We start from the raw sequence: 57,671 nt of genomic DNA on the forward strand, positions 1-57,671 counted from the left end.
TGCCTGGTCACACCAATTTGTTTCGCTAACTCTTCCTGCGATAAGTCGTGCTCTACCCGAGCTACCTTCAACTTCAAATTCTTCATTCATCTTCTTCCTTTAACTGTTTAGCAACTGCTTTATCACTTTTCGTTTTCGCAACCTGATAACTGACAATAAGTCCAATCAGCAGAAAAGGCAGATAAATCATAAGTGATCCGGCAAAGGAGATAAAGAAAAAGCTGATCTCTTCCATTCTGCTGTCTGCATATTGTACAGCACTGTTCACACCGAAGACAAGCGCGATCACTAATCCGAAAACAATTCCGCTAATAACTGTTTTTGCCTGGAAGCTCCACTTATGTTTATGATCATGCAACTCTACCTCTGATGTGAATAACCCTTTTTGCACTACCCTAACTGCATAATACGCCCCAGCCACAATAAAGATAATCAGTTCGGTTGCTACGTACTCCATTGATATACCGTACTTGAACGTCTTATATATAGCGGAAACTAAACAAACAAGATAAATCACTACATATAACTCACGGTAAATTTTATTCTGCTCATTTGTAACTCGTTCATCTTGAAAGCTGCCTTTTTTAAAAAACATCTACCCCCTCCAGATTGTTTATACTTTCATTATACTTAATATTTTACTTTTCGCAATATATATTTTACATATAGACTGATAAAATATACATAAAGGCATCTTTCTCCCACAATAAAACTGCTCATTCTTAACTAACTTCACAGCTAATTATATACAAATTATGTAAAGTAGAACTGTATTGCAATATGATAATTTTGATATGTTTTAGCTGCGTAGCAAAGGTCCTAAAAATTACTCCGCGTCCTGTGGGGCGGCCTCAACTTCCTCGTGATGAGCAAAGGTCGCTTTCGGCGGGATTTTCGGACACGACTGATCTCACTGAAGTCTCCGCATATTTCCTACGCTTTACTGAAGTGCTACAACGTTTGTACCAGTTAGAAGCAGTGGTGGTAAGGATTATGCTGATCAAAATCAAACATGCCATTGATGGGTAGCGCTCAAAATGCTAATTGTTACATCAGTTGTAAAATTTATACCTTAGCGCAGGCCAACCACGTAGACTCCCGCGGGACGTGTAGGTGCTGAAGATCTACCACGTCTGCACTTGCGTCTACTAGTAACGCTTCGAAGTAGGCTTCCTCGGTGCAAGGCAGCAGAGAAGTAAGTCGAGTAGCAGCCTAGCTTCAGCCGTGCCCGCAGGACGCGAAGTGGTTGGCCGGAGCAGTATACTAGTACATACTCCATTTCAAAATAGCCCCACAGCTAGTTAAGATAATCCGTATTATAAGAACCAAATCTTTTAGTTCAGCAATTACACATTTTAAAAGAGACTCTATGGACATTAAATTAAAAGTTATACATAATACGACGCCGAGTTATCACATAACTATGTTATCCTTTAAATAACCAGGAAAGGATGATGAAACAGATGTCGACATGTCTATGGCCAGGTAGTAAGCAACTTATGCAGACCTATCACGATAAAGAATGGTGTGTTCCAAGCTATGATGATCAATATATATTTGAGATGCTCACATTAGAAGGGGCGCAATCAGGATTATCGTGGAGTATCGTGCTGAGGAAACGAGACAGCTATCAAGAAGCTTTTCGTAACTTTGATATAAAGTATTGTTCGCAGCTGAACGATAAAGATCTAACAGCTATTAAAGAACAATTCAATGTCATCAAGCATTTGGCAAAATTACAATCGGTAAGGGCCAATGCTTTAGCTATTTTAGATATACAGAAGGAATTTGGCAGTTTTTCGAATTTTTTATGGGAGTATATCAACTTTGAACCGATCGTGAACAATTGGGAAAAAGAAGAAAGTATACCTTCTCACACAGATTTATCAACACGGATTAGTAAGGATCTAAAAAAACGAAACTTTAAATTCGTTGGTCCTGTTACCATCTATTCATTCATGCAAGCAATCGGCATGGTGAATGACCATATCACAACATGTAGGTACCGTTAACAAATAATGAACGTAATGGATGGAATTCTAGGAGATATACTGAACACTAAAAAGCTAGCTCCATTAACAATGCGGAGTGCCATATAGCTAATTCTTCCGTTAATATAACGCTTATAATATCATCTGAGGGTGTGTACAGTTTTTTTACGAGCTTGAATTACAAAAAATCAAGATGCTTCATATACCTTCACTCCGATTGCCGATTCGGTCCTGCGGGTACGGCTTCAGCTAGGCTACTGCTTAAAATACTTCTTTAAATACTTCTTTGCCGCCCAGCTGAGACCGACCTCAAAGGATGCGGAGCTTCTCTCAGGAGCTTTTCTTAGGCAAATAAAAGATAGCAAATTTACCAGATTGTAATACCACTCACTTTTCATAATCCGCATTGTAAGAACTTATACTTTCACCTTTATAAATATACGTTACTCAGCCCGTTATGATATTTTCGTACCATTCTCCACTTCCTGATCCGGACCTAACAGGACGACATCTCCTGCACCCGGCACACCTCCTAAGATAAGCACTTCTGATTTAAATCCTGCGATTCGTAATGGAGGAAAGTTCACCACCGCAGCGATTTGTCTCCCTATTAATTGTTCAGGCTCATATCGTTTCGTAATCTGAGCAGTAGATTGTTTGATACCTAATTCTCCAAAATCAATTTTCAGTTTTATCGCAGGTTTTCTTGCTTCTGGGAATGCTTCTGCTTCCAATACAGTTCCAACACGCAAATCCAATTGGTTAAAATCATCAAACGTAGCCATTTTTCACACCTCTATTATTGTATTTTGTATCCATTGACCGATTATGGACAATGCATGCCTATCACTTAATATTCCATCATGGTCAATGTCTTCTAAGATCATAACATCGACATGAGGGTTATCCTGAAATAATGGTTCATATGCAGATGCCACAAACTGCTCATCCTCTTTCCCCGCGATTAGCAAAGTAGGCTTGGTCAGATTTTCGATGGCATTCAGATAATGAACCGGATACCTTGATGCAAAAAGACGAAAGCTTAAGGAAATTGTTTCTGAACCATGTCTCAAATTTTCAGGCTTCTGATTCTCAAAGACAATTCTATCGTTCAGCTTCGTAATATTTTGATCATTCAAAGCAAGTATGGAGCTTAGATTATTTCTGATTGCCCTGCGAAAACCCGTGTTCTCCTTTGGAATAGTTGGTGCTCCATAATGAATTAAGGGTGCCAGCAAGATAAATAGATCAAAGGTTTCCGCTAGATCTGTTTCTGACAACCGAAGGAGACTGCCTCCTCCTGCAGAATGGCCAGCCAGGATAAATCGAGATTCTTGATAATCTTTTTTTAATTGTGTTATAAATTGTTTTAAATCATCTTCATGCTGACCGATATAGTCAACATCACCTTTTTTTGGACAAAATTCACCATATCCACGCAAATCAGGTGTCAAGACGGTTGCAATATTTCGCTTAGCAATGTATGATGCTAGAGGAGCTAAATAACGATGGTTCTCAGAAATTCCATGTAACAAAATCATAATATTGTTACTAGATTTGGCAGGGTACTTTTGATAAAAATGCCGATAACCATCATTGGTAGTATAAAAATGCATGCTAGATTCTCCCTTTGTACTATCATTAAACCTATTATAACACTTTCCTTACATCATGTTTTACTAGATATTTGTGATCATATTCACCTGAACAAAAATAGCCGAAATTACCTATTCGAGATTGAAGTGCTTGCCACATCAACTTTCCTACCTCTTTTTCTACCAAAATAGAAAATATAACTGAGATTTTTTTATTGTCAAAAACGAGCTTATCATTTAAAATCTATATATAGTATCAAATGACAAAATTACTACAATATATTGTATTCATTATAACCATTCTGATTCATTAACTGTTCGGTGAATACATAAAACAATTTATTATTTCCGCTCCTTTTCGAGCGCTTTTATTATGTATATGGGGGTTTTTATCATGGCAACAGAAGTAAAATCTATTAAACAATCTGTCATTCAAGCTTTGCAAGCAGCAGGAGAAAAGTATGGATTAAATACGGCAGAAATTCAAAAACGAATCGAAGAAACTACAAAATCCGACAAAGACACAACACAAGAAGCCCTTTTTTATTCGTTAAACCGTATCGCGATGGATGAACCAAATTGGACATTTGTGGCTGCACATTTTCATTTAAAACAGCTTTATGAAGAAGCAGCAGCAAATCGCGGATATGATGCTGAGCAACAGTATGGAGATTTCTATTCACTGATTCAAACTCTTACAGATAAAGGGATTTACAGCACAGACTTACTCCAATCATATAATAAAGAAGAAATTCAGGCTTTACAATCGGTTATTGATCCAACACAGGATACTCGCTTTAACTACATCGGTCTTTTCCTGCTTGCTGACCGTTATATAGCAAGAGATCACGACCGTAATCTGTTTGAACTGCCACAGGAACGCTTTATGATTATTGCCATGACATTAATGCAAAACGAAGCTTCTGAGCAACGATTGGAATTGATTAAAGAAGCTTATTGGGCTTTAAGTAATTTATATATGACAGTTGCTACACCAACTTTATCAAATGCTGGTAAGAGCTATGGACAATTATCATCCTGCTTCATTGACACTGTCGATGATTCATTAGACGGTATTTATTTAAACAACTGGGATATTGCGAGACTTAGTAAAGATGGTGGCGGAATCGGCATCTATTACGGAAAAGTCCGTGCCTTAGGCTCTGATATTAAGAAATTCAAAGGTAATTCATCAGGTGTTGTTCCATGGATTAGACTAATTAACGATACTGCTGTCAGTGTCGATCAGTTAGGTCAGCGCCAAGGGGCTGTTGCCATTTATTTAGATGTATTCCATAAAGATGTGATGAATGGTTTCTTAGACTTGAAAACCAACAATGGTGACGAGCGTCGTAAAGCACATGATATCTTTACAGGCGTCAGTATCCCTGATTTATTTATGGAACAATTACAGGAAACAGACGCGACCGGAAAAAGTATCGGAGAGTGGCATACTTTCTGTCCGCATCAGGTGAAACAAATCATGGGCTGGAAAGATGAAAACGGCAATTCTCTAGGACTGGAAGATTTTTATGACGAGAAAGATCATAAATACTTCACCGAGAAATACTGGGAAGCAGTTAATCATCCATTGTTACCGAGAAAGACATATCGCGCCATGGACATTATGGCTCGTATTATGATCGCTCAATTAGAAACTGGAACACCATATATGTTCTATCGCGACGAAGTAAATCGTCAAAATCCAAACAAGCATAAACGCGGTGTTGGTAAAACATCCGTTTACTGCAGTAACTTATGCACAGAGATTGCACAGAACATGTCACCAACGACTATCTCTGATGAATATCAAGACGAAGAAGGCAATATCATTATTGTTCGCAAACCAGGAGACTTTGTAGTATGTAACCTGTCTTCTATCAACCTGCCAAACGCAGTTCGTGCAGAAGTAATAGAACGTCTGGTCAAAATTCAAGTTCGTATGTTGGATAATGTCATCGACTTAAATACGATTTCCGTCGGTCAAGCACAAGTAACGAACCAAAAATACCGCGCTGTCGGACTCGGAACATTCGGCTGGCATCACCTGCTTGCTTTAGAAAGCATTCATTGGGAATCAGACGAAGCAGTTGCTTACGCAGACAAGGTTTACGAAGATATCGCTTATTATACGATCAAAGCTTCAATGGAACTAGCGAAAGAAAAAGGAGCTTATTCTGAATTTGAAGGATCAGAATGGCAATCTGGCGTCTACTTTGACCGTCGTGATTATCATTCCGACCGCTGGAACGAATTACGCGCAGACGTAGCAGCTAATGGTATCCGTAATGGCTGGCTAATGGCAGTTGCGCCTAACTCGTCTACAGCAAAAATCGGTGGCTCAACAGATGGTATTGACCCGCTGTATGCAGTAGAATTCGCTGAAGAAAAGAAAAACTTTAAATTCAAAGTTACCGCGCCTGACTTAGACCATGTAACCTATAACTATTACCGAAGAGCGCGTCATGAATTAGATCAAGTATGGAGCATTAAACAAAATGCGAAGAGACAACGCCATGTTGATCAGGCAATCAGCTTTAACTTCTATGTACGTCACGATATTAAAGCAAAAGAATTATTAAACTTACACCTTGCAGCTTGGGAAAACGGACTGAAAACAACCTATTATGTCCGCAGTACCTCTCAAACAGAAATCGAAGAGTGCGAAGCTTGTCACAGCTAATCTCATGATTAGCTGCTGACCTTTCTCGCTACATCTTTACAAAGGAGGACGTGTCACATGACACAAGTCGATCAACCTTTATCAAAAATTAAACTATTAAATCCAACATATCCAAATAAATCTACAGGTATTATAAACGGTGAATCTTCCGGTCTATTAAACTGGAATGATATTGCTTATCCACAAATGTACGACTTGTATCAAACGCTGTTGGCGAATTTCTGGAAAGCACAAGAAATTAATATGCAAGATGATATTAAACAATGGGATAACTTAACCGATACGGAGAAAGATATTTTCTTACGTATTAATACACAGCTGGCATCATTAGACAGTTTACAGACACCAACCATGACACATGTAATGGACTATGTTACCGATTCGAGCTTTAAAGCAATCTTCGCTGTTATTTCACAGCAAGAAGCGGTTCATAATGAATCTTATTCTTATATTTTGAGTTCCTTAGTACCATTGCGTGAACAGAATGAACGCTTTACACAGGCGAAAGAAGATCCAATTGTACGAAAACGAAATCAGCTGATCCTTGACAGTTACGAAGCATTCCGTGAGAGTCCAACACCACAGCGCTTGTTTGAATTGGCGATCAACTCCATCAACTTAGAAGGTATTTACTTCTATGCTGGTTTTGCTTTCTTCTATCATTTAGCTCGTCAGCAAAAAATGTTAAAGACAAGTACAATGATCAGCTATATTCAGCGTGACGAAATGCAGCATGCTTATTTCGTATCCCAGTTCGTACGGATCTTGTTAACAGAGAATCCGGAATTGAACACTGAGGAGAACATTCAATATGTGTACAATACAGTTGATCAGGCTGTACAGCTAGAAAAAGAATGGGCCGACTACATTTTGAAAGATATTGAAGGTATAGATCTCGAGGAATTCCATGGCTATGTTGAGTATTTAGCAAATAAACGTTTCCGTCAGATCGGACTGGATAATTATTACCCAGAACGTGACAATCCAATGGAATGGATTCATGTTTTCAGTGATGAAATGATGAACGAAACGAAATCTGATTTCTTCGAACAAAAATCAAGAACATATACGAAAGTATCTTCTTCCAACGGATTCGACGAGTTGTAAGTTACACCATATCAGATACAAAAGGAGGGGACATTCAATGAAAGCAGCGATTATCTATACATCTGTTACAGGTAACACTTCAACACTTGCTGAGATTATTAGTGAAAAAATGGCGGCGCGTGATATCGAGACAGATTTAATCCCTGTAGATGAATTCCGCCCTGCCCTTTTACACAATTACGACATTGTCACAGTTGGCACGTATTCCTGGGATAACGGTGATCTTCCACTCGAAATGGAGGAGGTCTTCGAAGCCTTTGAAACCGAAGACCTTGATCGAGTGATAACTGGTGTGTTTGGTACTGGAGACAGTTTCTACCCATATTATTGTGGAGCGGTTGACTTATTTCGAGATATGCTCTACGTCCACACCAAACTTGCCGTCACATTAAAAGTCGAATTAACCCCACAAGACGATGATCTTCATCGCTGTGAAAAATTTTGCGATCGATTAACAAGAGAATTTGCTGTCTTTACTTAAATGATTTAAAAGTTGATGTGAAAGCATCAACTTTTTTTACCAGTAAAATGATTAAAAACTATCAACACGAACAAATAACAGACAGGAGTGTGACGTCATGTGGGAATATCTATTAATCTTTTTAGGAGCTGCCATTCCATGGTTTGAAATCGCCTTGGTCATTCCATTCGGAATCCTTTCCGGACTCAACCCGATTATCGTGATCGTGACAGCCTTTATTGGGAATATGGTTACCATCATCCCCCTCATCATCGGCTTCGAAAAATTCAAGCAATGGCGAGCGAAACGGAATAATCAGAATCAGGCAAAGCGTGAAAATAAAGCCAAGAAATTATGGAATAAATATGGTTTACCAGGAATGATCATGCTCGGTCCAATTCTGATCGGATCACATATCGCTGCCTTTATCGGTATGACACTCGGCGCTAAAAAACGAGCTACATTGGTATGGTCCACAGTTAGTATTGGAGCATGGTCATTAATATTTGGCGTAGTAACCGCATTAGGCTTTGATTTATTTACTAACTAATGGAGTGGTTTAGAATGATTTTTCTCATGTCATTCTAAACCATTTTTTACCTTCGAAATATATGAAATTTTTGGTATAAGATGAAGAAAATAAAAATATAGGTTCTTATAATACAGATTATGTTAACTAGCTTAGCAGGCATTTTGAAATATTGTTAGTGCAAGGATACCGCTCCGGCCAACCACTTTGCGTCCTGCGGGGCATATTTCAGGAGCTTTGCTAAGCAGATAAAATCTATCAAAATAACCACTTTGTCTTACAGTTCCACTTTACATAATCCGTATTATAGGTAGTTGTGTATATACTTACGTTAGTTTATGCCCAGTTTTTTTATGCTGTTTTTTGCTCTTCAAAAGGTTTATAATGATTAGTAAGAAGGTGATTTGATGAATTCGATCTATTCCTGGATTGTCGTCATACATATTTTTTCAGCGATCGTCGGCATTGGACCGGGATTTATTCTGACTACTATCGTAAAATCAGCTAATACATTACCGGAAATCCGTCATGCCTTTTCCATTAAAAAGAAACTCCATATCTTCGTCATGTCTGGCGGTATATTGCTTTTAGCCTCCGGATTATTGATGGGAATGTTACGTCCAATGTTATTTCAGCAAGGCTGGTATATCACAAGTCTGATTCTCTACTTTTTCGCTCTCATGCTTGGGCCAACCGCGTTAAAGAGGAGTTCGGCACCAATTAAAAAAATGCTGGCTGATCCACATCTAACCGATATTCCTGAATCGTATCACAAACTCGTAAAGCGATTATTACGGATAGAATATGTGGAAAATACCCTGCTGTTAACGATTATATTGCTAATGATTACGAAGCCATTCTAGTAAAACCATCTACTTGATTTAATTAGTAGATGGTTTTTTATTATTCCATTCTTCTCAATCTGTACGAACAATGTTTCCATGCCTATGAGTCCTGTCCACACTTCTTCGATAACAGGTTCATACGATGTAGTGTAAGAAGAAAGGGGATGATTTAATGTGTTATCACCATTATGATCCTTGCAAAAAACACCACCATGATCACTTTCATCATTGCTGCATTAAAATCATTTGTTGCTGTAAAAAAGAACCACACCATCATGATAGCTTACGCGACTTTGATCCATGTAAATTAAAACCAAAGAAGAAATTTTGCCACTCTTGTGGTAAACACTATTAATTGGTGAGCTCATTCTTCTTAACATCGAAAAGCACTGGGACAAGACCCAGTGCTTCTTTTTATGCCTGTTTTTTTTCTACATAATATTCTACCCATGGCCGGATAGCGGTATAGAGACCAGCGATAATCAGCCAGGTAAAAGCTAGATAGGTCCACCCCTTAAAAAAAGCCAGACTGTACTCATAACCAGTAATAAACATGATACCAGGAAACAAAATGATAAAGACAAAAGTTAAACTAAATGCCCATCTTGTACACAGCTTGGCATCTTTTAGCAATTGATTGTTGTTATCCATTCACTAACACATCCTTCGATTCTGACTCTTTTGTTACTTTGGCTTCTGTATCTTCCTGTTCTGCATCAAAGCTGTGGAATTGATTTTTCAATGAATCAAAGTCAAATTCCTGATTACTAATTAACCCATGCCCAATTGCAATGAATCCACTCACCACAAATACAGTTACATTTCCAAATAACATTGAGTGCAATTCACCCAATGAAGCAACTGAAATCCCACCATAACGCACTTGGGCCGTAATCAACCATACGATGATTCCGGAAATCATCCCAGTTAGCGCGCCATAGAAATTCCCTGTACTTGTTGCTTTCTTCCACATTAAACCTAACGTTAATGGAATCACAGCACCACTCACAAAGATTCCCATTGCCATGTATACAAAACTTAGACCAATCCCTACTTTAAACAGCAAAACGGACAATAAACCCATTGCCAGTCCAAAGCTTAATGTTACGATTCTAGAGATCTTTAGTGTCTGTTGACCGCTTGCTTTAGGATTAATTGATTTACGGTAAATATCCGTTACAATAATATTTGTAATGGCCGTTAATTCTGCCGCACCTGTTGACATAACAGCCATAAATAACATAACCAAGAACAGGATAGAACCGGCCGACCCTAATAAATGCTGTGCCATTAATGGAGCGGAAGCATCTGGATCACCAATATTTAAACCTAAACCTGCCGCACTTACCCCCATAAACGTTGCAATCGCAAATGGAATGGAGAACCAGGCAATCCCGCCATATATGTATGCCTTTGATGCCGCACTGTCCTTACTGGCGATCGCTCGTTGCCAATAGGACTGATCTACGAAGACTGTTCCAAAATTACCAATAATATTAATCATTCCAAAAAATAGACCAGGAATCGAAGCCATTGTTAGCATCTGATTTTGTTCTGGAATCGCCTTTAACCCCTCATAAACCGTATCCACACCAAATTTCACATATACTACCGTTGCAAAAATAGTTAAAATAACGAAAATCATAACTGTGTTTAAATAGTCTGCGATAAACGATGCTTTTAAACCGCCGATCATCGTGTAAATCGTAAAGGTTAATGGGATAAGGAATGCTGCAGCATAAATGTTCATTCCGGTTAATGAATTTAATGCAATTGCTCCTCCTAAAATAACCATTGCTGTAACGATAATATTTGTCATTAAGGCAAAGCCCATCATTAATTTATGATTTTTTTTATCAAATCTTTTCCCTACAAACTCCAGGAATGTGTGCGCCATTGGTGCTTTTCGTTTTAAGTGGATCGCTACAATGGCGAAAAGTAACACTTGAATACATGCACCTGCTGCATACCAATAAGGACCACTAATCCCATACTTAAATCCTGTTGAAGAAGACATCATAAGAGTTGCCGCCCATGTCCAAGCCGCGATAATCGAAGCACTGGCAAGTCCAATTCCTACACTTCTTCCTGCCGTACTGAATTGCTCAGCTGTCATTTTTTCTTTTCGACGTTTCTGCATGATGATCGTAAGTCCAGTAAAAAATACTCCAAAAATTAATAAAATTAAATACCCAGTTGTTGATGATAGCATCTTTGCCCCTCCAATGTTTGTTTCTCTGTTTTCCGGAAAACTGTTTAATAGTTAGATAAAGTAACAATTACTAGCATAATGTAGATGTTCTCACCAAACAATTGTCATGTAAGGAAACCTACCACTCTTTTTGCCAGATTTTTCTGACAATAGCAAATATAGCTTGATAATACTGTCATCCATCAAACTAACAATCTCTTTAGATGAGTGGCTTTTAGAAAAATGAACAATTTAATACTAATTACCTATAATATGGATTATGTAAACTAGACATTACTAGCCAAGCATTCATATTGAGAAGTTTAATGTGCAAGGATACCGCTTCGGCCAACCACTTCGCGTCCTGCGGGGCACGGCTGAAGCTAACTTTGTGAACAAGGGCACTTCACAAAGTGGATCTTCCGCACCTGCATGTCCCGCGGGAGTCTACGTGGTTGGCCTACGCTCATGTATAGCTCCACAAATAATGCGACAGATAGGATATGGAGTACTATCTGCTTCATTTAGATGATATACAATGCCTAGCACGACTGCTTTTAGCTGTTCCATACGTTGTAGCACTTCACTTAAGCGTAGGAAATATGCGGAGACTCCTCATGCGTCAGCGCGAGCTGAAGATCCACTTAGTCTGTGCCTGTGTCTGTATGTATTGCTTCGAAGCAGGCTTCCTCGGCACAAGGCAGCAAAGAAGTTGTTCAAGTAGTAGCCTAGCTGAAGCCGTGCCCCACAGGACGCGGAGCATATTTCCGGAGCTTTGCTACGCACATATAAACTATCAAAATTATCACGATTCAGACAGTTCTACTTTACATAATCCATATTATAGGAACCCATCTTCCTGTTCAGCATGATTACTTCTATGACTGTACATGTTTACCATAAAAAAAGCACAAAAACAGTGTTAATTTCTCACTGCTTTTGTGCTTTCTGCAATTCGCTCCATTTCTCTTTTGACTCGCGGCAGATCGTTGGACAAGAAGCGGATTAAATAGCCAGCATTGCGTAGGCGCGTTGTGCTGACTACATGATCTTCTGACGTTTCATTCCATGCTTCAGGATCTAATGTAACGTCCTGATCGACCAGCCAGACACTGGCAATATAATGATAGTTTCCAAGCACCCCAGCGTGCTTAAGATCTTGTTTGTCAGGTTGTAAGACTAATTGATCATAGACAATACAATCGTCTTCCATCCATACCTCGAGTTGTGTCCGGCAGGCATGAAAGGTGAAGGTTTCACCCCTTTTTTCCCTGCCCGGATATAATATTTCTTCCCAGTAGAATTTACTGTCACGCTTCATATCAATGATCGTATGACTAGAAAAATCACTCTCAGCAAATGGAATAACCTCTTCACGTTTCCATGTTAGCGATGCTTTATCAGCCAATTTCACCCGGACTTGCTGCTTACTTGGCTTGCCATTGTAGGCAGGATATACTTTCGTAGCTGCTTGTGGATGCAATGTCACCGTTGTACCATTGTCCAGTTTCACATCAAACGTATTCGTATCACCGGCTACCAGTCCACCAGATGATTCCATCAAATATACCGAGATATCACCAGGGTTATGAACGTAGAGCCCTCTGCTCGCTTTTAAAGGTGGCTGATAGTAAACATCCTTCATGATCGTTTTTTGTTGGCGCAATGTAAAATAAAGCGCTAATTGACCATCCATTTAAGAGATTTCGCTTCCTTCCAATAACATCGCATGCTGAATCCATTGGATCACGTCCGGAATGCCTTCACCTTTTTTGACATTAGTAAAAACGAAAGGACGTTCTTTCCTTGCTTCCTTGGCGTCCTCTTTCATCTTCTCAAGATCCACTTCGACATACGGTGCCAAATCGATTTTGTTCACTAGTAAAAGGTCAGATCTGGTAACTCCTGGTCCACCTTTTCTCGGGATGTCTCCACCTTCCGCAACATCAATTACATAAATATACCCGTCCACTAATTCCGGGCTGAAGGTCGCAGATAAATTATCGCCACCACTTTCCAACAAAATAATATCTAAGTTATCAAAACGACGTTTCAACTCATCAATTGCTTCAAAATTCATCGAAGCATCTTCACGAATAGCCGTATGGGGACAGCCTCCTGTCTCTACCCCGATAATACGCTCTTCAGGCAAAATACCTTGCTTAATCAAGAATTGCGCATCTTCCTTTGTATAAATATCATTGGTGATGACAGCAACACTGTATTGATTCACCATTTCCTTAGTCAGTTTTTCTACAAGTGACGTCTTACCTGACCCCACTGGTCCACCTATCCCAACTATTACTGGTTTCATAAACATTTCTCCCTTCGTTACGATATAAATAATCTCGATGTTAAATATTTGTGCTGCATCGAAGCTAGTTCCAGTCCGACAGCATGATTCGATAAGTCTGCCAATGATCGTTCCAGTACTTTTTTTGCGGCTTTTTCCATCTCAGGAATCAAGCGGTGTATGACTTCAATCCCTGCCTTTTGGCCAAGCGGAATCGCACGAACCGCATTATGGACAAGTCCTACCGCAGAGGAGTACAAAAAAGTCAATACAGTTGTATATAAATCAAAGGCCAAGTCTTTTGCATACAAGCCGTATACAATTGGAAAATGCGACAACACTTGCTTTTCTTGCAGTAATTGGTACCATTTTTCTAGTGCTGGCGTCTCACTGACGGGCAACACCGCTTTTACAAACTGCTTGCCTATCATGCTGCTTGCTTCTCTCGTCTCTTCCGCATTTTTGCTGGCATCACAAATTTTATCTAATCTAATTAATGCTGAGATATCCTCGGTGACATATGTTTCTTTCACAAATATCCCATCGGTATAGGCGACATTTTCATGAAGATACATTTGGCAGAAATGAAAGAGATCTTCCTTCGTGCGAATCGTATCTGATTGAATAAAGGTTTCCATTCCGAATGAATGCGTATAGCTGCCAATCGGGAAGGCAGAATCGTGAATATGCATTAAATACAGAAACTTAGTGCTGATGCCCTCTGTATTTGAAAGGTTTTGTAAATCGTCGTTCTGTTGCTTCATATTTTACACCTACTTCATCAAACAGTCGTTCTAATGTATCATCATAACGGACAACTATTTCTGATTCAGAGATCAGACATGGTGTATGACGGTTACCCAATTCGAATGCCGCTTTGCCCATCTGTACGATCGATTCCGGATAGACGACATATACTTTCTCTTTCTTAGTCCTAATAACGATTTGTTTCTGTTCATCCTCGTAGACAATGTCTCCAACTTTTAATGGTGTTTTTTCCTCTAAGGCAATCGCAACATCTGTACCTTTATCCGTTGTTTTTCTTAAAATTCTTTTATTCAATTCATCCCAGTCCAACTCCACCCATTCACGGTTAGGGTGTTTTTTTGGCTGATTTTCAATGTTGGCAATAATTTGTTTCGTTAGCATCTTAACTCTCCCTCTTAAAATAAGAAATATCGTTGCGCCATGGCAACTTCTGAAAAAGGCTCACAGGTAATAATTTTACCATCTAATTTCACTTCATATGTTTCCGGGTCGACTTCAATTGAAGGAGTTGCACCATTTAACGGCAGGTCTTTCTTTTGAATATTCCGACAATTTCTGACCGGCCGAATCATTTTGGATAGCCCCAGAGATTGATGAACTTTCCCTTCATATGCTGCTTGTGAAATAAAAGTAATCGCTATATTGTATTTGGCCTTCCCTAATGAACCGAACATCGGACGCATCATGACTGGCTGCGGAGTTGGAATGGATGCATTCGGGTCACCCATTTGTGCATACGCAATCATGCCTCCTTTCACAACCGTTTCGGGTTTTACTCCAAAAAACTTCGGATCCCAAATCACAATATCCGCTAGTTTACCAGATTCAAGCGAGCCAATCTCCTCACTCATCCCATGGGTAATCGCTGGATTAATGGTGTACTTTGCCACATAACGCTTCGCACGGAAGTTGTCATTTTCTGTTTGTTTATCTTCCTTTAAAAAACCACGTTGTTTTTTCATTTTATCTGCGGTTTGCCAGATTCGTGTAATACTTTCCCCGATCCGTCCCATGGCTTGTGAGTCAGAAGAAATCATACTGATAACCCCTTCATCATGCAGAATATCCTCTGCCGCAATCGTTTCAGGACGAATCCGTGAATCAGCAAATGCGACATCTTCTGGAACATTATGATCTAAATGATGACAAACCATCAACATGTCCAAATGTTCATCAATCGTATTGATTGTATATGGCCTCGTCGGATTCGTTGAGGAAGGTAATATATTCGGCAGTGATGCTATCTTCATAATATCCGGGGCGTGACCACCGCCAGCACCCTCTGTATGATACGTATGAATCACTCGCTGTCCGATGGCATTGACCGTATCCTCCAGAAAGCCTGCTTCATTCAATGTATCGGTATGTATAGCTACTTGCACATCCAGCTCATCTGCTACTGCCAAACATTGACTGATCGCCGCTGGCGTTGTTCCCCAGTCCTCGTGCAGTTTTAAGCCAACTGCTCCTGCTCTAATTTGTTCACGTTGAGGATCGGGAGAAGAAGCATTTCCTTTTCCTAAGAATCCGATATTGATCGGATACTCTTCGGCCGCCTCTAACATTCGATGGATATTCCATTCACCCGGTGTACAAGTTGTTGCATTGGTACCTGTTGCGGGTCCAGTACCACCACCAATCATCGTCGTATAGCCTGCTGCTAAAGCAACATTGATCTGTTGTGGGCTGATAAAATGAATATGAGCATCAATCGCGCCTGCTGTTACAATTTTCCCTTCACAAGCGATGACCTCCGTAGATGCACCAACTACCATATTATCAGTCACGCCCTCCATTACGTCCGGGTTACCCCCTTTACCGATCGCAACGATCCGACCGTTCTTCACGCCAATATCCGCTTTGACAATACCGGTATAATCCAGGATAAGTGCATTGGTCAGAATCAAATCCAATACATTTTGATCTCTCGTATGGGTACCACTTTGGCCCATGCCATCACGCAGTACTTTTCCTCCACCAAAAACACTCTCATCACCATATGTCGTATAATCCTTCTCTACCTCTATCCATAACTCCGTATCTGCCAAACGGATTTGGTCACCTGTAGTTGGACCATATAATGAGGCATATTGCTGTCTGGAAAGTCGCACGGATTACCGCTCCCTTCTAAAATCCTTTTTCATTGATTTGTTTTACAATGGCCACTTTTTCTGTAACACTACCATTTGTTAAATTATTTAAGCCGTATACTTTTTTGTGACCAGCAATTTCGACGAGCTCTACTTCTTTCTCTTCCCCCGGTTCAAAACGAACCGCTGTGCCCGCAGCAATATTAAGACGCATCCCGATTGCACACTCTCTGTCAAACGAAAGCTCACGGTTAACTTCAGGAAGATGAAAGTGAGAACCAACTTGTACGGGACGATCTCCCTTATTTGAAACCTTGATTGTTTTTGTCATTCTGCCTCTATTAATCTCAATATCTTTTTTCGCTAGTTTCCATTCACCAGGAATCATTTCCATCCCTCCTAGGATATCGGCTGATGTACTGTGACTAACTTGGTACCGTCGGGAAATGTTGCTTCAATCTGGACACTTTCTACCATTTCGCACACGCCCTCCATGACATCATCCGCTGTCAGTACGTGTTTACCTTCCTGCATTAATTGGGCGACGGTTTTTCCTTCACGAGCCCCCTCTAGTAAATAACAACTAATTAATGCAACTGCTTCTGGATAATTTAATTTTATTCCTTTGTTTTTACGTTTCTCGGCTAATTCGCCTGCAACAAAGAGTAGTAATTTCTCTTGTTCAACCGGTGAAAGCTTCACAATCCATCCTCCCTGTCCTGATTTTCTCTTTCATTGTCAACGCTAGCATAACAAAGAGGGTTTCTACTATTGATTTGTCATATTATCTTACAAAAATTATGATTTGGATGACGTCAATGAGTCTGTTACTAATTTTCAGTTATGAATAAGGGGGACAATATAAAGTATGAATTTTGCTGAGGTTTCCTATCGTTCTTAGGTTGATAAGTGATAAATAAAGTGGCCTTCTGTTTATTAGTCCCCGTTGCCGTTGTCACCACACATCCAAGGACTGAATGGAAGGAAGCCTCACAATAGAAAATACTTACTACCCCGGTTCTAGTCCATATTGCTTGAAATCCTGCTCGTATCGCTGCATCACCGACAATTAAACCACCACCTACAACCGCAATGGCTTGTCCTACTGCTTTCGGCAATCGAACGCCAGCCTCTCTATATAATTCAAAAAGTCCAATCATTAATAACAACTCTCGTTACGCTGAACGGTATACCAATCCTTGATGCAGCTATTGTCGCCAGTAACGGGAACGGAATTTGATCCATATTAAATGTCTATAAAGCGATTCAAAATGCCGGAAGAAAAATAGCAATAAACAATCCAATAAACCGTAAAATCAATTCTAAACTTGCATAGAAATAAGGGGCGCATATAGCTATCACTTTGACATTATCAAGTGAAATATAAAAGGAAGCACCAATTAACAAAGCAGCGATAAGGATAGTGGGCGTTTGAAATAGATTAGTTTCATCCGTCCACATCGTTGTTTCCTTTAATGTGACAAATCTTGAAACCAAGCACGAATCTCGCCCTGCCGCATTAAGTAACAGTGGTACCACAATAACATGATTACTCAAGCCTGTACCTAATAGTAATATGGCAAAAAATTGCGAAATCGTAATCTTACTCATCTATGTTTCCTCCCAATACATCAACTCCTGGTTTTTTGTGTGAAGAGATCTAGTTTTATTCATATAGACACACAGTTAAACTGCGGCTCATACGAAAATCGAACAATGACTCTAATAAAAAATTAGAATTATCGTTCCCGATTTATACGTTAGACCTGTTGTCTTATATTCGTTTTTCTTCTATTGCTGCTGATATTCAGAGCGCATTGCTCAGGTACTTGCGATCACGATAACGGTTTTCATTATTTTCCTGTGATTGAATGATTCTCATCATATCCGAACTATGATACAATATTTAATGTTTTCTATTTTTGAAGGAGGATATATCATGGAACAAGATAGTGCATTATCACGTGCTACTGGAAATACTAAAATAAATTCACTTCAATTCCGTTTAGGTGCCCTTGGTGCTGCAATTCCTTTATTGTTTTTCGTCATATGGGCTATCACGACTAGTGTATTGCAATTATCTTCCGAAATAGGACTTGTTCTCGGTGCTATTATTGGAATTACCTTAGGATTATTTTTTTGTAAAAGTAAATGGGCAGATTATGCGCAAGGATTATTTGATGGACTAGCGCAGCCAATCGGTGTAATAGCCATGGTAGCGTGGTTTTATGCCGGAATGTTTGCTCAGCTGCTACAGGTTGGCGGCTTAGTAGAAGGGCTGGTGTGGATTGGCATAGAGACTGGTTTTACAGGAGGCTGGTTTGTTGGCTTAACCTTCATTCTTGCGGCAATCTTCTCAACCGCTGTCGGAACTGGCTATGGAACTACTGTAGCTTTTTGTACGCTAATGTTCCCTGCCGGTGTGGCGACTGGTGCAGATCCAACCATTCTTTTTGCGGCGATATTAGCAGGAGCAGTATTTGGTGACAACCTTGCACCCGTTTCTGATACAACGATTGTATCTGCTACTACACAGGATGCAGATGTGCCTGGTGTAGTTCGTAGTCGTTTTAAATATGCTGTTGCAGCAGCAATCCCGACATTATTATTGTTTATCATATTCGGAAGTGGTGGATCCATAGAGGAGCAAGCAAATATTTCCTCGACAACAAATCCTTCTGGCTTATTTATGTTAGTTCCATTTGTTATCGTGCTTACACTTGCTATTTCCGGTCAACATATTATCACGTCTTTAACGTGGGGAATTATCGTTGCGATCACAATGATTATTTTATTTCCTATAGGCTCGATTTCGGATGTGATTCAGTTTAATCCGGATTCCGATCAAATCGTTGAAGGAGCATTAATTAATGGAATTTCTGGCTACGTGAACATGGCGATTTTAATCTTATTAATTGTAGCTGCTGCTCATATCATGCGTTTAGGCGGCACAATGAATACTATTACAACAACGTTAGTCACGTGGATCAAAAACTCCATTCGACGAGCAGAGTTGTCCATGTGGGCTATTGTAGCGTTATTAAATAGTGCCATCACTATCAATACCGCAGCCGAAATTGCAGCAGCACCATTCGTTCGTGAGATCGGTGAAAAGTATAAAATCCACAGCTATCGCAGAGCAAATATGCTTGATGCCATCACGTCTGCATTAGGTTATATTTTCCCATGGGGAGCGCCGGTATTATTAGGGTGGTCGACGATTAGTTCGATGACAGAGACATATGAATGGCTGCCAGTTGTCTCACCTACAGCCGTATTCCCATTCGTATTCCAGGGCTGGTTCCTGGTTGTGATTATGCTCATTGCAGCCATAACAGGATGGGGCTTGCGTTATCAAGGAAAAAACGGTGAGGAACTACGTCAGTCACCAGAATAAACATCATATCGCTCACAACATTTCAAAATGTTCCTCAACACTTGTTTAGCATACTTCTATTTTTTTGATCTTGGCAGAATCTCTTATGCAATTTGTCTGAAGCTTACGAAAAAGACCCGGATATCTCTATCCGGGCCTTTTTCAACATCGGAACCGTTCATCAATCGTTCACTACCAATAACCTATTTTCAAGGTACTACTTTCTCTAACAAAATTCTTTCTCTCATCCAAACATTTTCTAATTGCAAGTTCGTTTCAACGCATTACCATTTATAAACTAGAACAATCCCAGCTTATCAATTCGTTTACATGCTTCGCGTAACCGTTCAGGTTTTTCTAATAATCCAATACGGACATAGCCTTCCCCTTCATCTCCAAAACCATTTCCAGGGGCAACGACTACATGCGTTTTTTCTAGTAACAGCTTTGCAAATGATTCAGAGGAATGCCCATCTGCTACCGGCATCCAGACAAAGAAAGAACCACTAGCACTCCCTCCGTGCCAACCGATATTGGCCGCTTCTTCCAAAAAAGCATCGCGGCGTTCGCCATATACTCGATTTAATGACCGGATCGACTCTTGCCCGTTATCCAGTGCCGCTTTAGTAGCAGCTTGAATCGCCCCAAAGATACTGACATAGTAATGGTCGTGTATCAGTTCCAGCGCACTGATAACCGATGGATTCCCTACAGCAAAAGCGACACGCCATCCTGCCATATTATACGTCTTCGATAACGTATACATTTCCACACCGACATTTTTAGCCCCTGGAGACTGCAAAAAACTTTGCGGCTTTTCATCAAAACCGATTGCTCCATAGGCAAAATCATGAACGACACAAATTTCGTATTTTTCGGCCATTTCGATCGTCTCATCAAAGAAGTCCTTTGTTGCTGTAGCAGCAGTTGGATTATTTGGATAATTCAGAAACATTAACTTCGCTTCCTCTAAATCCTGCTCTGCAATCTCCTCATAGTCTGGTAAAAATTCATTCTCCTCTCGCAACGGCATGTGTACGGCCTCGGCATTTGACAACGCGACCCCGGACATGTAATCCGGATAGCCAGGATCGGGAACAAGCACTTTATCATGCGGATTAAGCAGACACTGATTAATTTCTACTAAGCCTGTTTTCGAACCGAACATGATTGCTATTTCTGTTTCTGGATCAACATCTACCTGATATTCTCGTTGATAGAAATCAGCAATCGCCTGCTTTAAAAAAGGATAGCCTTGAAATGGGGAGTATTTATGATACAAAGGATTCGTGCTTGCTTTTTGTAATGCCTCTACAATAAAGTCTGGTGTAGGCATATCGGGATTACCTTGCCCTAAATTGATGACATCATGCCCCTGCTTGACAAGAGCTTGTGTCGTCTTGACTAATTTCACAAAAAATTGTTCCGGTAATCTCTGCAAAGCATCTGAGTATTCAAAATTTATCATCTGATCACTCTCCATATAAATAAGGTACCCTGCTTGTGAAAACAGGTATTTCGTTACGGATCTTTCGAACATCCTCAAGCATTATCTCCGCTTGAATAGTCGCCTCTTGTCGGGCGGGACCTGTAGCAATAGCTTCACCGGATGGACTGATTACAAGGGACTCTCCGGCGAAATCAGTGCCATCACATCTTCCACTGGCATTAGCTGCTATCATATAGCACTGGTTTTCAATTGCCCGTGCAAACTGTAAGTAGTGCCAGTGGGTTCGTCTGGATGCTGGCCATTGCGCAACTACATGAATCACCTCCGCTCCTTGCAATACCAAAGATCTTATTAATTCTGGAAATCGTAAATCATAACAGATGACGATCCCCATCTTCACACCATCCAGCTCAAAGAATTCCCCTTTGTCACAACCGCCCTTTAAATATTTCGGTTCATCCAGCATCGGCACTAAATGAATTTTATCGTATTGGTGCACAAGTTCCCCTAGGCGATTAAAAACAAAACTCGTGTTATATATTCCGTCCTGTTTACGATTAGCGATTGATCCGCCTATTACATTGACCTGGTATTTCTTTGCCAGGTCTGAAAGAAAGGGAATGGTGACTGCTCCATCATCATCTGCTATAGACTCTAATCGATCCAATGCATATCCGGTATTCCACATTTCTGGTAAAACAACTGTGTCAATGTTTGTACTTGTCACGTCTGTTTCGAACCACTGTTTAATCTTCTCACGATTTGCTTGAGGGTTCGCAACAATTACGTCCATCTGGTAAATTGCATATTCCATTTTCGTCACCTTCTTCCAACTTTCCTTAATTATAAAGTATATGAAAGCAGAATAAAACATATGATTTTTGAAGCAAACAGACCGAATAAGCTTTAGTGCAAGGGTCATAATATATACGAATAAAAAGGAGGGTACATAATGGACAAAAAACCAAAAGAAAACCATGGTAAAGAAACGATGACTAACCAGCAGGGGCATCCGGTAACAGACAATCAAAATGTCCGTACTGTCGGAAATCGTGGACCAACCACACTTGAAAACTATGATTTCATTGAAAAAATCAGTCATTTCGATCGTGAAAAAATACCAGAACGGATTGTCCATGCTCGAGGGACGGGTGCTTACGGTTACTTTCAATCGTACGGTACAGTTAATGGCGAACCAATTTCCAATTATACTCGTGCCAAAGTGTTTACCAATACCGAAACCCAAACCCCTGTTTTCCTTCGCTTTTCTACGGTGGTGCACGGTAAGCATTCACCAGAGACATTACGCGATCCCAGAGGGTTTGCGATTAAATTTTACACTGAGGATGGTAACTGGGATCTTGTCGGGAACAACTTAAAGATCTTTTTTATCCGTGATCCGTTAAAGTTCCCGGACATGATTCATGCATTTCGACCAGATCCTGTAACCAATGTACAGAATCTTGAGCGTATGTTTGATTTTATCAGTGAGTCTCCTGAAGCAATGCACATGATCACCTTTGTCTTCTCTCCTTGGGGAATTCCGGCTACCTATCGACATATGCAGGGATCTGGTGTTCATACGTATAAATGGGTTAATCATGACGGGAAAGCAGTTCTGGTAAAATATCACTGGGAACCTGTCCAAGGTATTAAAAATCTTACCCAAGGGGAAGCCAACAAAATTCAGGGAGAGAATTTCAATCACGCAACACAAGATTTATATGAAGCGATTGAAAATGGCGATTATCCTGAATGGGAGCTTTATGTGCAGATAATGGAAGATGGTGAACATCCTGAATTGGATTTTGATCCATTAGACGCTACAAAGTTATGGTACAAAGATGATTATCCATGGCATAAGGTTGGGAAATTAGTATTAAACCGAAACCCGGAGAACTTTCATGCAGAAGTAGAACAATCTGCATTCGGTACAGGGGTTTTAGTCGATGGTCTTGATTTCTCCGACGATAAGATGTTACAAGGGAGAACATATTCCTATTCTGATACTCAACGTTACCGAGTAGGCGCAAACTATTTGCAATTACCGGTGAATAAACCTCACAAGAATGTGGTGACGAATCAGACTGGTGGAATGATGGACTTCAGACAGGACTATGGTGACTTTAAAAACCCTCATGTCGATTACGAACCATCTACCATTGCTGGCTTAAAAGAGGCCAAAAATGCAGGTGTAGAACATGAACCACATGTAGAAGGTCGTTTACAACGTCAGGCTATTTCCCGGGAAAATAATTTTGGACAAGCAGGCGAAACTTACCGCAGACTGAATGACTGGGAAAAAGATGACCTGATTAACAATTTAGTATCTGCCTTATTAGGCTGTCACAAGGATATCCAGGACAAAATGCTGGATATGTTCTATAAATGCGATAAGGAATACGGCGCTCGTGTCGAAAAAGGATTAAAATCAGAAGTGGAAAGCAAAGAAGAAATGATGGAAGATGCCATGCATGACGCGGAAGAAATGGGACATCCGTCCGATCCCTATTAAAAGAAATATCCTTGGGGTAATTGCCTCAAGGATTCTTTCATTTTTCTTCTACGTCGTATTACTTGTATCTAGAACAGTAAGTTGTGATATGTCTTGAATGTTCGATTTCACACTTTTGTTACGTCCCGGTCACTTACTATTCCTTACAATATTCAACGACTCGATCATAGGATAAGTCGCCACCGAATATATCTAGCGAACTACCGATCGTGACATGCAGTCTTCCTTTCGATAATTGTTCAAAAAGTTTTAAATCCTCAAGCGAACGGACACCACCTGCATATGTCGTTGGAATCGTCACATAGTCAGCAAGTATACTAACCAGGTTTTCTGCTATGCCTGCTCGCTTGCCTTCCACATCGGCTGCATGGATTAAAAATTCATCACAATACTGTTCTAACTCTTTTATTGTAGAAGCCGTGATTTCAATATTACTAAACTTCGTCCATTTATCTGTCACGACAAACCATTTGCCATCCTTCTTTTTACAGCTTAAATCAATCACTAAACGTTCCTTGCCAATCTTATCTACTAAGTGACGCAGTCTATCCATTTTTAATTCGCCATCCTGAAAGATATAAGATGTGACAATAACATGGGAAGCACCAGCATTCAGAAAGGTTAAAGCATTATCCGCCGTAATACCCCCACCGATCTGCAACCCATCTGGATATGCCTGAAGTGCCTCGATGGCTGCTTCCTTATTGCCACCACCAAGCATAATAACATGCCCACCTGTTAACTGATCGTCACGAAATTTAGCAGCATAATAACTACTATTATAGGTGGATACATAATTTTCAATGACTTGCTCCTTTTCCTGATTTAATGTCGCACCTACAATTTGTTTTACTTTGCCCTGATGCAAATCAATACAAGGTCTAAATTCCACACTATCACATATCCCCTCGTTATCTTTTTATGGCCACTTTTTATCTTTAATGGCCACTTTCACAATCTTTTAAGCAAAACCTCGCTCATATTGAACAGGTACTTTGATATCTTGACCCAGTTCATGTGCGGCATGGATCGTCCAATACGGATCACGAAGCATGCCTCGACCGACAGCAACGAAATCGGCATCTTGGTTTCCAATTACTGCATCAGCCAGACGTGGAGTTTCTAAATTACCAACAGCCATAACGGGTACATCCAACGCTTCACGCATTGCTCTTGCAAAAGGAAGCATATAACCTGCATGGGAGCCTGGGTTACGAGAAGGCGCAATCGCTCCTTCACCGCCCGCGCTAATATCAAAAATATCAACACCAGCTTCTTTGTATACTTTAGCTATTTCGATTCCACCTTCTAATGTATAACCTTCTTCCACAAATTCAGTGGCAGATATACGAAGAATCAGTGGCATATCTGCTGGCATTTCACTTTTTACTGCTTGAATCACTTCTGTACCAAAACGAGTCAACTCTCCATATTCGTCCTCCCGTTTATTTGTATAACGAGAATGAAATTGGTGGATCAAATAGCCATGTGCCCCATGTAATTCGATGGAATCAAAGCCTGCTTCCACTGCACGACGAGCTGCTTGCTTATACTTGTCGACCATGTCTTTTACTTCCGCAGCAGATAGTGCACGTGGTTCTTTATATTTTTCACTGAAACGAATGGCAGATGGTGCTACAGGCTTCTCTGCGTCTTCTGCTTTTCGCCCTGCATGCGCAATCTGAATCGCAATTTTTGCACCCTGTGCATGAACACCATCCACAATGCGTTTATATGCTGGAATTTGTGCGTCTGACCATAATCCTAAACAATTATTCGAAATTCGTCCATCTGGTTCAACATTCGTCATTTCCACAATAATTAAACTTGTGCCTCCAACCGCTCTGCTGACATAGTGTGCAAAATGCCAATCATTCGGTGTGCCATCTTCCGCAGTTACAGAGTACTGACACATCGGAGGCATCACAACGCGATTTTTTAGATCTAAATTCTTTATTTTAATTGGGCTAAATAGTTGTTTCATGATTATTCCCCCCTTTTTAACTTTACCAATTTAGTATAGCAAGAAATGATAGCTGGAGCATCTAATTAAACTTGCCGTTTCTTTGCACGCCATAGCATGTATTCCATGGTAAAAATACAAATAATTAACCAGGATAGCCCCAGAGCTATTCCTGCCATTATATCGGTAAAGAAATGCACACCTAATACAACACGACTATAAGGAATAGCGATGGTTAACATCCCTAGCAAAAGGATAATACACCATTTCACTGCTCGGTTCGTTACAAGTTTCCAGACCAGATAAATCAGAAATCCGTAAAATGCAACAGCCCCAGTCGAATGCCCACTGGGAAAACTATAGCCTGTACCATCAAACGCCGCAATCAGTTCTGGTCGATTCCGCTGGAATACCATTTTCAACACTTTTGTTAATAAACTGATCCCAATCATATTCAAGCTAAATAAAATACTGTACCATTTATTACTCGTGAATATTAATAACAATACCGCTACAATCACAGAGCTAATTGCTATTAAGGGTACCGATCCAGCCTCTGTTATCCACGTCATCCACTGGTACAAGGTATCATTTGCCGTATAAGTGAGCACCTCTTGAAAATAGTGATCGATTTTGAATTTTTCATTTTCTAATACATCATCTGCTAGTTCGATAAACAAAGACATTGTCAGAAATAAAAGAACGAATCCTGCTATCAAAAAAAGAAAGGTTGGTTTTAAAATATTCTTCATTTAGTCCCACTCCCTATCGGTAATATTCCCGAAACACCGCTTTAAAAATCATGGTATGGAAAAAATGTAAAAAAAGCTTCTTTTTGTTGATGAAATGTAATATACAGCCATAAGCCTTGTCCTGGCAAGATTTTTTACTGTTTCGACAAAAGATATGACTTGCATTCCTGCTTATATGTATGTTTGAATGGACAAACAATGATAGTAAATGGAGGTTAGAACAAAATGAAAAAAAGCCTATTGACGTTGATGCTGATCATCGTATCAATCATAGCCGTCGCTTGTGGAAGTGAAGAAGATCAATCCAATCAAGAATCATCTGAAGCTTCATCCGGTTCATCATCTAATCAAACAACGGAAGAGCAGCTTGTCAGTGAAGAAGAAAAAGTAAAAAATGATAAAACCGTAGCAACCATTAATGGAACAGAAATCAATGGTGTAGCTTACAATCAAATGTATTCAACAGTTAAAAGCACCTTGCAACAATCTGGACAAGATACAGAAGATACGGATTCACTAAAAGAACAAACTTTAACAGAATTAATTAACCAGGAATTAATCAGACAAGATGCAGTTGAACAAGGTATTAAAGTCGATGATGAACAAATCCAAAGCCAGGTTGACTCATTAAAAGATCAATACGGGGATCAATTCTCCACTGTATTGAAATCAAGCGGCTTAACAGAAGAAACATATAAAAAACAATTAAAACAAAATGCACTCTCAACGAAGTATATGAAATCAGAGTTTGATATCAAGGTTTCAGATGAAGAAATTCAACAATATTATGATTCCCTAAAAGAACAATCTGAGAAAGAAATTCCTGCTTTAGAACAAGTCAAAGGCCGAATCGAACAAATGCTATTTTCACAAAAACAGCAGGAGAAAAAGGATCAAATCCAAGCAAAAATCGATGAGTTAAAGAGTAACGCAAAGATTGAAAAACTAATTTAATTGAAACTTAAAAAAGGAAGGACATCGATAATTCTACTCGAGTCCTTCCTTTTTTATTTTTAAATCGGTTAGGTTATAATCCACTATCGATACTTGCGTTGTTGTTTCCTGAATTTGTTTTGTATTCTCAACGGTTTGTTCGACTTTACGGACAGATTCACTGTTGATCAGAATCCCCTCTTCATTAAGAGTGTAGCTTCTTTTTAATTTTAAATAGTTGATCGATTTATTGAGTGCTAATGAACGTTCCAATGTATCATTATTGTCATGTCCTTTTTCCTGCGCTTCTTTTATTAACGATTCTATCATATTAATATTTCGTTCCTTTATCTTAGAGAAGTAGTGTTCACTATAGGAAATCGTGTATACCGTGTTATTATCCCGACTCTCGACGGCTATTGATTCGATATCTTCTTTTTCAAGATCTATCTCTAATAACACCTCTAAGTCATTGGGATAATCGGACGTCTCTTCTTTAAGCTGTTGCCATTCAGAATGTGCTTGCTGCTCATTTCGCTGAATCATACGTTGATATTGATGATTATCGATTTGGACCGTTTCTGATACAAAGGCTTCTTCTCCAGCCTGCTGTTGAACTCGTTTTATTTGCCAGTCCACTTGATCTCCTTGTACCAGAAAGGCACCTTCTGTTGATATAGAAGTGAAATGTTTACCGTCCAATTTCAGCTCAACCTGTTCTGTATAAGTACCGTTATTAAGCAGTTGTGTCTCGTCACTCGCCTGTTGGAGTTTGTCTAATTTCCCTATTTTTGAACCACTGTTGTCACAAGATGCAAGCCCGAACAAACTAACTGCCAGTACTACAATAATAAAGCGTATTTGCATACATGGCCTCCTATACCTGTTGTACAATCTCTATTAATTGCTGTTTTTCTGGTGAATCGATTTCAGAATATTCTATTAGCACCTTATTTATGTATATATAAACCATATCAGTTTAATTTTATCATGGAAACGATTTATTTTCCATGAACGTTCCAATTAGCCCTTAAAGCTTTTCCGGCAAATAATTCTGATAGATTTCTAACATATCAGAATGATGCTTTAAAACATCCAAAGTTTGTTGATTTGGTCTTACATAAATTGTAGGATAATCGATTTCATCAAATTGCTTTTGAACCGGGAATGCTAATCGCTCTTCATCGAGCGAGAATTGTGCATCAACACTGTCATTATTCCCTCTTGCATCTAACCTGATCCATTTGTCCAACGTCTGTAAATAAACTGCATTTAATGCATGCAGCGAATAGCCTTTTTCAAATGTATCAAATAGCATTAATCGCTGATAACAAAAACCTGTCGGAATACCTTGACACCGTAATAATGCAGCAAAAAGATTTGCTTTTGCATAACAGATTCCTTCTTTAAATCGAAGAACCTCCGATGCTTTACATGTTACTCTTCTACTTTGGATATCCCATACGTGGTTGATTTGATCACGCATGAAAAGGAACGCTATCTTCGTTTTTTCAATCTCTGTTTGCGATGCATTGAACAAACTGCTAGCAACTTGTTTAACGAGAGGATTTGAGAAGTCTACCATTTTGGACTCCTCCAAATAATCCTGAATTTTATCAGATTCACTAATAAGTTCCACCAGCAATCACCTTTCTTTTTTTGAATAAAGATACATTTTATTTTATAATTATACATTTTGTCATTTCGGTTTTCCACCTATTTTTGCAATGTTTTTAAGATAATTTTTTCTAGTAATTGCCAAGGTAATAAGCGCTTAGCAAAGAACATGGCAGCTGCTCCTTTACCGATTGGATAACGCAACTTAGGCTTGGAACGATTACAAATTTTAATAATTAAATCTGCAATTTCTTTCGGGTTCTGGTCGGTGTTTGCTGATTGCTTCGCATAGTTAAATACTGAATATTTCAGTGGATCAGCTTGCATTCTTTCTTGATCAATGGTCTGCAAACTCTTTTGCCAGATAGCCGTCTGATAAGAAGAAGGTTCGATAATAGATACATAAATATTTCGCTGTAATAATTCCAATCTTAAACTTTCACTAAAACCTTCTAACGCAAATTTAGATGTACAATAGCTACTTAACCCTGGAAATCCGATCATTCCACTCACACTGCTAATATTAATGATGTTCGCTTTATCTGCCTGTTCCAGAAACGGCAACATTGCAATGGTTACACGAAATACCCCATGCAAGTTCACATTTAATTGCTGTTCAAAAGCTTCAGTCGATAGATCCGATACAAATCCGCCATGCGAATAACCAGCATTATTAACAAGTAAATCGAGCTTTAGACAGTTTTGTTTCATATACTGTGTGACCTGTTCAATATGCTTTTCATTTGTGACGTCCATTTCTAAAATTGTGATCCTATTAGTTAACTTTAATTCTGCTGCCTTATCGATTAAAGTTTGTTGGGAGTGAATGGTTCTCATCGTCGCAATTACATGATAGCCACTTTTGACCAGTTCAAGTGCTGTCACAAGTCCGAACCCACTTCCAGCCCCTGTAATTAAAGCCGTTTTCAATATAGCTCTCCCCTTTTCTTTTAGTTTAACACAGTACTTGAGGGTGAATAGTTTTACACAGTTTTGATGAATTTTCTTATCCTTCGATTTTTTCAAAAATAAGAGTTTTAAGACTATTTTATTCTTTTCTTTTCTATTGCACGTAAGAACATGCACTTATGAACGTTTCTTCTCCCTTTACACAACTACCTATAATATGGATTATGTCTAGCTTGGTGATAAATTTGAAATTGTTAATGTGCTGGGAGACCGCTCCGGCCAACCACTTCGCGTCCTGCGGGGCACGGCTGAAGCTAACTTTGAAAAGAAGACCGCTTTACAAAGTGGATCTTCAGCACCTGCTCAATCCCGAGGGAGTCTACGTGGTTGGCCTGCGCTAGGATAGGTACTCTACAACTTTTGTAAGAGCTAGCATATTGAGTGCATCCATAAATAATAGCATTTAAATCAATAACATAATGCCTAGAACCACTGCTTTTGACTGTTCCATACGTTGTAGCACTTCACTGAACGCAGGAAATATGCGAAGACTCCCGTGGGATCAGCGCGAGCTGAAGATCCACTTTGTCTGTGCATGTGTCTGCAAGTATGTCTTCGAAGTGGGCTTTTCGGCACAAGGCAGCAAAGAAGCAGTGAAAGTAGTAGCCTAGCTGAAGCCGTGCCCCACAGGATGCGAAGCATATTTCCGGAGCTTTGTTACGCATATACTACATATCAAAATTACCACATCGCTATAGTTTACCTGACATAATCCATATTATAAGAATCCAAATATCTATGTAACGTGCCTTCATGACAGTCATTAAACTAAATACAAAAACCCCCCTCTTATAATAAGAGGGGGATTCATACTAAATATTACTCAACGCCTTTAGTCCATTCGTCTACTTTGTCTTGGTTTTCTTCAACCCATGCTTCTGCAGCGTCATCTGGATCTTCACCATTTACGACTACATCAACCATAACAGAGTTGATATCTTCTTGTGTCCAGTTGAACTGGTCTAATACTTTATAAACATTTGGTAAGTCTTCTTTTAGTCCCTGACGTACCATTGTTTTGATATTTTCTGCTTCACCGTAAGCACCTTTAGGATCTTCTAAATATTTAAGATCATATTCAGAGAACATCCAGTGTGGAGACCAGCCAGTAATAACGATTTCTTCTTCATTTTCAATTGCGTCACCTAAAGCAGTTGTCATTGCACCACTTGAAGAAGTTTGCAGTTCCCAATCGCTTAAGTTACCGTATTCTTCAAGTACTGTTTCTGTTGCTCCTACTACACCAGAACCTGCTTCAATACCAGTGATAGTCATATCAGCTTGGTCAGATAGATCTTCAATTGACTCAACATCCATATAAGATGGGACAACTAAACCTGTTTTTGCACCTTCAAGGTTTGTTCCTAAATCTTCTACTTGATCACCGAATTCTGCGAACTGTGATTTATGAGTAAGTGGTAACCATGCAGCAACCATACCATCTGCTTCATCATTTGCTACTGCTTCCCACATCGCAGCATTTTCAACTGATGTTAATTCTACTTCATAACCTAAGTCTTCTAATACTTCACCTACAACATGTGTGGAAGCAATTTCTGTATCCCAGTTAACATAAACTAATTGTACTTCTTGATCATTACCCACAGAAGCTGACTCATCTGAACCATTATCACTTTCTTCTTCAGATCCGTTTCCGCCGCCACATGCAGCTAGAACTAACACTAAACCTAGTACAGCAATTAATCCAAAAGATTTCCATGTTTTCAACATTAATAGAACTCCCCTTTGTTAATTTTTTATATATTTAACTTCCCTGATAGACAGGGAAGTTATTCACTTATTTTTTGTTCACATTCTGAGATAGTCGGTCAATAATAATCGCTAGGATTACAATTCCTAAACCTGCAACGAAACCTGGACCACCTCGTGAACGTTGTAACGCTGTTAATACTTCATCACCAAGACCGGGTGCACCGATCATAGAAGCGATAACAACCATTGAGAGGGCAAGCATGATCGTTTGGTTTACACCAGCCATCATCGTTTTTCTTGCCATTGGTAATTCTACTTTAAAGAGTTTCTGCGCACCAGTTGTCCCAAACGCATCTGCCGCTTCCACTAATTCGGAAGAAACTTGTCGGATACCAAGATTCGTGAAACGTACTACTGGTGGTGTTGCGAATACTACCGATGCAAAGATACCAGGTACCATACCGATACCAAAGAAAACAACGGCAGGAATTAAGTATACAAAGGCAGGCATTGTCTGCATAAAGTCCAGAATTGGCGTAATAATTCGCTGCGCCCATACACTTTTGGACATCCAAATCCCCGCCGGAATACCAATAATAATCGATATCAGACTGGCGAAGACAACGAGTGTTAATGTTGCCATCAATTGTTCCCATAGTTCCTGGTTATAGACGAACCAAAGTCCAACAATTGAAAATGCAGCTAGACCGAACTTCTTACCTGAAACAAAAAATGCGACTACCGCAACTAATAAAATAATGACAATCGGTGGAATTTCAGCTAACCAATCAGCTGTTGATTCCACAAACTCACCAAAATCATCTTTAATAGGGTCAAAGATAAATTCAAACGTCTCTTGCATCCAATCTGTTGCTAGATCAATCCAATCGGCTAATGGGATTTTTCCGATAAAATCAAGCATCTTCTGTCACCCCATTTCCGTTTGCTAATGCTGCAATAACGGCACCTCTCACGATAATCCCTTTTAACTTGCCATCTTCTACAACGGCTACTGGTACCGGTGAGTCATGAATAATATCAAAAATTTCATGAATTGGTGCCTCCATACCAACTGTAGGCATATTTTTCTGTAAAATATCGCGTAAATCTTTGGATTCTTTGTCTCTTGCACTTTTGACATCATCTGCTGTGACATATCCTTGCAATTGTCTTCCACGATCTACCACATAGATACTTGATAAACCTTGTTCACGAATACGCTCTAATGCAACGCGCGGTCCGTGCTTATCGATGTCAACTGTTTCTGGACGTTTCATAATATGGCTTGCTGTTAACACTTTGGAACGGTCAACATCTTCCACAAATCGTTCTACGTAATCATTCGCAGGATTAACGAGAATTTCTTCTGGTGTACCGATTTGTACGATGGAACCATCCTTCATTAAAGCAATGCGATCACCAATTCTCAACGCCTCATCTAAATCGTGCGTAATAAAAATGATCGTTTTCTTCATTTTTTGTTGCAGATCCAATAATTCGTCTTGCATATCTTTACGAATTAACGGGTCTAACGCTGAGAAAGCCTCATCCATTAACAATACTTCCGGGTCATTCGCTAAGGCACGAGCTAAACCAACACGCTGTTGCATCCCACCGGATAACTGATCCGGATACTGGTGAATAAAGCTTCCCAAGCCTACTAACTGAAGTGCCTCTTCCGCTTTTTTCGCTCGTTCTTCTTTGCTGATACCTTGTACTTCAAGTCCAAATTCAGTGTTTTCCAATACGGTTCGGAACGGAAACAGACCGAACTTTTGGAATACCATACTCATTTTTTCGCGGCGTACTTTTCGTAAAGTATCTTTTCCAACCTTCGCTAAATTCTCGCCACCAACTTCTACATCACCTTCAGTAGGATCGATGAGACGATTTAACAAGCGTACAAGGGTTGATTTACCACTTCCAGAAAGTCCCATAATCACAAAGACTTCTCCTTCTTCTACTTCAAAAGAAGCACGGTTAACACCTACTGTGCATCCTGTTTTTTCTAATATTTGTTCTTTCGTGTAGCCCTCATCCAATAATGAAAGAGCTACTTTAGTCTTTTTGCCGAAAATTTTCGACAAGTCTTTTACCTTAATGACAGACATGAATTAAACCACCTCTTTTTCTTCGACATATTCCGTCATTTCCGAACATCGTTTTTTATGTTACAGGAACATTTCATTTATTTCAACCGTTATGCACTTATTTTTCAGATCGTTACGTTTATAAAGTTTAATCTTTACAAAATGAATTTATTTCCTTTACTATGTATATAGCTTTTTATTTTAGTGTAGTATAAAGTTAAAGTAAGTGCGTTAAAGGAGGTTGTCATAGCTTTATGACACAATCGGATCATAGCCAATTAGAAAGAGTAAACAATCAGATTGTATCTGAATTCTCAAAAACATTAGAGATGTTTTCATTAAACAAAACAGAGGCACAGCTTTTTGTGACCTTGTATTTAAATGAAGCACCGATGACATTAGACGAAATGAAAGAATCTCTTGGCAAAAGCAAAACAGCAATGAGCTATGCCATCCGCAGACTATTGGAATTTAATCTTGTGGAACGCGTCTGGCAAAAAGGCGTGCGCAAAGACTTATATGAAGCGCGAGAAGATTTATACAAAAAATTCATGAAAACCTATGTTAACCGTTGGCTGGCTTCGCTTAATATACAAATCAATAATTTAGCAGAAATACAGGAAGATCTTACTCATTACTCTGATTCACATAAAGAGTTGTTTGAAAGAAAGATACAGGATGCTATTTTCTTTCACCGTTCATTAGAAGAAGTTTTTTCCAGTATCAAAAAAAATGATTTTCTATAGACTATGATCTAGAGAAGCATACATGAAAAAGGCTTGCACTTATCTTGTGCAAGCCTTTTTGGATTATTCATTATACCTTCGAATTTGTCATTATTATTAATATTGTCTTTTTTCTCATTTCTTGCCTTGCTTCTTCCTTCTTAAACGTTTCTTCAGAAGTGGTAATCTTCATAGGGATCTCTTTCCCCGCAACCAACTCTTTCGATGCTTGCATAATTTGCGGACCTAGTAATGGATTACATTCAAATGCCTTATTAGTAGCATCAATCGAAATAATTTTCATGTCATGTCCCGGTCGAAAACCAAAAGCCTCAATCGCCTGAATGGCACCAATTGCTATATCAGCATTATGTGCATAGACAACATCGATCGCATCTCCGTATTTTAACAGCAGCCGTTCCATCATTCTTACCCTTTTCCTAGTGTAAAGTCACCCGGCAATGATTCCAGAATCGTGATATTATTATATTGTTTGATAATTTCTTGAAATTATTGTTTTAGATCAACAGCTGGTGCGGAATTTGAAGTTCCCTCCAATTCCACAATATTGATTGGTGCATTCTTTTGAATGGTCTTCTTATTTTTAACGATCCATTGCACTGCTCTTCTTCCTTCCTCAACGAAATCAGACCTGATAAATGAGGTCCAAAGCGAATCATCTTCGACTTTGATCTCTCTATCGGACAAGATCACTGGGATCCGACTTCTTTTGCTTCTTGCAATACTTCTGTGCAACCATGTTCTACTTTCGGAGAAAATGCAATAACATCTACACCTTGCTGTATAACTCTGCTTCCCGCTTACTCTTCTGCTCTTGGTATACCAAATCAATTAATCGTTCCATTTCATCAATCATCTTATTGTAACTATTACCTAATTGGCCAATCTCGTCTGTATTTTTGATTGGAAACGAAAGTCTAATCTTCCCTCTTCGACATTACGCATTAAGTTTTTTAATTTATTAACTGGTTTCGTTATTCTACTTGCGAATATAACAGATATAATCGAGCCAACAACAAGTATAATTCCTGCTATAACAAAGGTTAACTGTTGCACCTTTGTTACAACTTTAGTTGTTTCACCTAACGAAAATACCCCTGCAACTTTCCAACCTATACCTCCGATTTTTCGCTTAACTTTCTCTTGGTATCTGTTTACATCAAAAAGAACGCCTTATCCCTGAGGGATAAGGCGCATTATACTAGACTTCATTACATCATTTCTTCAATAGACCCGTCATCCTTATTGACAATATACCAGCCAACTGTTGCTGTGTGACTTGTATCACCATTCTGAACGAGCTCATATACTTGTACGACAAAATTACCATTATCATCTTTATGATCCATTACAACTTTCATTTCACTATCTTCTGGAATGTTCAAATGCTGTCTGACCAGGGCCTCCGCTTTCACATCTGTTATTTCACCATTAGATTCGTTTGTTTCTTCGCTCTTATTACTATTCTCATTATTGCCTGCAGAATCACTGCCGCTTTGATTGCTACTGTCATTTTGGCCATCACCATTCGATGTGTCTCCTAAATCTTCCGTGCGCACTTCCTGGACAATCCATTTATCGTCATTTGATGTGAGTACATATGTCATTTTCACTTCACCAATAAGCTCATTTGTTTGCTCTTGGATAATTTCATACTCTGTTTTACTGACTTCTTGCATCTGAAAAGCTTGATCCTCTTTAAACCATATAGGTGCCTCAGTTGGTACAACAAAAAGCTGACCATCAGTCTCCTGGAAATACTGATCAACATAAGAACTTGCTAATTCCTCTGACATGATCGTCATAAATTCTTCTTGTAACGCTTCTTTCGTAGTAAAATCCGACACAGTACCTTGATCATCTGCATTGTTAATAACACGCATTACCGTGTCATGATACTGATTTAATACCTCTGTTGCCTTGTTCTCATCAAGAGTGAAGGTAGATTCTGCATCTCCTGCCTCATCTACATCGTCTGTAGCATCGATTGTTTCTGTATTCCCATTATCATCTGATGATTGCGTATCCTCTTCTGTGTCTTGTGAACACGCTATCAGAGTAACTGAGAGAAAAGCTAGTAAAATCAATACGATTAAATGTTTTTTCATATAGATACTCCCCCTGTTTATTTGTGGTAAAAAAAGTATTTCTATTTACAATTTTCCCTGAAATTAATCATACCAAACTATTAGTCAGCCTCCTATAAGACTTTTTTCCCATCATTCTAATTCTAACAAAATCATATGGATGGTAAGAAAAGCTTGGTGCAACTCGCTTTTTTCTTCATCTGTCAACTTGGAGAATCGCTCCTGAACGATTCGATGTAATTCCATTTTCATTTCAGACGTATATTGTTTGCCATATTTCGAAATTTCCAGATAAGTGATCCGTCTGTCATGGGCGTCCTTCTTTTTCTTAATAAATTCCTTCTCCATCAACTTCTGAATAATCGGTGTTAAATTGGATTTATTGATATCTAATTTTTTGGCAATGAACGTCATTTGAATCGGTTCTTCAGTTTCGATCATTCGTAACACATGAAAATGAGAAAGATGAAGCTCGTCTTTTTTCACAACATGTGATGTACCAAATATTTTTTTGGGCAATAATGGTAAAACACTGAGTGCAGCATCCACAAGTTCATGAGTTAAGACGTCTTTTTCACTCGGCATGTTACACACTCCTTCGAATAAATTGACTTTATCTAGCTGTGGTTGGATAATAGTTATTATATCATAACTATTTCATTCGTGAGGAGGTTTTATATTGAATTCCGTCATATCTGTGAAAGGTTTAACCAAAACATATAAAAAAGTCGAAGCAGTAAAAGGGATCAGTTTTGATGTGAAAGAAGGCGAAATCTTCGGCTTTCTCGGACCGAATGGCGCTGGTAAAAGTACAACAATTAATATGATTTGTACGATGCTAAAAGCTACTTCCGGAGATATTATTATTAATGGTTACGATGCAAATAAAGAAAAAGATGAAGTACGCGCAAGTATTGGTATTATCTTTCAAGAAAATACATTGGACGAAAAATTAACGGCTAACGAAAACCTAAAATTACACTGCCGATTTTACAATGTTCCGAAAGATAAGCGTGATGCTCGTATCCAGGAAGTACTGGAAATTGTGGATCTTGTAGATGAACAAAATCAAAGAGTGGAAGAATATTCTGGCGGGATGAAGCGCCGGCTCGAAATAGCGCGCGGACTTCTCCATTATCCGAAGGTATTGTTCCTGGACGAGCCGACAGTCGGGCTTGACCCCAATACGCGTGCTCATTTATGGGAATATATTTTAAAGCTGAAGGAAAAAGAAGGCATTACGATGTTTTTAACAACGCATTACTTAGATGAAGCAGAAATCAGTGATCGTGTCGCGATTATGGATCAAGGTGAAATCATTGCCATTGATTCCCCTTCTGCTTTAAAGGATCAATTAGGCGGTGACATGATCGAGCTTTCTACGGAAGATAATGAAGCAGCACTGAAAGAAATCGAAGAAAAAATCAGTGATGCGGAGGTCGAGGTAAAAGACAATACCATTCACTTAAAGGTCTCCAGCAGTGACGCGTTTATATCCAAATTTATTAAGACGTTAGAAATTCCGATTACTGCGTTAAACATCCGAAAGCCTACATTAAATGATGTCTTTTTAGCTTATACAGGGCGAAAAATCAAGGATTAAGGAGGGTATTTACATGGAAGGAATTCTCGCGATTTGGCAACGGGATTTAATGAAATTTTTCAGGGATCGGGCTCGATTGTTAGGTTCATTTTCAATGCCGATCCTGTTTCTATTAATATTTGGTGGTGGTTTAAGTGGTACAATGGAATCAATGATGGCAGGTGGAATGGCGGACAGTAGTGAAGGATTTAATTATGTTGAATTTGTCTTCCCTGGTATCGTATCGATGACATTGTTAATGACGGCGATTTTTTCCGCGATGTCTGTAATTGAAGACAAAAATTACGGATATATGAAGGAAATCCTTGTCTCCCCTATTTCACGTGTAAGTATCGCGATCGGGAAAATGCTGGGGGCAGCGTCTGTCTCAACGATTCAAGGTATCATTCTGTTTTTATTAATTCCGTTTCTTGGGCTATCCTATGATATCTGGTCCTTGATTAAGGTCATCCCATTTATGTTTCTGCTCGGGGCTGCTTTATCAGGTGTAGGCTTGCTATTTGCCAGTATGATCAAATCCACTCAAGGCTTCCAGCTTATTGTGCAAATCCTGGTGATGCCTATGATTTTCCTATCTGGCGCCTTATTTCCGATCAACAACATGCCTAGCTGGCTCGATGTCATCGTGAAGCTTAACCCTGTTACGTATGGTGTCGATGTCATGAAAAAAATAATGATTGATGTCGAGAGTCTTCCAGAAACCATTCGTCAAACAATGGGACTTGATATCACCGTATTCGGCCGTTCTGTTACCGTATTCGAGGAAATATTGTTTATTCTGGCATTTGCCGTTGTATTTGTAGCAATAGCTACAATCAGCTTCAAGCGGGCACATGCATGAACGGAATATATTATGTTAGAGTCTGATTTAGCAGCTAAATCAGACTCTTTCTTTTATTAACAAAGAAATTATTTAACTTCAGTCATTAAGATAAGTTGCAGGAGCTATCATGCTTAAGTTAAGTATTATGAGTTCTGATAATATGGATTATGTTAACTAGCTTAGTGGTAACTTTGAAATGATTGATGTGCTAGGACACCGCTCCGGCCAACCACTTCGCGTCCTGCGGGGCACGGCTGAAGCTAACTTTGTGAAGAAGACCGCTTCACAAAGTGGATCTTCAGCACCTGCACGTCCAGCGGAAGTCTACGTGGTTGGCCTACGCTATGATAGTGACTCTACAACTTTTGCTAGTATATGGAGTGGTAATCAACCATAGTTATAATTAAATATCATATAATTCCTATAAAACATTATGCTTAGCACTGCTGCTGTTAGCTGTTCCAATCGTTGTAGCACTTCACTAGAGCGGAGCATATTTCCGGTGCTTTGTTAAGCACACGCTATTTGTCAAAATTACCACTAAGCAGTTAGTTCTTCGCTCATTATACTGCTCCTTCGATAAGTAACAGTAGAGTGAGAAGTTTATTAATCATGCTTGCGGGTCCCATTTCCTCACTTTTACTAGGAATTGTCTGCTTGGCATTCTACTCTGCTATTAACCTTCCGGTAATGATTGATTTTCTTATAAAATCCATATCAAATGCAGCACTGGTACAGTTTTTGATGATAATACCGATCAAGTATCCAACTTTTTTTGGTGCATACAGTGGGCTGCCCAGTGATGGCTATAGAGCGATCAAGCTAATGAAATAGATATACTAACGGAAGACTATCACATACAAATATGATTTATCTTACTGGTGTTATTGTGCTGAAGATGATAAAAATATTCGTTTGACTAATCTCATAGCGAAATGCTGAAATGACAGATCACTACTTCTTTGCCACAATCAAAAAACGTTTAGAATTCGTTACGATTCCTTTTTCTGTCTGATGCGCTGCTACAAAATCTTCAAACCTATTTAAATCATCAGGATACTCACCGAATTTTGGGATAATTGGCGTATATTTTAATAAAAAAAGAAGGTCCTCTGGCCTCTGGTAATACTCAGCGGCATCGTATTCATAGGTTTGAACACTAGTAAACCCAGCTTCCTCCAAGTCTCTCACATAGTCGTCTTTTAGCTGTCCGTCCTGTGATTCCAATGCCTGTCCCCTGCCAAATGCCTTTTTCAAATTTATTTTATCCGCTTCACTCACTTGCTGTGTCATAAAAATCCCAGCTTCTTTCAATACACCCGCCACTTCTTTGGCAGAGAACGGAGCATGACGACTGGTAACAATATCAAAAAAATCATTTGGAAATTGTAATTGTTCAGAAGACATTTGAAAAAATTTCACATTTTTCTGTGATGGTTTACGTGCTTTTTCTATCATACTATGTGACAGATCAATGCCGACCATCAGAAATAATGAAGTGGCTATTTTCGTTAACTGTTCCCCACTTCCACAGCCTAAATCTAACAAACAATCAGATTTTCTCACATTCTTCAACACTTCCTGATAAAACTCCCAGCCGATACCCTCCGTTTTTACTTGGAGCTTGTCAAAATTCCAGCCATTTTCCTTACCAACTTCTTCATAAAATACACGGTAATCAAATTGCTCTTTTTTCATAATCTTCACTCCTCATCCTTAAAAAGTTCCATTAACATCCGCTCACGATTATCAAGAAAATATCTGGTTATCTGATAGTGATCGGTATCCTCATACGCAACTTCAGCAATTCTATCTCGATCAAAACTCCATATTTTCGCATCCGGATACCCTAATAAAATAGGGGAATGGGTTGCTATAATGAATTGACACTGTCCAGATGAAGCTAGATCATGCATTATTCGTAAAAACGCCAGTTGACGTTGCGGGGACAGTGCAGCTTCAGGCTCGTCCAATAAATAGATCGCTTGCTGATGAAATCGGTGCTGAAATAAGGATAAGAAGGATTCGCCATGTGACTGATGATGCAAGGAATCCCCACCGTAAGGATCATATTTACTAAAATCACCTTCCAAAGAATCCACATAAGAGGCAAACTGATGAAACGTCTCCGCTCGCAGGAAAAAGCCATTCGTTACTTTGGGCATCCACGATAACTTCACATAGTCCCCGAGATCCGATTGCGTCGCTTCTGCCTCATAGGAATTGTTGCGACCGCCACCAGCTGTATGAAATCCACACTTATCCGCGATCGCTTCTAACAAGGTAGACTTTCCAGACCCATTTTCTCCCACAAAAAAGGTAACATTGCTTTCTATTTCCAACTGTTCAAGATTTTGAATGACTGGTATGCAAAATGGATAGTCAGATTTTGATTTAACTCTTTTTCTATCTAATGTAATACGTTTTAAATACATCTTTCCACCTACTTTTTTAATCGATAGCCAACGCCCCAGATTGTCTCAATCAATCTCAGCTTAGACGGGTTTTTCTCGATTTTTTCGCGGATCTTACGTATATGGACGGTAACGGTAGAGCTGTCACCTATCGCATCAAATCCCCAAATTCTTTCAAGTAATTGCTCTTTCGTGAAGACATGATTAGGATGACAGGCTAAAAAATAGAGTAGATCATACTCTTTTGCTGTTAGAGTAAGTATTTGTTCATTGACCGAAACTTGTCGAGATTGAGGATCAATCGTGACACTGCCGATTTCGATTAATTGATGTGTTCCCTCCCGGTTGGTCAGCCGTCTGTATCTTGCTATATGAGCTTTCACCCGTGCTAACAGTTCATTAGGGTTAAACGGTTTGACAATGTAGTCATCCGCGCCTCGGTTAAAGCCCTTGATTTTATCTATATCTTCTTTTCGTGCGGTCACCATCAAAATTGGAATATCTAATGTTCTCCGTAATTGTTCACACAGCTCCCAGCCATCTGTACCCGGGAGCATAATATCCAGGATAATTAGATCATATGACTGGTGCTTGATCGCCCGATTTGCTTGCTCACCGTCCATCGAAATCGTCACATCAAAACCACTTAATTCTAAATAATCCTTTTCCAGTTCGGCAATGCTCATTTCATCTTCTACAATTAAGACTTTATTCATTGTGTTCACCTTTTTTCAATTGAAAATAAATCGTTGTTCCTTTGCCAGGCACACTTTCTGCCCAAACAGAACCTTGATGGACCTCGATAATTTTCTTCACAATCGCCAGTCCTAATCCACTGCCACCTGTAGCTGAATTACGTGAGAAGTCCGTTCGATAAAATTGATCAAATACAAAAGGTAATGCTGCCTGATCAATGCCGATTCCATTATCTTTCATCATCAGTATAACAATTTTCTTCCTTTTCTGTAATCGAGAAGATAATTTTTGACTTATTATTATTTTGATACTTCACACTGTTCGTGACCACATTCCGTATAGCTCGGTGTAATTGTTCACGGTCTGCTTCGATGAGCGTCCTGCCGGATTGCTGCAAAGAAAACTCGATCATTGGATATTGAAATCGTAATTCTTCGATAATGTCGTGACAATAGGACACAAGATCGATGGTATCAAAGTGAAAAGGCATGCGTTGCAAATCCAGCTTCGAATAAACAAACAGCTCATCGACCATGTATTCCAATGCTTCAGTTTTGTCATAAATCGTTCTCATATATCGATCATGTTTGTCCTCAGTATCTGCAACACCGTCTAATACGCCCTGGACATAACCTTTGATTGACGTAATGGGAGTCCGTAAATCATGGGAGATGCTAGCGATCAGTTCACGACGGTTCGTTTCATATTTTTCCTGCGTCTGTTTCGCCGTTTGCAAACTGTTACGCATCTCTTCCATCATATCAGCTAACTCACCAAGCTCATCATTAGTTGACACCTGAATGGGTTCATCGAGATTTCCTTGCTTTATTTTCCCTGCCGCATTTCTTAATTGTTGAATCGGCTTAATGATCGTCCATGAAACGAAATAGGTCAGCAATCCATTCGTTAATACGAGTACAAGAATTACACCTGCTAAACGATAATTCATAAATGTTTGCATCACCTGTTCATTACGAGTTCCATCACCTTTCACGAAAAACAAATAACCAAGTAAGATTTCGATTAACAAAAAACCGATGACTGGTGCAACAATCATCGCAATATTAGAAACTACTAACCTTTTTTTGATCGACATCGTAACACCTGCCTTTGCCAAGATTATATAGAAAAGCGAATAAATAAGCCAATTTATCCGTAACGCTTGAAATCACTAATTGGAACTATAACAGCACCAACAACACCTACATATACGGAGAGGTATTTAATACTCAATACAGTTTGGAATAAAAGCATCCCGGCCATTCCAATTACACTTGATAACGCAATCCCTATTACAGATCCTCCTATAAAACCTATAATTATCCCGATAAAGAGTCTCATTATGTCTGCTCCTTTTTCATATAATGATATAACTTGAACACTTTCCAACAAGCAACAAACAATAGTCCTGTACCAATCATTGGATGCATGGCAGTAAGCAGAGGCAACTTCCCACTCATATTTGCTGTAAAGTACATTACAAATACGAGAGACATCACGCCAAACAATTGCAAATACGCCCAACCCGGTAATTTGGCAAGCCAAGCAAGCACGAACATCAATAATGGTACATTAAATCCAAATAGGTGGATAAAAAACGTGTGATCTCCCCAGTGCAATGGACTTATGAACACCGCCATTCCAGCAATAACAAACTGTGCCGTAACACTAAGCAGAAATAAAATAGCAAGTCCTGCATACATATAGGTAAAAAAACGATATTTCAATATCATGACCCCCTCTGTTTGATAAGTACATGATACCGAGCATTTCTAAACAGCTGCTTAGCGATTTATTAATTTTTTATTAAATATATTTACTTACATTGGAAAAAAATAATTCATTTGATAAGATGTGTTTAAATGTTGAACACGTATAAGGAGTGTTGAAATGAACCTTGTTATTCTAATCTTGTCGATCGTGGTTTTCCTTATATCACTTAAGCTATTATCAGTAGTTAACTATCGAGGAGAACATTCTTACTTTACCGAAATTAAACAGAATTGTTTTTCTTTAATTTGTGGCCTTTCCGTAATTGTTTCACTCTTATCAGCAACTTATCAGACTTGGGTGCTTGTCGGCAGTCCGAATTCATTTGCTGGCGGTTATTTCGTATTAGGCACCGCTCTTTTATTGGTCATTGCTAGTTTTGTTCTATTTTATAAATTCAGTCAAAGAGAGAGCTAATGATGGCAGTAGAATTGCATAGCCTATTCCCTTATACAAGCACAAACGCATATAAATAATTATATGTATTTTGGGGAAAGGGGAAGAAAATCATGTACGATGCACGTTATCCTTACTTCATTCCTGCCTATTCCAACTTCCATCATTGGCAACGTCCATATCCGCCGGTAGATCCGAACACACTATATCAGTCTGCTAACCAGTCTCAAAAAATGTTACAAGAAGCTCGTATGGTACTTACAAAATTCGCTGAATCCAAAGAATTTGATACGAAGCTAATGAATGCCGCCCAAGCTTCTAATCATGATGAGGTGCGACGGTTGATTCATTCAATTGGTGATATTACCTCCAAAATAGAGGTTCATTTTAACCCGGACAGTATCAAATTAGAATTCTCTTCAAACGATGCCAATACAGATTGTTGTCATGTAATTATTGCATTGCGCTGGTAATAGACATTGCCAGAAAAGAAAAACCGGGCATAACCCGCCCGGTCCTAACTAACATAAATAATATACAACTACCTATAATATGGATTATGTAAAGTGGCCACTGACACTGTGGTAATTTTGATAGTTTTCATTTGCTTAGCAAAGCTCCGGAAATATGCCCCACAGGACGCGAAGTGGTTGGCCGGAGCGGTATCCCAGCACATTAACAATTTCAAAATTACCACCAAGTTGACATAATCCATATTATAAGAACCCATATTCATGTTCAGCATGATTACTTCTATGACTGTACTTTTATGCTTTCTTAACGTGAAATAAAGACTGTGCCACTTTGCGAGCTGTTAAAAACAAAGTGGCACTGACAAGTTAAGAGGGTATTGTATCAAACTCTTCACCTTCTTGCATTTTGTCCCCAAACTGAGTGGTAATAAACACACCACATATCACAAGAACAGCACCAATTATCTTCATCGTAGTAATCGTTTCACCTAACCAGAAATAGGCTCCAATAACGGTTACTACCGGAAGAAAATTTAAAAACACAGATGCTTTCGATGGCCCTAATATATCCACCGCACGATTAAAAAACAGTAATGCAATAAATGATGGGAATATTCCTAAATAGAATAACGAAGCAATATGTACTGCCCCATTAAAGGAAGGTACACCTCTTATCATCCATTCGATACCGACAACAGGTAACAGGACAAGCACTGAAATTCCTGTCATGACAAGCAGGGAGCCATACGCCGGAAATAAATGCATATATTTCTTCACACATATCGAATAAATAGACCAGGAAAAAATCGCCCCTACCATTATCCCATCACCGATATTCCAGTTCATAGACGTTAACGCTAGTATTCTACCATCGAGCACTACCCAAATTGCTCCGAAAAACGATAACACAATTCCAATCCATTGAACGTTTCGCAGCTTTTCTTTAAGCAGAAACACACTTAAAATGACAGTAACGACTGGAATAACGGTTTCAAGCACCGATACATTTGTTGCCGTTGTATATTGTAAAGCACCATATATAAAAGTATTAAAAAAGGTTATTCCTGATAATGTCATCATCAGAAATGGCCATCTGTGTGTCACAAAGACAGACCGATAATGCCATGCAGATTTCCATCCGATTGGCAACAAAACCAAAAGGGCAATAAATAAGCGAAAAAAAGCGATAGTGAATGGTGGTAAATCATTAATCGCTTTACCTACTAAAATATTGCCACCATAAAAAATAACAACCATTACCATTAAGATGTATGGATAAATAGCAAATCACTCCCATTACCGATAAAATCATGACTACCATCTTAACATTTTCTGCTATATAAAAAAATCAACACTTTATACCAATAAAATGGTATGCTAATAGAAAATAATTCCATCTAATAACAGGTATGATACGTACAGGAGAGGAATCTTTTGATACATGGGGATTTGGATTATACAATGATGTTCAGAGTACGTCAACTATTCAAAATGTCTACTCCTCAGTATTTGACAAGATTGATACAGAAAACTGATCGTTCGTGTTTATCAAAAGGAGGAATTGTGTATGAGCGAACCTGTAAAGGACCATTAGAACCCGGAATTTTATGATCACCGCCATTCTTTTGTATCTGAGTTAGGAAATGTTGTTGTCGAACTATTGGCACCTGTTAAAGGAGAAAGCATCCTTGATGTTGGCTGTGGCACTGGTGATCTAACCAATCAAATCTCTCACTATCAAGTGTCAATAGAAGGTGTAGATAAGTCAGAAAAGATGATACAGCAAGCATTACATAAATATCGTCATATTAACTTCAGTGCTCAAGACATTTTGGAAATGGATTATCACCACCAATTTGATGCAGTCTTCTCAAACGCTGCACTTCATTGGGTAAAACAACCAAAACAAGCACTTGCGTGTATCTATCAAACCTTAAAACCTGGCGGCAGATTTGTTGCGGAATTCGGTGGTAAAGGTAATGTTAACATTATCACGAACGAAATCATCCATCAGATAAAAAAGGCAGGAATCGACTATCATGAGGAACAGTTTCCATGGTATTTTCCAAGCATTGCAGAATATACGACATTGATGGAGAATGTTGGGTTTCATGCGACGCTCGCTCACCATTTTGACAGACCTACTCCGCTAGACGGCGAAAAAGGACTCAGAAACTGGGTGGAGATGTTTGCGACAGATTTATTGAAGGATAGTTCTGATGAGGTGAAGGAACAGATTATGACTGGTGTGGAAGATAGCCTGCGAGATGTGTTATAACAATATGAGCAATGGATAGCGGATTATAAGAGAATTCGGGTGATCGGTGTTAAGACAAGTTAAGCATACGAAAGTAAACACAGTTATTGTGCCTATTGAAGTCTGTTTTCTCTGAAACAAAAGGAGTTCGAGTCAGCGAACTCTTTTTGTTTTGCGTCTACCCATTACTAGTAGATTAAACCACAACTGTTATGGACAGTATAAGCTCAATCTATCTTTTAGTGCTTCTAACACTTTCCTTGGCACTTCCCTGACCTTGAGATCATCATCAAGGAAAAGTAGCCAATTTGTAATTTCGGTCACTTCTTCGAGGTCATTCACATTGATAACAGTCTTTACTACGGCTGTTGTTTGATAAGGATTCGTATAGGAAATCGATATTTTAAATGGATGATATTTTTTGAACTGGGCAATCGCTTTTGGGCCAAGTTCAAGAATAAGATTCACCACTTCTTCCTTCTTCGTCAATTTATCTACCATCTCTTGCTCACTTACTCTCTTTTTCGGCTGGTAGGATTGGACATTGGTGAGATGCGTTACAGGAAAAATTCGTTTCTCCTCTTCTTTTAAGTCAATGCCTTCAATCAACCAAAGACTTTTTTCATGATAAAGATGTAAAAGATAAATGGGATAAGACTTTAATACTTTTTCTTCTTTGATGGTAATCCATAAATATCTATCTAAAAGCAGAAGTTGGATAAGTTTTTCTAGCGTAGCATCGGGAAGGTCTGAAAAATCAAGTAAGTCCGGATTCCTTCAAACAGCAAAAGTTGATCTAGAAGAATTAGGTCATCTTGCTGGTTATCGGATATCAGACCGAGTAATTTCTCCGCTATCGATTGACGGCTCTTTAGAAAAGGGAGTTGTTGGTTTCTTGTCGCCATAAAAGCAATAAAAAGAGCTTTAACCTCATTATCGGTGAAGTGAACGACTGGAAGGACAGAATTGTGCATGACAGAATATTCGCCATTTTTTCCCAACTTCAGCAACTAAAGGCATTCCCATAGCTTCAATTTCTCTGATATCACGAATAGCTGTAGAACGAGAGATATTAAATTCCTGCATAATTTCCGAAATGGTAAAATGAGCTCGATTGTTGATATACCGCATGATGACATTAATTCGTTCCACTTTTTTCATCGTGTCCTCCTAAACAGTTTCAATTTTTGACACTATTTATTGTTATTATAGACCTATCAAATGGAGCAGACAAATCATTTGATAATTTAAAAAAAGGAAGGTTTTGAACATGGCTGATTATATGTTAGAAGAAAAAGACAACTTTATTGTTATTGGTTTGGGGACGGAACTTACCAGTCATTACACAGACTTTGCTGGCTTAAGCAAAGAAAAAGCCGATTTTTGGCAGGTTGTCAACGAAGATGGCAGACTGGATACATTAAAAGACATCGCTGCAAATGATTATATTTTTGCCGTGAACGAAACGGTAAATAACAAGATGATGCATTATGCCGGTGTCATGGCAGATGCAGATTCAGCACCAGAAGGAGCCAGAATTATTCAATTTCCTAAAGGGCAATACCTGGTTATTAAAGGAGAAGAAAAGTCATCTGATGAATTAAATAATAAACTCTCTGCTATTGCCTTTGGAGAGGTTTTAACTGAAGCAGAGAATTTTGCTTATGTTGGCGGACCGAATACAACTGTTGAGACAGGCCGAAAAAACGGCTTGGTTACTGGTAAAATGTGGATACCTGTTGTTGAGAAATAAAAAGGAGTGTTTTTTAAGTAAAAAGGAGTCCATACAATGTATGAGCTCCTTTTTATTATGATTTTGAATATCAATATTTAAGTTCTATTATTGCTTTTTTTTAGGTCAACTTCATTATTCATGAGAAGTTTTAGTTTAGCTCCACAAATGAACCGTCTAAACTTACACAATAGACATCCAATAATAAAATTATCTTGAATCAGTTCCGGTTTTTGTGTTTAGTATCAAACTGTTCTCTATTTTTCCAAAGTCAAGCGGAACAAATCTTACTCCTATTCCCCTTCCCCCAAATTAACATAGATATTCATGAGCTTTACAAAAAGATTCACTAAAAATTCCGTACATAACCTGAACAAATAAGAAAATACTACTAGAAAAAGGAGTTCTTCAGAAATGAGAATAGTTATATCATTACAGTTAGTTTTTGGGTTGTTCCTGATTGGAGACTGGATTAATTTCAACACGAATATAGTAAGTGCAGCACAAGAAGAAGAACCTCCCTATGCTAAATGGGGACAAATTGCCATGAAAGAAACAAAGAAAAAATATCCCCAAGCTAAAATTATTGATTATCTGCATGTAGCCAGAGAAAAGGCGCCTGAGTATACAACAGAGAAATTTAAACTTTGGCTAAAAAATGAAAGTAAAGAATTCGGTGTCTTTGTAGACATAAAATTTAATATCGAAACAGAGAAAGTTATTGATATAACATTTCGTGAAACAGATAGATAACTATACAACCATGCGTATCTTTAATTTCCAGATACGCTTTTCTCCTTTGAAAATGGATTACACAACACCCACCATTAGAACTCTTTTCAATTCCCCCACAGTTTCAACAATACAAGTAGGGTTAGATTGACTTATCTCGGCAAATGAACCATATCCATAGGTTACACCAATAGAATCAATTCCAGTATTTCTCGCTCCAATAATGTCATGCTCTCTATCTCCGATCATGATAAATTCAACGGGGTCAAATTGATTATATGTTTCCAATATGTGTTGAATGATTTTCGTTTTTGAGGTTCTCGTTCCATCAAGATTACTGCCGACGATAAGTTCAAAATAGTCTGCAATATTAAAATAATTTACTATCTCTTTAGCAAAAATAGTCGGTTTCGAAGTGGCTATCACTAATTTAAATCCTTGATCTTTCAATGATTTTAACATAGCCGTAATCTGAGGATACAATTCATTTTCAAACATACCCTTTTGTTTGAAACGCTCTCTATAAAAACCGATCGCTTTATCAATCTCTGGCTCATTGAAAACATAATATTCGGCAAATGATACTTGTAATGGCGGACCAATAAAACCTTCTAAATTATCTAAGTTTGTTTCATTGGTCCCCATCTTGTTTAAGGCGTATTGGACTGATTTCGTTATACCAATCTTTGGATCTGAAAGTGTTCCATCCAAATCGAATAAGATGACTTTATAATTATTCATATAGATTCACTCCAATTCTTACCGGTGATTTTTAATTCGATACCAATATTTATATGTCTCTTTAAATCCTAACTTCGCGTATAGATTCCGTGCTGGTGTATTATCAGAAATGACTTGAAGATATGCTTGGTCCGCTCCATTATCTTTCCCCCATTGTAATAGGGTTAGCATCAGTTGTTGGCCGTGCCCCTTGTTTCTGAATTCAGGATTCGTGACAATATCAAACAATCCCAAATATTGATCCTCAAGAACTGCCATACCACATGCTAACGTTTCCTGATTTTCGCTTACTAATCTTACAAAACATACATCTGCCAAGATATTTTCTAGTATTGTTCTTAAAGTTGGCTGGTCTTGCTCTTTCACGTTATTTAGCAGACAACATTTTGTATACCAATCATCACTTAGACGCCTGGATATAATTGAATTGGCTGATCGTGAAACATTTATATCATCAAGTGAAAGTAACTGTACACTGGTTAATCCAGCAAAAGTATAACCTTTGTCAGATAGAGTTTTATCTAAATCAACAGGATGTACATATGAAGTAAGCTTAAACACGACATCCAGGTTTTCCTTGCGATATATTTGTTCTACTCTATTTAATTTCTTTTCTATTTTCACAATTGAAAAATAAATTGGGTTGATTGAGTTTGCTCTTTTTGCATAGCCATTGGAAAAACGTAGAATCCACCCATCAAATAGAACGGTCTGTAATGATGGTAAAGCATTCATTGATAATTCCTCGATCTTTTGTATACATGCATTTTGATCCATTTTATTGTCATTCCTTAGTTATTTTTTAATTTACGAGATTCCTGATACCATTTCCTAAGCTGATTAATATGTGCTTGATGATAGCGGTTATGGTCCGCCATATGCCATAAACCCCAGCGGATTGTGGCTGTTTTTTCATTTTGATGTCCAAAACTGACTTTTCTTTTTAAGTCAGCATCAGTTAATTGCAGACAAACCTCTCTTAATGATTGTAATACCTCATCATATTCTGACATCAGTTTTTGCAAAGACTGTCCCTTGATCATCGGAAGCTTCTTCTCCTTATCAAGCATTGGCCCATATTTTTCTTTTAAATCTTTTGGTATCGGCTCATCTTTTAATCTGTAAACCCAGTTAAGATCCACGTATGAGATATGCTTGATTAATTGGGCAGTACTGTTAGCTTTATGTTTTGGCCCTTTATAGTCAATTTCTGTCTGAGACATACCGTCTGTTATGAATTTCAGTCGTTCACTATTTTCTTTTACTGCTGCATATAACATGCTTACAATTGGTGACATCTTTTCACTTGTGTGTAAATCATTTATCATTTTAATCTCCCTTAAAAGAAAGCACCTTCACTTTCATCTAATTTTATTTCAATAAAAAATTATTTGCTATTAATATTAAAATTATCACGTAGTATTTCATAACCATTCTCATTAAGCCTTTCTCCGTAAACACCATTAACAGGCTGAATATCAAAAGGAACATTCACTTTCTCAAAGTTCATCGTATTTAATAGTGCCGTTTCAACATCAGTACTATTGTTAATTTTTAATATCTCCTTTAGAAAGGCTTCTTGTTGAAAAAGTTTCAAATATACCGATAAAATTCTTTCATTTCTTCCCTCTCGACCTTTTGAATCCTGGAATCTCATCGTCATATAATGAATGACTTCCTCGTTTTTATCTAATCTAATTTCTCCCTCATTGTACATTTGTCCTTTGTACATAAATTGAAATGGATTATTAACTGTCAGAGGCTTGTTATTTTCCACAAATTCGCCTATTGATTTCGCATTAATCTCAAACGTTTGTGTAATTTCAATTCCAAATAGACCATTAAATTTTTCTGAAGTTATGGGGTGATAGATTTTGCCTTTATCGTTTACACTATATGGAATAAATGAATACTTGATTTTCTTCTCATCGCTATTCACATTTAATAATAACAGGCTTGGCATGTCTTCCGAATTCGTTATCATTAGATAGTTTGCATTGGTACTGTTCGAAATACTACTTGTATCTGCTATATTATTCATATTTTCATTCACAGAAAAAGCATCAAGACTAATAAATAAAATGAACGCTATAATGGCTGCTGCTGTTGACGCAAATATCGGTATAAGCTTCCTTGACTTATTACTATTTGCAGAGAATATTTTATGTATCGTTTTGTCTTGCATCGCCTTATCAAATTCTTTATCTTTGTAAATGGAATTATTCAAGGACGTCTTTAGCTCCTGTAATTTTTCTTCCACTGTCTTCAACCTCCTTTACATAATGAATTTTGAATTTCTTTCGCCCTCTATTTAATCGTGTCTTTACGTTTGACTCACTTAGCGATAGTAAATGCACAATTTCTTTAATGGATAAATCTTCATAATAATACAGAATAAGAACTTCTCTGTACTTTATGTCAACCTTGTATAAACATTTGGCAACTAAATCCGCTTCTGTATTTTTTGCTATTTCTTCATCTGGACTTTTCATATTACTGGAAAGTTTTAGTTTAGTCAGATTTAAATATTTTAATTTATTCTTTGGACTCTTCAAAAAATCTTTTGATTTATTAATAGCAATTTTATAAAGCCAGGTTTTCAACGAAGAATTACCTTTAAATTGATAAAATTTCTGGGAATACGTTATGAATGTTTCTTGAACAATGTCTTCCGCTGTTGCCCAATTTTTCACATATGAATACGTTAATTTCAGTATTGATGTACCATACTGATGCATAATTTTTCTAAGTTCATTCTCATCAACAAAAGATTTTTCATGTTCACCCATACTTCTCCCCCCTTCCCTAGTAAATTCATCCTTTAGACGAGAGGTTTTATATTCGGTTACACCTTTTCACTAATTATTCCATTACAAAAGAGGTACAACGTTTAAATAAGTATTGTACCTCAGCTATAATCTCCATTTCTTTAATTTTTCTCAAAACAAAGTGTGTTCAATCACTACAAATTGATCATTTCCTAAGAAAAACCGGGAAAGCCCACCCGGTCCTAACTAACAAATAATATACAACTACCTATAATATGGATTATGTAAACTAGCGTTGAAGTCATTTTGAAATGTTTAGTGTGCTGGCAATACCGCTTCGGCCAACCACTTCGCGTCCTGCGGGGCCCGGCTGAAGCTAACTTTGTGAAGAAGAACGCTTCACAAAGTGGATCTTCAGCACCTGCACGTCCCGCGGGAGTCTACGTGGTTGGCCTACGCTCATTTTTAGTTCCACAATTAAGGCGACAGGTAGGATATGGAGCACTATCTGCTTCATTTGATGATATACAATGCCTAGCACGACTGCTTTTAGCTATTCTATACGTTGTAGTACTTCACTTAAGCGTAGGAAATATGCGGAGACTCCTCATGCGTCAGCGCGAGCTGAAGATCCACTTAGTCTGTGCCTGTGTCTGTATGTATTGCTTCGAAGCAGGCTTCCTCGGCACAAGGCAGCAAAGAAGTTGTTCAAGTAGTAGCCTAGCTGAAGCCGTGCCCCACAGGACGCGGAGCATATTTCCGGAGCTTTGCTAAGCAGATGAAATCTATCAAAATTACCACAATGTCAGATAGTTCTAGTCTACATAATCCATATTATAAGAATCCATCTTCATGTACAGCATGATTACTTCTATGCTGTACTTATATACTTTCTTCACTGATTAAGAAACATCATAAATGTTGTTTTTAAGAAGCACTCTTATCCATATAAGCCACTTCCCAAAGGTGACCATCCAAATCCTCAAATCCCCAAATGTACACAAATCCATGGTCTTGTGCTTCATTATATGGCGCACCACCGATAGACAATGCTTTATTGACTATTTCATCATCCTGCTCTCTGCTTTCTGTAGAAATACAAAAAATTGCCTCGGCAGCAATATTCGTGTCAACAATTTCTTTCTTCGTAAAACTTTTAAATCTTTCTTCCACCATGATCATTGCAAAGATATTTTCTCCAATAATGACACAAGAGGTCGTCTCGTCTGAAAACTGTGGATTGATTTCGAACCCTAGTTCCTTGTAAAAATGAGTCGCTTTGTTAATGTCTTTCACCGATAAATTCAAAAAGAAATCTTGAGATTTGAATGTCATTTTTCACTACCACCTTATATAATATTTAGATGACCGTGCGTGCCTTGTGTCATTACTTGATCATTCCCCGTTGTATGCTCGTCTCAACTCAGCAATATTAAACTTCTTCATACCAAGAAATGCTTTCGTTACACGATTAATTTGATCTGCTGTACCATTACGCAGCATCTCATCCATTTCTGTCGGAACAATTTGCCATGATACACCAAATTGATCTTTTAACCAACCACATTCCTCTGCTTCTGGAACAACCGAAAGCTTGTTCCAATAGTTATCTATTTCTTCTTGTGAATCGCATTTCACCATAAATGAAATAGCTTCGTTAAAGTCAAACCCATGTGGTTTTCCACTATCCATCGCTGCAAACCACTGGCTTTCCAGCATAAAATCGGAGAACATGACCGATCCCTCTTTGTCCGGCTCCATTCCTGCTGGATAATGAGCTATATTGCCCATTTGTGCATTATTAAATATAGACAAGTAAAAGTTGACTGCTTCTTCTGCTTTTCCACACTTATCCCCGACAAATAAAAACGATGGCACAATAGTTGGCCGCTCTTCGCCTTCTGAGTTGGTTAGCATTAGTTGCCAAGTCACTCCATATTTATCCTGAATCCATCCATACTTATCGCTAAAAGGGTATTGGTTAAGCGGCATCAAAGCTTGACCACCTTCAGACAATTTATCCCAAACCTCCACTAATTTTTCATCTGCATTTTCATCCTGTGATTTATCAAAATGCACAAAGAAAGAAATAGATGGATTGAATGTAAAGAATGGACCAGCGCTAATCGACATGAATTCTTGTCCCCATAATGTAAAAGAAACTTGATCACAATCCCCGGATGGTGTGTCATAAAGCGTCGTAATATCCGTTATTTCCGATTCGGGAAAGACAGAAACATAGAACTCCGCTGCTTCCTTTGCTTCGTTGTCATACCATAAGTGTGGAATAATTTTTGACATCCTTTCACTCCTCATTTGAAATATGTATTATCATTTTTTTAATTTACCAAAAGTGTCCAGTAATAATTGCACGACTATCAAACATAAAAGATAGGCAATCCCAGGTTCACTCGTTCCTAAAATCAGTACAAGCAGGAAAAGCAGCGTGGATAAACTGAACAAAATGAGTAGATACACTATACTACTTAGAATAGAAATCAAGCTTATTCCTCCATTAACTATATCATTTTTGCTGAATCAGTGTCATTAACGCTTCAGGGACCAGCCGTAATCGTCCCTCTACAAAATCACTTAAAGGCTTCCAAAATAAGTTGATCTTCTCTCCATCATCTTCAATTCCTTCAAATGATTCGATATGATATATTGTTTGATCAACAAATTGAGCATCGTATACCATTACGATCTCATGCCCGGTATCACCATTGAAAGTAAAGAAATTCTCAACAGCACCTAAATAACTAAGGTTCGTTATTTCTTGATTTATTTCCTCGGTAATTTCTCTAACGAGGGCATCAGCACTTGATTCCCCGAACTCCATTCCTCCTCCAATCGGACGGTAGAAATAATCACCTTTCACAGAATCAAAACCTTCTGCTACCAGAATAGAATTCTGATTGCTAAATATACAGATGACGATCGGTCTGATTATTCTTTTTTGCATATAAGCCTCCAACGAATATTTTTACTGGAATTGTTAGTCTGCTGAGGTTCTTTTATAACACTAGATATACAATTTTTTCACACCATTCTTTTTTCTCTGCTAACCCTGTTTTTCTGGAAAGTTGTTTATTTAACCGAAAAAATTCAGGTAGGATACTTGCCACCGTTTTCATTATTTCCTGTGAGGATCGGCTACAATCCCATTCTGCTAATAAGGATAATTGCCATTCTTTCAAATTACTTCTGCCACCTTCTAACTTTGACCAGTTTCCATACAAGCTGTCTACTCGGTATCCTGCTTCCATATACCAGCCACTAACTATTAACCATCTGATTTTATCTAAATTTGCCAATGCATAATAGCTTTCATTTCTCATTACTGCTCGATATGTTTCATGAAAAAAGGCAAATATTTTCTCCCGCCAGAATTCTACTTCCCCTTTAGCAGGCCGGTGGTCTAGCTTAGCAGATTGCTCTAACACTTTAGAAATGATACCGTGAGGATCGTAAAGTGCCTGAAGTCCTTTCAACCATATAGAAGGTGTTAACTCTTTTGGTTCTTTATAGAAGGTATCAATCTTAACAAAACATTCATAATGGGTAACAAGGACAGGAGTGTGATCACTTCCTTCAAAGTATAAAACGTTGCCCCATTTTTTTGAGCGTTCTCTCTTTTCACGAATAAAATCCGGCTTTGAATCTGGCTTTACAATAATGTGCAAATCTATATCAGAATAACGATCAGCATTCCCTTTTGCCAGGGAACCACCAAGTACGATCCCTAATACTTGTGGATCTGATTTAAAATCATTTAGCACATTATCCAGCAGTTTGTTACGATGTATCGGAAGCTTTGAATCTCGCACACTATATTTACTTACAAATCCCACACACTTAAAATCAACCTTTCAAAAATGGATTTATTACAATATTCGATATTTATCTTAAAATTCCTTTATTAATACCGTAGAAAGCAAAATAGTCAGTCCCACAATCTCCGAACAGAATACAGTTCAAAATCTGAAAATACTAACTCATAAATATCTGGCATCGTCGTATTTATCCAAAAGTCAAATCCGTATCTGCTGTTAAAATAATTCATGATGATTGTCATAACATTCCCATGTGTACCGATTATCATCTTCTTGCCATAATAGGTAAGTAAAAGCTCCTTAATAACAGGAATAGCACGATTCTGAACATCGCTCACTGATTCACCATCTGGCAATGAATAATCACGATTTTGAAAAGATTTCCGGATTGCTTCCAGTCGCTCCTCTTTAGGCATTTTAAAATCACCTTTTAGCTGTCTTTCTCTTAAATCTTCTATCAGATTAATATCCATTTTCTTATAATGCGTAATTCCTTCTATCGTTTGAACAGCTCTTTTATATGGACTTGAAAAGATGATATCGACCTGTCTGCTCCTCATGATATCTGTGATTCTTTGCGAATCCTGTATTCCTTTTTCTGATATTCCTCTTGTTCGTTCTTTTCCAAATACGAACGGCGATTCCGCATGTCTGATCATATAGATAGTAG

The 57,671-nt window shown here is 38.5% G+C and carries 66 protein-coding genes and 1 pseudogene (2 of these 67 only partly in view); 17 read left to right on the top strand and 50 right to left on the bottom strand.

Annotated features, from left to right (window positions below; all coding sequences use genetic code 11):
- Both MUN88_RS21215 and MUN88_RS21220 read right to left on the bottom strand, forming a co-directional pair.
- A protein-coding gene (locus tag MUN88_RS21215) for a helix-turn-helix transcriptional regulator (protein WP_244719153.1) crosses the window boundary here: on the bottom strand, positions 1–86 show its start. Its footprint begins 115 nt before the window's first position; the window shows 86 of its 201 coding nt (coding positions 1–86); its start codon is at positions 84–86; its stop codon lies beyond the left edge, outside the window.
- Complete coding sequence (locus MUN88_RS21220) at positions 83–595, bottom strand: DUF6773 family protein (RefSeq protein ID WP_244719156.1); 513 nt, start codon at positions 593–595, stop codon at positions 83–85. Before MUN88_RS21220 ends, MUN88_RS21215 begins: the two co-directional genes overlap by 4 nt.
- Positions 596–1,463: 868 nt before the next feature.
- On the opposite strand from MUN88_RS21220, the gene MUN88_RS21225 reads away from it, so the two are divergent.
- Positions 1,464–2,012, top strand: a complete 549-nt coding sequence (locus MUN88_RS21225) for a DNA-3-methyladenine glycosylase I (RefSeq protein ID WP_244719158.1) — start codon at positions 1,464–1,466, stop codon at positions 2,010–2,012.
- Between the two features lie 434 nt (positions 2,013–2,446).
- Here MUN88_RS21225 and csaA read toward each other — a convergent pair whose 3' ends face one another.
- Positions 2,447–2,776 (bottom strand): chaperone CsaA, encoded by a 330-nt coding sequence (gene csaA / locus MUN88_RS21230; protein ID WP_244719161.1) that lies wholly within the window; start codon positions 2,774–2,776, stop codon positions 2,447–2,449.
- Between the two features lie 3 nt (positions 2,777–2,779).
- Positions 2,780–3,607 (bottom strand): alpha/beta hydrolase, encoded by an 828-nt coding sequence (locus MUN88_RS21235; RefSeq protein WP_244719163.1) that lies wholly within the window; start codon positions 3,605–3,607, stop codon positions 2,780–2,782.
- A 373-nt stretch (positions 3,608–3,980) separates the two neighbouring features.
- On the opposite strand from MUN88_RS21235, the gene MUN88_RS21240 reads away from it, so the two are divergent.
- The 5 genes from MUN88_RS21240 (at position 3,981) to MUN88_RS21260 (ending at position 9,228) form a co-directional block, all read left to right on the top strand.
- Positions 3,981–6,269 (top strand): ribonucleoside-diphosphate reductase subunit alpha, encoded by a 2,289-nt coding sequence (locus MUN88_RS21240; RefSeq protein ID WP_244719166.1) that lies wholly within the window; start codon positions 3,981–3,983, stop codon positions 6,267–6,269.
- 57 nt (positions 6,270–6,326) lie between these two features.
- Positions 6,327–7,376: a ribonucleotide-diphosphate reductase subunit beta gene (locus MUN88_RS21245; RefSeq protein WP_244719168.1), complete on the top strand. Its 1,050-nt coding sequence runs from the start codon at positions 6,327–6,329 to the stop codon at positions 7,374–7,376.
- A 37-nt stretch (positions 7,377–7,413) separates the two neighbouring features.
- The gene (locus MUN88_RS21250; protein ID WP_244719171.1) at positions 7,414–7,857 is read left to right on the top strand and encodes a flavodoxin domain-containing protein; all 444 of its coding nucleotides are present in this window, start codon (positions 7,414–7,416) and stop codon (positions 7,855–7,857) included.
- Between the two features lie 97 nt (positions 7,858–7,954).
- Entirely contained in the window at positions 7,955–8,386 is a 432-nt protein-coding gene (locus MUN88_RS21255; RefSeq protein WP_244719174.1) for a small multi-drug export protein, read from the top strand.
- A gap of 386 nt (positions 8,387–8,772) precedes the next feature.
- Positions 8,773–9,228, top strand: coding sequence for a DUF2269 family protein (locus tag MUN88_RS21260; RefSeq protein ID WP_244719176.1), 456 nt, complete (start codon positions 8,773–8,775; stop codon positions 9,226–9,228).
- 396 nt (positions 9,229–9,624) lie between these two features.
- Here MUN88_RS21260 and MUN88_RS21265 read toward each other — a convergent pair whose 3' ends face one another.
- From MUN88_RS21265 to MUN88_RS21925, 11 genes are all read right to left on the bottom strand, one after another.
- Positions 9,625–9,861, bottom strand: coding sequence for a hypothetical protein (locus MUN88_RS21265; protein WP_244719179.1), 237 nt, complete (start codon positions 9,859–9,861; stop codon positions 9,625–9,627).
- Positions 9,854–11,422 carry a sodium:solute symporter family protein gene (locus MUN88_RS21270; protein ID WP_244719182.1) on the bottom strand — a complete coding sequence of 523 codons (1,569 nt, stop codon included), beginning with the start codon at positions 11,420–11,422 and terminating at the stop codon, positions 9,854–9,856. The genes MUN88_RS21265 and MUN88_RS21270 overlap by 8 nt, the downstream gene beginning before the upstream one ends.
- A gap of 901 nt (positions 11,423–12,323) precedes the next feature.
- Positions 12,324–13,097: an urease accessory protein UreD gene (locus MUN88_RS21275; RefSeq protein WP_244719185.1), complete on the bottom strand. Its 774-nt coding sequence runs from the start codon at positions 13,095–13,097 to the stop codon at positions 12,324–12,326.
- Entirely contained in the window at positions 13,098–13,715 is a 618-nt protein-coding gene (gene ureG, locus MUN88_RS21280) for an urease accessory protein UreG (RefSeq protein ID WP_244719188.1), read from the bottom strand.
- A gap of 17 nt (positions 13,716–13,732) precedes the next feature.
- Complete coding sequence (locus MUN88_RS21285) at positions 13,733–14,458, bottom strand: urease accessory protein UreF (protein ID WP_244719190.1); 726 nt, start codon at positions 14,456–14,458, stop codon at positions 13,733–13,735.
- Complete coding sequence (locus tag MUN88_RS21290; RefSeq protein WP_244719192.1) at positions 14,400–14,843, bottom strand: urease accessory protein UreE; 444 nt, start codon at positions 14,841–14,843, stop codon at positions 14,400–14,402. The genes MUN88_RS21285 and MUN88_RS21290 overlap by 59 nt, the downstream gene beginning before the upstream one ends.
- A gap of 14 nt (positions 14,844–14,857) precedes the next feature.
- A complete protein-coding gene (ureC, locus tag MUN88_RS21295; protein WP_244719194.1) occupies positions 14,858–16,573 on the bottom strand; it encodes an urease subunit alpha in 1,716 nt (571 codons plus the stop codon).
- A 16-nt stretch (positions 16,574–16,589) separates the two neighbouring features.
- On the bottom strand, positions 16,590–16,940 hold the full coding sequence (locus tag MUN88_RS21300; protein ID WP_244719196.1) for an urease subunit beta: 351 nt from the start codon (positions 16,938–16,940) through the stop codon (positions 16,590–16,592).
- Between the two features lie 11 nt (positions 16,941–16,951).
- Complete coding sequence (gene ureA, locus MUN88_RS21305; protein WP_244719198.1) at positions 16,952–17,254, bottom strand: urease subunit gamma; 303 nt, start codon at positions 17,252–17,254, stop codon at positions 16,952–16,954.
- 128 nt (positions 17,255–17,382) lie between these two features.
- Positions 17,383–17,712 (bottom strand): spore germination protein, encoded by a 330-nt coding sequence (locus MUN88_RS21920; RefSeq protein ID WP_369809911.1) that lies wholly within the window; start codon positions 17,710–17,712, stop codon positions 17,383–17,385.
- A 106-nt stretch (positions 17,713–17,818) separates the two neighbouring features.
- Positions 17,819–18,163: a hypothetical protein gene (locus MUN88_RS21925; RefSeq protein ID WP_369809912.1), complete on the bottom strand. Its 345-nt coding sequence runs from the start codon at positions 18,161–18,163 to the stop codon at positions 17,819–17,821.
- Positions 18,164–18,491: 328 nt separating this feature from the next.
- Here MUN88_RS21925 and MUN88_RS21315 point away from each other — a divergent pair, with 328 nt between their 5' ends.
- A complete protein-coding gene (locus MUN88_RS21315; RefSeq protein WP_244719200.1) occupies positions 18,492–19,949 on the top strand; it encodes a Na+/H+ antiporter NhaC family protein in 1,458 nt (485 codons plus the stop codon).
- Positions 19,950–20,226: 277 nt separating this feature from the next.
- Here MUN88_RS21315 and MUN88_RS21320 read toward each other — a convergent pair whose 3' ends face one another.
- Positions 20,227–21,396 (bottom strand): pyridoxal phosphate-dependent aminotransferase, encoded by a 1,170-nt coding sequence (locus tag MUN88_RS21320; protein ID WP_244719202.1) that lies wholly within the window; start codon positions 21,394–21,396, stop codon positions 20,227–20,229.
- 4 nt (positions 21,397–21,400) lie between these two features.
- Positions 21,401–22,192 (bottom strand): carbon-nitrogen family hydrolase, encoded by a 792-nt coding sequence (locus MUN88_RS21325; RefSeq protein ID WP_244719205.1) that lies wholly within the window; start codon positions 22,190–22,192, stop codon positions 21,401–21,403.
- 138 nt (positions 22,193–22,330) lie between these two features.
- Here MUN88_RS21325 and MUN88_RS21330 point away from each other — a divergent pair, with 138 nt between their 5' ends.
- Complete coding sequence (locus MUN88_RS21330) at positions 22,331–23,893, top strand: catalase (protein ID WP_244719207.1); 1,563 nt, start codon at positions 22,331–22,333, stop codon at positions 23,891–23,893.
- 136 nt (positions 23,894–24,029) lie between these two features.
- Here MUN88_RS21330 and hisA read toward each other — a convergent pair whose 3' ends face one another.
- The 3 genes from hisA to MUN88_RS21345 form a co-directional block, all read right to left on the bottom strand.
- Entirely contained in the window at positions 24,030–24,785 is a 756-nt protein-coding gene (gene hisA, locus MUN88_RS21335; protein ID WP_244719209.1) for a phosphoribosylformimino-5-aminoimidazole carboxamide ribotide isomerase, read from the bottom strand.
- Between the two features lie 69 nt (positions 24,786–24,854).
- Positions 24,855–25,877, bottom strand: coding sequence for an NADH:flavin oxidoreductase/NADH oxidase (locus tag MUN88_RS21340; RefSeq protein ID WP_244719211.1), 1,023 nt, complete (start codon positions 25,875–25,877; stop codon positions 24,855–24,857).
- A 65-nt stretch (positions 25,878–25,942) separates the two neighbouring features.
- Positions 25,943–26,608: a phosphatase PAP2 family protein gene (locus MUN88_RS21345; protein WP_244719213.1), complete on the bottom strand. Its 666-nt coding sequence runs from the start codon at positions 26,606–26,608 to the stop codon at positions 25,943–25,945.
- A 225-nt stretch (positions 26,609–26,833) separates the two neighbouring features.
- Here MUN88_RS21345 and MUN88_RS21350 point away from each other — a divergent pair, with 225 nt between their 5' ends.
- Entirely contained in the window at positions 26,834–27,562 is a 729-nt protein-coding gene (locus tag MUN88_RS21350) for a SurA N-terminal domain-containing protein (protein WP_244719215.1), read from the top strand.
- Between the two features lie 33 nt (positions 27,563–27,595).
- Here the strand turns inward: MUN88_RS21350 and MUN88_RS21355 are convergent, their stop codons facing one another.
- The 6 genes from MUN88_RS21355 to MUN88_RS21380 all read right to left on the bottom strand — a co-directional run bounded on the left by MUN88_RS21355 (position 27,596) and on the right by MUN88_RS21380 (position 33,951).
- The gene (locus tag MUN88_RS21355) at positions 27,596–28,408 is read right to left on the bottom strand and encodes a hypothetical protein (RefSeq protein WP_244719217.1); all 813 of its coding nucleotides are present in this window, start codon (positions 28,406–28,408) and stop codon (positions 27,596–27,598) included.
- Positions 28,409–28,571: 163 nt separating this feature from the next.
- Positions 28,572–29,180, bottom strand: a complete 609-nt coding sequence (locus MUN88_RS21360; RefSeq protein WP_244719219.1) for a transglutaminase-like domain-containing protein — start codon at positions 29,178–29,180, stop codon at positions 28,572–28,574.
- 77 nt (positions 29,181–29,257) lie between these two features.
- Positions 29,258–30,088: an SDR family oxidoreductase gene (locus MUN88_RS21365; RefSeq protein ID WP_244719221.1), complete on the bottom strand. Its 831-nt coding sequence runs from the start codon at positions 30,086–30,088 to the stop codon at positions 29,258–29,260.
- An 858-nt stretch (positions 30,089–30,946) separates the two neighbouring features.
- Entirely contained in the window at positions 30,947–31,858 is a 912-nt protein-coding gene (locus MUN88_RS21370) for a glycine betaine ABC transporter substrate-binding protein (RefSeq protein ID WP_244719223.1), read from the bottom strand.
- Positions 31,859–31,925: 67 nt separating this feature from the next.
- Positions 31,926–32,762 (bottom strand): ABC transporter permease, encoded by an 837-nt coding sequence (locus MUN88_RS21375; RefSeq protein WP_244719225.1) that lies wholly within the window; start codon positions 32,760–32,762, stop codon positions 31,926–31,928.
- A complete protein-coding gene (locus tag MUN88_RS21380) occupies positions 32,755–33,951 on the bottom strand; it encodes a quaternary amine ABC transporter ATP-binding protein (RefSeq protein ID WP_244719227.1) in 1,197 nt (398 codons plus the stop codon). Before MUN88_RS21380 ends, MUN88_RS21375 begins: the two co-directional genes overlap by 8 nt.
- Before the next feature lie 233 nt (positions 33,952–34,184).
- On the opposite strand from MUN88_RS21380, the gene MUN88_RS21385 reads away from it, so the two are divergent.
- Complete coding sequence (locus tag MUN88_RS21385; RefSeq protein WP_244719230.1) at positions 34,185–34,676, top strand: GbsR/MarR family transcriptional regulator; 492 nt, start codon at positions 34,185–34,187, stop codon at positions 34,674–34,676.
- 70 nt (positions 34,677–34,746) lie between these two features.
- Here MUN88_RS21385 and MUN88_RS21390 read toward each other — a convergent pair whose 3' ends face one another.
- The 5 genes from MUN88_RS21390 to MUN88_RS21410 all read right to left on the bottom strand — a co-directional run bounded on the left by MUN88_RS21390 (position 34,747) and on the right by MUN88_RS21410 (position 37,348).
- On the bottom strand, positions 34,747–35,082 hold the full coding sequence (locus MUN88_RS21390) for a type 1 periplasmic-binding domain-containing protein (RefSeq protein WP_244719231.1): 336 nt from the start codon (positions 35,080–35,082) through the stop codon (positions 34,747–34,749).
- 83 nt (positions 35,083–35,165) lie between these two features.
- Complete coding sequence (locus tag MUN88_RS21395; RefSeq protein ID WP_244719233.1) at positions 35,166–35,369, bottom strand: type 1 periplasmic-binding domain-containing protein; 204 nt, start codon at positions 35,367–35,369, stop codon at positions 35,166–35,168.
- Between the two features lie 180 nt (positions 35,370–35,549).
- Positions 35,550–35,732 carry a hypothetical protein gene (locus MUN88_RS21400; protein ID WP_244719235.1) on the bottom strand — a complete coding sequence of 61 codons (183 nt, stop codon included), beginning with the start codon at positions 35,730–35,732 and terminating at the stop codon, positions 35,550–35,552.
- Between the two features lie 155 nt (positions 35,733–35,887).
- On the bottom strand, positions 35,888–36,784 hold the full coding sequence (locus MUN88_RS21405; protein ID WP_244719237.1) for a hypothetical protein: 897 nt from the start codon (positions 36,782–36,784) through the stop codon (positions 35,888–35,890).
- Positions 36,785–36,895: 111 nt separating this feature from the next.
- Positions 36,896–37,348: a MarR family transcriptional regulator gene (locus tag MUN88_RS21410; RefSeq protein ID WP_244719239.1), complete on the bottom strand. Its 453-nt coding sequence runs from the start codon at positions 37,346–37,348 to the stop codon at positions 36,896–36,898.
- Positions 37,349–37,442: 94 nt separating this feature from the next.
- Between MUN88_RS21410 and MUN88_RS21415 the strand changes: the two genes are divergently transcribed.
- Positions 37,443–38,366: an ATP-binding cassette domain-containing protein gene (locus tag MUN88_RS21415; RefSeq protein WP_244719240.1), complete on the top strand. Its 924-nt coding sequence runs from the start codon at positions 37,443–37,445 to the stop codon at positions 38,364–38,366.
- 13 nt (positions 38,367–38,379) lie between these two features.
- Positions 38,380–39,207, top strand: coding sequence for an ABC transporter permease (locus MUN88_RS21420; RefSeq protein ID WP_244719242.1), 828 nt, complete (start codon positions 38,380–38,382; stop codon positions 39,205–39,207).
- A 936-nt stretch (positions 39,208–40,143) separates the two neighbouring features.
- Here the strand turns inward: MUN88_RS21420 and MUN88_RS21425 are convergent.
- From MUN88_RS21425 to MUN88_RS21455, 7 genes are read right to left on the bottom strand one after another with little or no spacing between them, the layout of a single operon-like run.
- Positions 40,144–40,887, bottom strand: coding sequence for a class I SAM-dependent methyltransferase (locus MUN88_RS21425; RefSeq protein ID WP_244719244.1), 744 nt, complete (start codon positions 40,885–40,887; stop codon positions 40,144–40,146).
- A 5-nt stretch (positions 40,888–40,892) separates the two neighbouring features.
- Positions 40,893–41,624: an AAA family ATPase gene (locus tag MUN88_RS21430; RefSeq protein WP_244719246.1), complete on the bottom strand. Its 732-nt coding sequence runs from the start codon at positions 41,622–41,624 to the stop codon at positions 40,893–40,895.
- An 8-nt stretch (positions 41,625–41,632) separates the two neighbouring features.
- Complete coding sequence (locus MUN88_RS21435; protein ID WP_244719248.1) at positions 41,633–42,319, bottom strand: response regulator transcription factor; 687 nt, start codon at positions 42,317–42,319, stop codon at positions 41,633–41,635.
- Positions 42,312–42,542, bottom strand: a complete 231-nt coding sequence (locus tag MUN88_RS21440; RefSeq protein WP_369809913.1) for a sensor histidine kinase — start codon at positions 42,540–42,542, stop codon at positions 42,312–42,314. Before MUN88_RS21440 ends, MUN88_RS21435 begins: the two co-directional genes overlap by 8 nt.
- Positions 42,529–43,395 carry a sensor histidine kinase gene (locus MUN88_RS21445; RefSeq protein WP_244719249.1) on the bottom strand — a complete coding sequence of 289 codons (867 nt, stop codon included), beginning with the start codon at positions 43,393–43,395 and terminating at the stop codon, positions 42,529–42,531. The genes MUN88_RS21440 and MUN88_RS21445 overlap by 14 nt, the downstream gene beginning before the upstream one ends.
- Positions 43,396–43,448: 53 nt before the next feature.
- Positions 43,449–43,640 (bottom strand): DUF5957 family protein, encoded by a 192-nt coding sequence (locus MUN88_RS21450; RefSeq protein WP_244719251.1) that lies wholly within the window; start codon positions 43,638–43,640, stop codon positions 43,449–43,451.
- Positions 43,640–44,026, bottom strand: coding sequence for a DUF6220 domain-containing protein (locus MUN88_RS21455; RefSeq protein WP_244719253.1), 387 nt, complete (start codon positions 44,024–44,026; stop codon positions 43,640–43,642). The genes MUN88_RS21450 and MUN88_RS21455 overlap by 1 nt, the downstream gene beginning before the upstream one ends.
- 163 nt (positions 44,027–44,189) lie before the next feature.
- Here MUN88_RS21455 and MUN88_RS21460 point away from each other — a divergent pair, with 163 nt between their 5' ends.
- Entirely contained in the window at positions 44,190–44,486 is a 297-nt protein-coding gene (locus MUN88_RS21460) for a hypothetical protein (protein ID WP_244719255.1), read from the top strand.
- A 92-nt stretch (positions 44,487–44,578) separates the two neighbouring features.
- A complete protein-coding gene (locus MUN88_RS21465; RefSeq protein WP_244719257.1) occupies positions 44,579–44,938 on the top strand; it encodes a YuzC family spore coat inner layer protein in 360 nt (119 codons plus the stop codon).
- A gap of 366 nt (positions 44,939–45,304) precedes the next feature.
- Here MUN88_RS21465 and MUN88_RS21470 read toward each other — a convergent pair whose 3' ends face one another.
- Complete coding sequence (locus MUN88_RS21470) at positions 45,305–46,195, bottom strand: DMT family transporter (RefSeq protein ID WP_244719259.1); 891 nt, start codon at positions 46,193–46,195, stop codon at positions 45,305–45,307.
- 403 nt (positions 46,196–46,598) lie between these two features.
- Between MUN88_RS21470 and MUN88_RS21475 the strand changes: the two genes are divergently transcribed.
- Positions 46,599–47,216 carry a class I SAM-dependent methyltransferase gene (locus MUN88_RS21475; protein WP_369809914.1) on the top strand — a complete coding sequence of 206 codons (618 nt, stop codon included), beginning with the start codon at positions 46,599–46,601 and terminating at the stop codon, positions 47,214–47,216.
- A gap of 189 nt (positions 47,217–47,405) precedes the next feature.
- Here the strand turns inward: MUN88_RS21475 and MUN88_RS21480 are convergent.
- Positions 47,406–48,356 (bottom strand): annotated as a pseudogene (locus MUN88_RS21480) (helix-turn-helix transcriptional regulator).
- Positions 48,357–48,465: 109 nt separating this feature from the next.
- Between MUN88_RS21480 and MUN88_RS21485 the strand changes: the two are divergent.
- Both MUN88_RS21485 and MUN88_RS21490 read left to right on the top strand, forming a co-directional pair.
- Complete coding sequence (locus MUN88_RS21485; protein ID WP_244719261.1) at positions 48,466–48,948, top strand: GyrI-like domain-containing protein; 483 nt, start codon at positions 48,466–48,468, stop codon at positions 48,946–48,948.
- 393 nt (positions 48,949–49,341) lie between these two features.
- Positions 49,342–49,680, top strand: coding sequence for a DUF3889 domain-containing protein (locus MUN88_RS21490; protein WP_244719264.1), 339 nt, complete (start codon positions 49,342–49,344; stop codon positions 49,678–49,680).
- A 57-nt stretch (positions 49,681–49,737) separates the two neighbouring features.
- On the opposite strand, the gene MUN88_RS21495 is transcribed toward MUN88_RS21490, so the two are convergent.
- The 10 genes from MUN88_RS21495 to MUN88_RS21540 all read right to left on the bottom strand — a co-directional run.
- Positions 49,738–50,400 carry an HAD family hydrolase gene (locus MUN88_RS21495; protein ID WP_244719265.1) on the bottom strand — a complete coding sequence of 221 codons (663 nt, stop codon included), beginning with the start codon at positions 50,398–50,400 and terminating at the stop codon, positions 49,738–49,740.
- 18 nt (positions 50,401–50,418) lie between these two features.
- Positions 50,419–51,177: a GNAT family N-acetyltransferase gene (locus MUN88_RS21500; protein WP_244719268.1), complete on the bottom strand. Its 759-nt coding sequence runs from the start codon at positions 51,175–51,177 to the stop codon at positions 50,419–50,421.
- Between the two features lie 14 nt (positions 51,178–51,191).
- Entirely contained in the window at positions 51,192–51,728 is a 537-nt protein-coding gene (locus MUN88_RS21505) for a DinB family protein (protein WP_244719271.1), read from the bottom strand.
- A gap of 59 nt (positions 51,729–51,787) precedes the next feature.
- Positions 51,788–52,660 carry an LCP family protein gene (locus MUN88_RS21510; RefSeq protein WP_244719274.1) on the bottom strand — a complete coding sequence of 291 codons (873 nt, stop codon included), beginning with the start codon at positions 52,658–52,660 and terminating at the stop codon, positions 51,788–51,790.
- The gene (locus MUN88_RS21515) at positions 52,620–53,189 is read right to left on the bottom strand and encodes a sigma-70 family RNA polymerase sigma factor (RefSeq protein ID WP_244719277.1); all 570 of its coding nucleotides are present in this window, start codon (positions 53,187–53,189) and stop codon (positions 52,620–52,622) included. The genes MUN88_RS21510 and MUN88_RS21515 overlap by 41 nt, the downstream gene beginning before the upstream one ends.
- A 906-nt stretch (positions 53,190–54,095) precedes the next feature.
- Positions 54,096–54,503, bottom strand: a complete 408-nt coding sequence (locus MUN88_RS21520) for a VOC family protein (RefSeq protein WP_244719280.1) — start codon at positions 54,501–54,503, stop codon at positions 54,096–54,098.
- Positions 54,504–54,563: 60 nt separating this feature from the next.
- A complete protein-coding gene (locus MUN88_RS21525; RefSeq protein ID WP_244719283.1) occupies positions 54,564–55,469 on the bottom strand; it encodes a VOC family protein in 906 nt (301 codons plus the stop codon).
- A gap of 223 nt (positions 55,470–55,692) precedes the next feature.
- Positions 55,693–56,130, bottom strand: a complete 438-nt coding sequence (locus tag MUN88_RS21530; protein ID WP_244719286.1) for an NUDIX hydrolase — start codon at positions 56,128–56,130, stop codon at positions 55,693–55,695.
- A 52-nt stretch (positions 56,131–56,182) separates the two neighbouring features.
- Positions 56,183–57,019, bottom strand: coding sequence for a nucleotidyltransferase domain-containing protein (locus MUN88_RS21535; protein WP_244719289.1), 837 nt, complete (start codon positions 57,017–57,019; stop codon positions 56,183–56,185).
- Positions 57,020–57,111: 92 nt separating this feature from the next.
- On the bottom strand, positions 57,112–57,671 hold the 3' portion of the coding sequence (locus MUN88_RS21540) for a histidine phosphatase family protein (protein ID WP_244719291.1). It continues 7 nt past the right edge of the window; 560 of the gene's 567 nt are visible here — the last part of the coding sequence; the start codon falls outside the window, past its right edge — the gene reads right to left on this strand; the stop codon is at positions 57,112–57,114.

The organism is Gracilibacillus caseinilyticus, from assembly GCF_022919115.1.
Classification (GTDB): domain Bacteria; phylum Bacillota; class Bacilli; order Bacillales; family Amphibacillaceae; genus Gracilibacillus; species Gracilibacillus caseinilyticus.

Coding starts and splice junctions, on each gene's coding strand:
- MUN88_RS21445 (WP_244719249.1), bottom strand. CDS start 43,395: ATGTCGATCAAAAAAAGGTTAGTAGTTTCTAATATTGCGATGATTGTT.
- MUN88_RS21245 (WP_244719168.1), top strand. CDS start 6,327: ATGACACAAGTCGATCAACCTTTATCAAAAATTAAACTATTAAATCCA.
- MUN88_RS21285 (WP_244719190.1), bottom strand. CDS start 14,458: ATGAAGCAACAGAACGACGATTTACAAAACCTTTCAAATACAGAGGGC.
- MUN88_RS21530 (WP_244719286.1), bottom strand. CDS start 56,130: ATGCAAAAAAGAATAATCAGACCGATCGTCATCTGTATATTTAGCAAT.
- MUN88_RS21410 (WP_244719239.1), bottom strand. CDS start 37,348: ATGCCGAGTGAAAAAGACGTCTTAACTCATGAACTTGTGGATGCTGCA.
- MUN88_RS21465 (WP_244719257.1), top strand. CDS start 44,579: ATGTACGATGCACGTTATCCTTACTTCATTCCTGCCTATTCCAACTTC.
- MUN88_RS21340 (WP_244719211.1), bottom strand. CDS start 25,877: ATGAAACAACTATTTAGCCCAATTAAAATAAAGAATTTAGATCTAAAA.
- MUN88_RS21375 (WP_244719225.1), bottom strand. CDS start 32,762: ATGCTTGATTTTATCGGAAAAATCCCATTAGCCGATTGGATTGATCTA.
- MUN88_RS21515 (WP_244719277.1), bottom strand. CDS start 53,189: ATGGGTGAACATGAAAAATCTTTTGTTGATGAGAATGAACTTAGAAAA.
- MUN88_RS21490 (WP_244719264.1), top strand. CDS start 49,342: ATGAGAATAGTTATATCATTACAGTTAGTTTTTGGGTTGTTCCTGATT.
- MUN88_RS21315 (WP_244719200.1), top strand. CDS start 18,492: ATGGAACAAGATAGTGCATTATCACGTGCTACTGGAAATACTAAAATA.
- MUN88_RS21485 (WP_244719261.1), top strand. CDS start 48,466: ATGGCTGATTATATGTTAGAAGAAAAAGACAACTTTATTGTTATTGGT.
- MUN88_RS21440 (WP_369809913.1), bottom strand. CDS start 42,542: ATGATGAAAGATAATGGAATCGGCATTGATCAGGCAGCATTACCTTTT.
- MUN88_RS21265 (WP_244719179.1), bottom strand. CDS start 9,861: ATGGATAACAACAATCAATTGCTAAAAGATGCCAAGCTGTGTACAAGA.
- MUN88_RS21925 (WP_369809912.1), bottom strand. CDS start 18,163: ATGAGTAAGATTACGATTTCGCAATTTTTTGCCATATTACTATTAGGT.
- MUN88_RS21260 (WP_244719176.1), top strand. CDS start 8,773: ATGAATTCGATCTATTCCTGGATTGTCGTCATACATATTTTTTCAGCG.
- MUN88_RS21520 (WP_244719280.1), bottom strand. CDS start 54,503: ATGACATTCAAATCTCAAGATTTCTTTTTGAATTTATCGGTGAAAGAC.
- MUN88_RS21330 (WP_244719207.1), top strand. CDS start 22,331: ATGGACAAAAAACCAAAAGAAAACCATGGTAAAGAAACGATGACTAAC.
- MUN88_RS21500 (WP_244719268.1), bottom strand. CDS start 51,177: ATGGATCAAAATGCATGTATACAAAAGATCGAGGAATTATCAATGAAT.
- MUN88_RS21495 (WP_244719265.1), bottom strand. CDS start 50,400: ATGAATAATTATAAAGTCATCTTATTCGATTTGGATGGAACACTTTCA.
- MUN88_RS21355 (WP_244719217.1), bottom strand. CDS start 28,408: ATGCAAATACGCTTTATTATTGTAGTACTGGCAGTTAGTTTGTTCGGG.
- MUN88_RS21225 (WP_244719158.1), top strand. CDS start 1,464: ATGTCGACATGTCTATGGCCAGGTAGTAAGCAACTTATGCAGACCTAT.
- MUN88_RS21290 (WP_244719192.1), bottom strand. CDS start 14,843: ATGCTAACGAAACAAATTATTGCCAACATTGAAAATCAGCCAAAAAAA.
- MUN88_RS21435 (WP_244719248.1), bottom strand. CDS start 42,319: ATGAATAAAGTCTTAATTGTAGAAGATGAAATGAGCATTGCCGAACTG.
- MUN88_RS21255 (WP_244719174.1), top strand. CDS start 7,955: ATGTGGGAATATCTATTAATCTTTTTAGGAGCTGCCATTCCATGGTTT.
- MUN88_RS21505 (WP_244719271.1), bottom strand. CDS start 51,728: ATGATAAATGATTTACACACAAGTGAAAAGATGTCACCAATTGTAAGC.
- MUN88_RS21450 (WP_244719251.1), bottom strand. CDS start 43,640: ATGAGACTCTTTATCGGGATAATTATAGGTTTTATAGGAGGATCTGTA.
- MUN88_RS21350 (WP_244719215.1), top strand. CDS start 26,834: ATGAAAAAAAGCCTATTGACGTTGATGCTGATCATCGTATCAATCATA.
- MUN88_RS21405 (WP_244719237.1), bottom strand. CDS start 36,784: ATGAAAAAACATTTAATCGTATTGATTTTACTAGCTTTTCTCTCAGTT.
- MUN88_RS21235 (WP_244719163.1), bottom strand. CDS start 3,607: ATGCATTTTTATACTACCAATGATGGTTATCGGCATTTTTATCAAAAG.
- MUN88_RS21920 (WP_369809911.1), bottom strand. CDS start 17,712: ATGATTGGACTTTTTGAATTATATAGAGAGGCTGGCGTTCGATTGCCG.
- MUN88_RS21525 (WP_244719283.1), bottom strand. CDS start 55,469: ATGTCAAAAATTATTCCACACTTATGGTATGACAACGAAGCAAAGGAA.
- MUN88_RS21470 (WP_244719259.1), bottom strand. CDS start 46,195: ATGGTTGTTATTTTTTATGGTGGCAATATTTTAGTAGGTAAAGCGATT.
- MUN88_RS21380 (WP_244719227.1), bottom strand. CDS start 33,951: ATGTCTGTCATTAAGGTAAAAGACTTGTCGAAAATTTTCGGCAAAAAG.
- MUN88_RS21220 (WP_244719156.1), bottom strand. CDS start 595: ATGTTTTTTAAAAAAGGCAGCTTTCAAGATGAACGAGTTACAAATGAG.
- MUN88_RS21300 (WP_244719196.1), bottom strand. CDS start 16,940: ATGATTCCTGGTGAATGGAAACTAGCGAAAAAAGATATTGAGATTAAT.
- MUN88_RS21345 (WP_244719213.1), bottom strand. CDS start 26,608: ATGAAGAATATTTTAAAACCAACCTTTCTTTTTTTGATAGCAGGATTC.
- MUN88_RS21430 (WP_244719246.1), bottom strand. CDS start 41,624: ATGTATTTAAAACGTATTACATTAGATAGAAAAAGAGTTAAATCAAAA.
- MUN88_RS21240 (WP_244719166.1), top strand. CDS start 3,981: ATGGCAACAGAAGTAAAATCTATTAAACAATCTGTCATTCAAGCTTTG.
- MUN88_RS21385 (WP_244719230.1), top strand. CDS start 34,185: ATGACACAATCGGATCATAGCCAATTAGAAAGAGTAAACAATCAGATT.
- MUN88_RS21270 (WP_244719182.1), bottom strand. CDS start 11,422: ATGCTATCATCAACAACTGGGTATTTAATTTTATTAATTTTTGGAGTA.
- MUN88_RS21390 (WP_244719231.1), bottom strand. CDS start 35,082: ATGATGGAACGGCTGCTGTTAAAATACGGAGATGCGATCGATGTTGTC.
- csaA (WP_244719161.1), bottom strand. CDS start 2,776: ATGGCTACGTTTGATGATTTTAACCAATTGGATTTGCGTGTTGGAACT.
- MUN88_RS21420 (WP_244719242.1), top strand. CDS start 38,380: ATGGAAGGAATTCTCGCGATTTGGCAACGGGATTTAATGAAATTTTTC.
- ureG (WP_244719188.1), bottom strand. CDS start 13,715: ATGAAACCAGTAATAGTTGGGATAGGTGGACCAGTGGGGTCAGGTAAG.
- MUN88_RS21460 (WP_244719255.1), top strand. CDS start 44,190: ATGAACCTTGTTATTCTAATCTTGTCGATCGTGGTTTTCCTTATATCA.
- MUN88_RS21370 (WP_244719223.1), bottom strand. CDS start 31,858: ATGTTGAAAACATGGAAATCTTTTGGATTAATTGCTGTACTAGGTTTA.
- MUN88_RS21425 (WP_244719244.1), bottom strand. CDS start 40,887: ATGAAAAAAGAGCAATTTGATTACCGTGTATTTTATGAAGAAGTTGGT.
- MUN88_RS21250 (WP_244719171.1), top strand. CDS start 7,414: ATGAAAGCAGCGATTATCTATACATCTGTTACAGGTAACACTTCAACA.
- MUN88_RS21325 (WP_244719205.1), bottom strand. CDS start 22,192: ATGGAATATGCAATTTACCAGATGGACGTAATTGTTGCGAACCCTCAA.
- MUN88_RS21275 (WP_244719185.1), bottom strand. CDS start 13,097: ATGGATGGTCAATTAGCGCTTTATTTTACATTGCGCCAACAAAAAACG.
- MUN88_RS21320 (WP_244719202.1), bottom strand. CDS start 21,396: ATGATAAATTTTGAATACTCAGATGCTTTGCAGAGATTACCGGAACAA.